Genomic DNA, 57,671 nt, shown 5'->3' with positions numbered 1-57,671 from the left:
TCATTCGCAATCATCGCCTCCATCGATTTATCTTTTTCTACCATAGTGCACACCCAACATCCAAATCGGCTCTTGCCACAGCTCGGAAGCCCTTTTTCAACCATCATAGGACATTCTCCATCTGATGTAGCACCTTTATACAAAGTAAGAAGTTCCTTGTTGGAATAGCCCCATGGATTTCTATATTGCATAAGAAATACCCAAACATCATTATCATTCCAATCTTCCAACGGAGAAAAAACCAATTCATTAGCCATGGATTGATTCGGGCTCAATAATTCCCGTACCCTTTTTTTCTCATAATAAGCCATTGTTTTCGCTCTGCGTGCACTCTCTGCTTTTCTTGTTCCAATCACAAGGATAATTTCCCCATGTTCTGCAATCTGCTCTTTAACAAATGTATTGACTGGCTGAATTTTCAAACGATCTGTGCACCATCTTAATTTTTTTCTTGGAAATGGATATCCTCTTCCTATGAAATTTACCCAAAAAGTATTATTCATCGCCGGGGTTAATCGATGTGTAACAAACGGCAAACCTTCTTCTCTTGCCCGCTCATCCATAATACGCAAAGAGTTTTTCACCCAGTTAGACATAACTGGAGACTCAACTAATGTATCGGTATTGATTATATGTACTGTTTTTTTCAATTGATCTATTGAAAGCTGTTCTAATGCCAGCCAAACCAACTGTAATGTTGCAGTACTGTCTTTACCGCCCGAGTAACCAATCACCCATGGAATATCGTCTGCCAAATATAAATTACAAATTGTTTCTTTTAAGCCTTCAATCGTATCTCGATTAATTGTTACTCCCTGTTTGTTTGCTTCACAACTTACACAATTATCCGCCATACTCATTTCTCCTAGACATTGTAATTTGCAAGGAATTGTTCTTCCTTTATTTGCTCGTCTTGCGCCAAAGGAATACCTAATTGCTGTTTAATCTGGTTTGCTGCTAATGTTATAGCTCTATTACTCGTCAGAATTTTCCCATCTGCTCTTATTACACGAAACTTCCAACACGCAGCACTTCTTTTCCAATCAATATTCTTTAAACGTGAAACAATCCCTTGTATGTCTACATCCGGATTACGCAAAAAGTATGCTCCCACATATCCTAACGCCTGTATCACAACTCCTTGTGTTACGATATAATTTTCTCGTAAATCCACCTTAGATATTTCTTTTTTCTGAAGTTCATTCCACTGAATCATGTTCTCACAAACATTTTTCCAATAAGAACAAACAAAACTTTCAATCTCTTTAGTAATGTGCTTTCCTGCCAGCACTCTCTTATTGGCACTATAAAACATATTCAATGTAAAGAGATTTGACGAATATTTGCCAAGATTGTCCTTCTCCTTGTCTGTATAGTCATTAAGAAAAGGAACACTAGATACGACATTTCTCGTAAGCACAGCAATATCATCTCTCGAATCATATAGCTCAGATATAGAATTAGACGTCTTTACAGCATGTTTATTCAGATCTGTAAATATCTGTTGACTTCTTGACAACCCAGCATCTTCATACAATACAACAGATATTGTTTCATTGCCTAAATCTATTTCTTCATTTACAGCATCCAAAATAGCAGCCTTCCTATGCTGTCCGTCATTAATTAAGAATCTCGCATCCATAGATACCTCTAATATTCCTATATCGCCACTCTCTGCACTTGGAAAAAATTTGAATTCACCATCAATTGATGCAGCTAAAGCTGAAAATACATAGGAATTCCGGTTCTCAGTAATATATCTACTGATTACCGGAATTCTAGATTCGTTTAATTTTCTCTGTGCACGATATTCAGGAAGCACATATTCTTCCTCATTCGGAAACAATCTTCCCAACATTCGTAACGGTATCATCGCAATATAGTATTCTCTTCCCGCCTGAATCCCTCTTACAACTGGAAATTTATATGCAAAATCCATTCGTACCTCCAAAGATAAAATGATATACTTAAGTAGTCTACTTAAGTATATCACTACCATCCTTAGTCGTCAATCTTCTTTCATTTCCTTAAATAACTCCCAAAAAGCTTTATCCTTTACATATTTAGGTTTTTCCGAACTGATTTTAATTATACTATTATGTTTTTGAAGTTTCTTTATGTCATTATAGAGCAACTGACTTTCTGCACTCTTAGCCTCTGTTTTAAATACAAAATCTACATCACTATTTTTTAAATCAGCAACATTATGCACTACCCATGTTAAAATATACTTCGCATAATCATCTTCACCCGAAGCAAAATGTTTTAAAAACTGTGTCGATAAGATAGTGCCTACACCAAATTCACGTCCTTCTTTCAGTATTTTCTTGAGAGACGGGAAATCCTGTGACATAAAATTATCAGCTTCATCTACCAAAATAAATTTTGTTAATTGACGATATTTTCCCTCTAATTTGCTTGATCCTACAGATTGCATCTGTGTATAGAAAAGATCCAACATTATTGCAATGATCAGATTCTGCAATGTTGACGGATAACCCGAAAGATCTATAACAACAACACCTTTTAACACATCAAATAAAGATTTTGTTTTTGATGGAACTTTTTCAAAAACCTCATACTCACCCAACTCATCCATTGCAGCACTCAAAGAATCTCCTTTTTTGATATCTTCATCATTTAAATATCTTTGGTAAACTTGATCAAATGTTGGTGCTTCATTTTTCCATGATTTTACATCAGCTTTATATATGCCGCTAGCCTCATATGTTTTCATGATACAATTGGTCAGTATTGCTTTCTGCTTCGGTCCTAATCCATAAATTTTAGCAATCGTGTCCCTAAAATTATTAGCAGTATGCACTGGTAATAGAGGTTTGAATACAGATGTTTCAATTATCGCAAGTGGATTGATAGGCAATGCATAGGGTTTAAATATTTTTGCATTTGTAGCTTCAACAAAATCCATTTTACTTTCATTATAGTCTCCCTTATAATCAAAGATTAATATTCCCAGTTCTTCATCTCCAACATTTTTCTCTTGAGAACGATATAATTGAGTTATCAACGACTTAGTAAACTGCGTTTTTCCAGTCCCCATTGTACCAATAATTCCAGTATTGGTATGGAATAATATATCCGTATCATTTGGTTCCCATAGAATTGGATCACCATTCTGTAGATTAGTTCCAAAAAGAATTTTCATTCCTTGCTTTACATCCGTTTTGTCTTCCTCTATCTTATCAACCAGGACTGATGGATCAGGCTTATTATCTGGATTTTCTTTTTCCAATTCTTTCTGCTCAGGAAATTCTATTTCTTTCTCCAGTTCTGTAATAGCTATTTTAGAAGTATCACCTGTCAAGGCATCAACTGCACATTCTTCAAAGATTAAAAACTCACTGTCTCGCCGCCGCTGAATATCTTTATAAATATCTTCAACAGAATCCAAAATCAAATCAAATTCATCTGTATCCGGCATTTCTATAAAGTTAATAGTATCCTCCTTAAACGATGTTTTTCTTGCGCCTAATGATTTTCTAAACGATAACACTGCGCCTTTGCCGAGAAGCTCTTTAATCTCGTCAGAAATCATGTAATGCTCATTTAGAAGCGCCATTCTAAATTGATCCAGAATGACATCCCAGTTTTGACTATCATCCACATGATACACTTTCATCTTTTTACAGCTAGTAACCAGTAATTGCATCAAGAAATTACGATTAACTTTATATAAAATTGTGCTATTGAATTTTTCTTCCGAATTCATTGCATTGTGTAATCCAGAAGCAGTGGCAGATACCTGTTCAAATGCTTTGGTGATGACAGAATTATCATTTATACCCGTTTTAACTTCAATTGGATACAAATAGATTTTTGCACTTTCCGTCGAATGATTTAAGCCTATAAACAACAGGTCATCACTAGTCGGTCCTTTTTCAAAGCCAAGGTTCTTATAAGACAATATACCCTCTGAAGTTGACAATCCAACTCCACCAGAAACACGTAACATTTCTTCCAGCGAAATAGGTACCCATACAATATTTGGATGCTTAAGAAATGCAAGCATAAACTTAATAGCCGCAACAATACTAATCTTCTCTCTCGAAAAGGTAGAATCTTTATTTGCACCAATCATTTTCTTTGATGAAACTAAACGAAGCAGCCAATCCCCATTAACCGCATTAAAAAGATTAATGATCTTTGCTACATCACCTAGACTAGCATTTACACCCTTTTCTTTCAAATACTCTTGAATAACTTTAGAATATTGATGCGATTTACGAGTCACTGTTATAGCATCATATCCACTACTAGAAGTATACTGATCACTATAATGAATAATCAGCAGGTCACTGTTTGCTTCCTTCTCGCTGAAGAAATCCAAATCTACCTTAGGATCAACGAATACAACCCAATTAGATGCCTTATAGATGTAATCCATTTTCTCCTCGGCTTTTGAATCAATCTGAGTTGATATACCTGTGCCAGAATAAAATGGATTTCCAGTATCCCCAACCTGAATCAGTGCATTATATTTTTCAGCAAAGTTAACAACATCTGTTTTGGGAGCATACTTAGTTCCAAACCCGGTTCTATATTTTTGCCCATATTTACTAGAGGGAATACCAGACACAATCCCACCAAGGGAAATCCCTGTCTCAATTTGATTCATTGTAGCCGTTTCAGAAGTGATTTCCAACTCCATCTCATAGAACGAAATATGCGCATACTCGTATCTATCACCCTGATCAACATGAAAATAACATTCCACATTTTTAGACAATACACCCTCTAGACTATTCATGGCTGTTCCAGTTGCAATAGTGAGTTTCAGTTCAGACAAATATTCCTTCAGTCGTGTATACTCCTTAATATTCGAAAATGCATTGGACGCCGGATCATCAGTATAAATATGGATTTCAAATCGCTTGAGACGGTCAATATCTGGAGTTTTATTCAATGAATGTATAAAAAACTGCGCTACGCCAACAAAAACATCTCTACAATCGCCCATATTTATAAGATTAAGACGTACCGTCTTATTATTTATATCATCAAAAATATACCTGAAATGTAAAACAAACTCTGTAATCTTCTCTTCAATCAATTTAGGAACATATCGTCGATTACCTCGATATGTTCTATTTTCCACGGGAGCGTAATACTTCCATTCCTGTGAAAAAAGTTGATCCGACACCCTATATATTTTCTTGTTTCTTTGAAGATAAGGCAGTAAATTAATAGAATTTAACCGGTCAATTACAACGTCTGTTGCAAATTCAAAATCTGTTTCTTTTAACAATTCCAATTGATATGCAAGATTCAAAGGATGAAACGGTGTTAATAATATTTCTTCTATATTTCTCCCTACTGAAAGAGAGCCAATAAGAAGTGCATTTTCCTGTTCTACAGAAAGACTTCCTCCGTCCTTTAGTCCAGCATATAAGGCATTAAAAGCATTTAAAAAGTTTTTAACAGACTCAAGCAGATTTTCCGACAAATATGCTAATGTTGGTACAGTTGAATTTTTCTGAAATTCATCCAGCATTGCACAATATGCCTCATGTAATTCAGAATTCTGTTTCAGCTTGACTTCTTCAATCTTACCAATCTCCGCCCCTCTGAATTGACGACATCTCCCATATTCAATATGATTTTCTATGATATGCTGTTCTAACCGCAATTCCCGTAGCAGATTTGTTTTAGCAAAATATTCCTGTGAATCTTTATAAATATGATCTTCAGAATTAATTTCAAAACTACTCTTAGATGCAAACTTATCCCTCAAAATCGTACGGCCAATAATTTCTTTACTTTTTGTTTCGTCCGGATAAAGTACAAACGGAACTAATATCCCTGCAAAATTAATATCAATCACTATTCCGCTTCCATAGTTTGCTAATTCTTCCTCTGTCGCATACAAATGGAGCCTAGCATCATAATGACAATCGTACTGTAAATTATCATCCAGTTTCTGAGAAACATTTGCTGAACCATTCGGATTAAAAGTTAAGTCAGTTCCAACACCAAGAAGTTTAATTTTACAATTTTTTCTATTCTTCTTGTAATCTATGACATAATTACGTTTAATTGTCCCAACAAGATATTCCGCAGAAATATCAATAATACATATCTTAAAAATATAGGTGATATTATTAACCGAATCTCCAATTTCAATCTTATGAAACGAAATATCTTCGCGTTCAAATTTGAATATCAGATTCTTTCCTTCCCTTACAAATGACGTATCGTCTTGAGAAATATCACTATTCAATATACGGGCATTACATTCAAAACGGATATGGATAACAGAGAATTTGTCTGGATTAAAGACTATAAGGCTTCTTATCCTTTTCTTTGATTTCATAGTTCCGTCATTACGAATCAATACCTTATCGTCTAAAGGCAATACATTAAGCGGCATATCTCCATAAACATAAATGTTCTCTAGATTTATCTGTAAAGGGTTATCCTTCTTAAACTGTTTTTTTTGCATTGCAGCCAGCATCTCTGCATATGTAAATAATCTACTCCAATTTTCTGGATCATTTTTTCGCTCTTTTTCAATTCGAATAACAAAACTCTCTTCAAAATCATCAGACAAATCCGATTCAAGATTTCCAAACCTTATGCTTCTGTCTACTCGCTCAAACAAATCATGGTTATTCTTAATTTCTTTATCAATTTGACTTTTTCCATAATTCTGATAATCTGTCTTTCCGTTAACTGGAAACAGCCGGAATCCAACGTAATTATTATCATCAATAGAACCGCTACTCATGATAGATAAAAGGTCTCTGTATTCATATAAAGATGCTTTATCACTAAAAACATCCGCATCACGTCTTTTCAATTCAAAATCTAAAATCCGTTTTTCAAGGAACGTCAACTGAGTACTAACTTCGACCATACGCCTAATTTCACTCATCAGATTATCTGCATAAAATGGCATGCCATTAGCACACATATCTCTGGAGCCACTCTTGGCACTATCAATAGGATTAGACGAAATCATAAGCAACGGCTTCCCTTCATCGTTTGCCGCATTCCTCAAGGTTGCACATAAGAAATCATTGGTCATTCCTTCTATTTGAGCAGCAATAATTACCTCACCATTAATTACTTTTAAAGTATATGTATGATAAACAGAACCATCCCTACACGTATACTCATAAATCCCCATAGCATTGTTGTCATTAGCCAATTCTTTTAATGCAATAGCCACGTTTTCTACAGTTTCTACATCATCAAGTTTTAAGCAAAAACTTTCACCCTTTTGCAAGAGACCGTCTGCAGATAGTGATTGAAAATAGCTATTTATTTTTTTTGCTATAAAATCATAGAATTCTCTTAACATACTGTGCATCCCCACTATCACTCTTCTTGTCAATCAAATTTAACTTTGTAAAAAATTCCTGCAAGTGCTCTTTGGACGAATTATCAAGGAAAATACCTCTATATTCATATTCCTTATATAAATCATTCAATCGTATTTTATCTTTATTACGAAGCGATATTTTTGTCAGAAATATAATATCCCTTTCTGTAAGATTTAGGACCAATCCAGACTTCCGCCGATTTTTAACCCATCTAGCCTTACAGAATTCTGAAAATTTTTCATTATAAAATTGATTTGCTCTCTTTCTATCCGTATTTAAAAATTGTTCCTCTACACATCTAAACAAATGCTTAATGGCTACATTTGTCTTACTTCCACTCTGAGTATGTTTTATTTGATCAAATTTCTTATAGTCCCCAACTGTAGATGTATATACCTTTTCCGCTTTTTCAATCTCATTTGAAATGAGACCATCCTCCTCTGGGTGAAGATTAATATATTCCTGTAGAGCTATATAATCATACATTGTATGTGAATCCGAATGCTGATTGATAATCTCCAGAGTAATTGCATGGCTGAACATATGATTAATATTTGCTTGAAGCTTTTCCCAGCCTTCACAGCAACACTTGCGATTCTTACTTACCTTTTCCCAATCTAATGCATAATAAATACTAATTGGTTCATCTCTTTTCCCTTCACAAAACTTATCCAATACAATACTCGTCTGTGATACATAGTAAAAATAATACAACGACAGGAGATTAGAAAAATCTTCAATAGATGTCATATCTGTCTGTAACATAAAATGGAAATCTTTCTTAAACTTCTCTTGCACACATGTTACTACAGAATAATAATTCTTTTCGGGCTCTTTTTCGCCTAATGCTGTGGAATTAATAGCCGCCACTACCATTTGTTCCAAAACATTATATGAATATCTATCAGCGGCCTTCTTAATTACATCACAATCACTCTGATCAATCCCCAATATACAAAACAAAAAAAAGGCCAAGCGATCTGCACTCTTGTTATTTGTTCTCGTCTGATAGGGATATAATCCTAAATTTGTAGCTACAAAATCAGTACCATCAAAAAAGAATTCTCTAATTATATCCCTAAACAATTCGATATCTGGTAAATCTATTTCAAGATTTTCTAATAACAAATCACAAAGTGTATCATAGTCAATAGCCGCTGATTCAACATTTAAAGCTCTCCGAAAAAATCCACTAACACTTTCTTCCAACTCAGTAACAATCGGAGCCTGTCTTTTTCCGCTAGCTTTATAAGGAAACAACTTGAAACTATTATCTGGTATATGCGAAAGCCTTAGTGAATCAGCGGATTTTTCTTTAACGGGCTTAACATTAAAACTCTCATTAAATTTTTCTTCATCAAAGATGTAATCCATTACTTCACCACCTTAAATCTATAACCAAATTTTGTGCATTCAACATTTGCTTTGCGTCCATCTTCAGAAACAACAAGAACATTTTCTTTTGCAGAACCGGTCTTTAAAATTTTCTCAATAAAACTGATAAAATCAGCGTGATTATTTCGATCATCTGCCGTTTGTACATACCCTTGCTTCAGTTTATATAGCAACTTATATAAGGAATAGTCTACATCCAGTGCGATTATGTCCTTTGTTCTCTGACTTTCAAACTTAACAACGATTGATGGAGAAAACTGCTCTAATATAGTGACACTTTTTTTAGTATCCACATCATCTAAATATGGTTCAAATTTTATATTTTCATATAATGTAAAGCCTTCATGAGATTCATCTAAACAAATAGTATTTCCTGATTCACATCCACACCATTGAATTACAGCCTTTTCTACCAAATCATACAGTTGTGCCAATTTACGAATCATACCAAGATTGTAATAATAAAGATTTCTAATATATTGATTGTATACTTCATCACCTTTTATGTTCCCTTTTATTGCTTCAATCCGAACCAATACATTAAAAATCTGAGCTCTTAATACCTTGTCATCATTCAACTTATCAATTGTTCCCAGTTGATTGAGTACTACAGCATATGGTGTATCTTCCAATATTTTCTTTATTTGTAATGAAATATCTGAAGAGACATAGTAGAAAATAGCCATTTCATCAGCCGCTTCTGAACGCACTAGTAATGGATCATATTTTCCCAATTGATTTAAAAGTGGGGACATATCTACATAATCAAACATAAGGACCGGCGTAATATCCCTTAAATACTCCTTTAAATAATTAGTTGTAATAGTTGATGCATTTGAAATAATCTTATAGCTAAATTTATGTGCCACCAAAATATCATAAATATAATTCTGTATTTCTCTGGTGGTAAGAATCTCTTTTTCCCTAATTGTTACCTCAACTAAGGAATTTGCAATATATTTCTGAATTTGCTCGTCCATCAAAAATTCATAATTATGCTTAACCGGGCACTTCTGTGCAATTGGACACGTTTGGCACGACTTCTGAAAGGTTGAAAAAAAAGGATTTTCTCCTGTTTTTGCAAAAACCTTACTCAGAATTCGTAAGATATATCCTGGTTCTGTTCCCGCATCTGACAGCGTATACATATGATAATCAGAAAAGTTAACATGCTGAAAACTGCTACCTTCTATGTAACCATTATCATTTACTGCAGTTGTCAATATATTATTTTTCTCAACATATTGGAGGAACAATTGATAATTTTTTCCATAAGAAGACTCAATAAAATTACTTAGCACACCGAGATTAATGGCTAAAATAACATTTTTTCCTTCTGACGCAATATTCACATCTGAAAAGTCAGTCAACACCTCATTCAATGTATCTATGGCAGTTTTTGAAGGTGCACTACTTTCTGTAGCATCATTATACACTGAATAGTCATCTAACACTCTTTCTTCATTTTTAAGATAGGAAAGTAAATGAGATTTTCCGTCTCCCGCACTTCCACACAGAAGGATTAATGTTTTTTTGCCAGAATTATTGACTGACACAAGAATCTCTTTTAAGTCCTCCTCAACATTCCTTGTTACATGCATATATCTTTTAAAATCATCAAATTTCTCAATATTATCTATAGAGTCACTGGATGATTTTCTTAATCGATTTAATTCATCTAAAAAACTACAATTTGCCATATGACACCTCACTGCTCCAAAACCACATTATTACCACATCCTTGATGTTGCAATTCAATACCTCACATATCTTTAAAATAGTATCCGGGAAAACCGATTCATTTCTTTTCATCTTTGACATGGGTTTATTAGTTATCGTAACTACTTCCATATAACCACAACCAACAATTTTAAAGTCTTTTTGTTTACACAAATTTGAGTCAATCTTTTTTCTAATCTTTTTATATGACTAATCCAAAATTGTCAAGATAACATCTTTCCCATCATAATCAGCTTTGTTCCAGTTTTCATTATAATACTTCCCCAAGTAGTATAACACGCTTTTTATATTCTCTCCATAGATATATTCTTAACTTGCTTCTTTTTTATCTTTTTATGTCTTTTCTTATCATAATTTTGAAGGGGCTTGGGATTCTCCCAAACAGCATTTGGATATCCAAATGCTATGCTTGCAAAACCTGTTCCGCAAATTAATCGATCTTTTCCGATAGAATCAATACAACAATCCTTCTGATCCTACTTCTTAAAAAGAATATTTAGACTCTAATTGTAGCAAATAATAGTTTGATTGATAAATATTCCATCCCGATTTCTATTATAATGAGCCGATACACAAAAATCTGTAATCTTTCTTCACATAGCATCCAATAGGATGCTCTACTCCTTGTATGTAAGGTTTTAAGGCATCCAATAGGATGCCTTGCGCCTATTACACCAGATACAAAATAGAACCTGCTTATTCTATGCATACAAAATGTATTTCAAGTGGTTTACAGAAAACTTTGCCAAACCCACATTCTGAAAGGGAAGAGAAAATATACGCTAGAAGTTATTTTCCCCAGCTGGCAAAAACTTTACCTATACGCTTTCCACTACCCAAGACGTGTTACAAACTTCGCCGACTAGATTGCGTCCATACCGGGCGCACATAGAAATAGCATCCAGCTTTCACTGAATGCCAAAAAATATAACAAATTTTATTATGATATTTTCCTGTCCGCCTTTACGCTACTATTTTTAATACCAAAATATTTATGGCAACTGTATAATCTCGGCTTCAATCCTCTTTAATTCGTCAAAAGATAATATCCAAGCACAATCTGCGATATCCTCCAGTGTCATTTTACCTTTTTTTCATTCTTTCTGCTGCCCTGCCTTCCCGTATGTCGGCCATCCCTTTTTCAACGAAACACAATTCCAAAAAGAAATACAATCCAGAAAAATTTAAAAGCAGAACCAGGAACCTTATTTTCAGATTCCCGGTTCATTAGCTTTACCTATCGCTTCGGTCAGCTTTCAGTTGTTTGACTTCTTCAAGAGAAAGTCCTGAAATATTAACAATTTCCTCTAATGCATATTTGCCTGCCGCCAACATGCGAAGCGCAACTTCTCTCATTCCTTCCTTCAACGTCTGATTTCTCATATCCTCCATAGCCCGGCACATAATCTCGATACCCTCCTTACTCTCTTTGAAAAATCGCACTCTATCTGCCAGTATTCCGTAATACATATCCTCCGCATTTGTGCAGGAGAAGTTATGCATTAACTTTCCGATTGGCGTATCTCCACGGTAAGTGCCATTAACATGTAATATGTGCGAACCGTCCTCAAATTTCTCACCCGTTCCTAAAAAGCACCGCTCAATTGGATAAAGCGGCAGCCCTTTTTCCATGGCATCATTTTCCGTAATAAAAATTACCCATGTTTCTGGCAGCTTGTTAAAGTAGCCGGAGAAGTCTGGTTCCTCTTTTGATATATCGTAATAATTTTCTATTTTATTTCAATGCTCTGAGAGACTTTCGCACTATTCATCCTATCCGCCCAATAACACAGGATTACAATAGTCTCTAAATTTACATTTATATATGTACCACACCTTTTCGTCCACCCAGCACTGTAGTTCCTTTCAGATCCTCCCACGCGAAATCCTCTGTAGGTTCCTTTGCCACAAGAAAATTCCCAGCCCGTTGTGTAAGCTGGGCAAAATTCACAACATAATCATTTGCTCCCTCATTATAAGTATAAATGGAAGACTCAGAACCCATAAAACCAATTTCTGCCTCTCCAGAGAGAACCGCAGTCATCACTTTGTCTGCCCCAAACCCACAAACCAATGTCAATTCAATTCCTTCTTCTTCAAAATAGCCTTCTTCAATTGCAACATACATAGGTGCGTAGAAAATAGAGTGTGCCACCTCATTGAGAACCACCTCCTTCTTTGCCCCTTTTTCATCTGATGTTACTTCTGATGAAATTCCCGATGTTTCCACATCTTTATCTGCCGTACATCCTGTCAGTAATGTCAGAATCATCCCCACTGACATCATTAACGCCAAAAAACGTTTCTTCATAATATCCTCCCTATTATAAACCACACTTTGTTATCAGTATATGAATATGAGAAAAATCTGTTCATGTAAACAAGCTCCTGCATTTAATCCACCGACATTAGGACAATCTGGCAAATTTATCATGTAAAAAGAGATTCAGAAGCTTTAACTTCCAAATCTCTTTTATCTCTTTATTCTAAATTTTATTTCACATATCTATCCAAATCACATTATAGAATAGACTTATTCGTAATCATCCTCAAATGGATCTTCTTCATACTCATCTTCCTGATTCCTGGATGTTGCCGCCAGAATAATCAAAATCAATGCCATTACAGCTCCTGCAACAGCACTATATAGAAGTATCTTCTCATCGCCTTTCTTAAGAAATGCAAACACTCCGCTGCCCAGATAAATGATAATCGGAAGCAGATATGCAACAATACTCCTGCTATTCTGCATAATCAGAAGTAGCAATCCTGCTGACAACATACAGGCTGCAAGTATAATATAAGTCATACCACCTGTAATTCTCCCGCCGGAAGCAACGCTGTCTAATCCACTAATAAAGCCTTTATATCCAAAATATCCAAATGCCAGAACAGAGAGAATGCCAAGAATCACTCTCAACACACGATACTTCGCACTTGTCACATCATCCATATAATCGAATTCTTCATCATAATCATCATCGTCATCGTAGTTTTCTTCATAACGCTTTGACGCTTTGCTTGCCGGACGTTTTTTCTCAGCCTCCGGGCTCTTCTTCACTGAGGACTGAATGCTTTCTACTTTTTTCTTCACAGCCTTTTGGCTGACAGTAGTTGTTTCCCCATTCGAGGATTTTCTCTTTTTCGGCTTATAATTTGGATCTGTGGAAAGCATATCCTCATATGCCTGACGCACGGCTTTCTCTTTCTTTGTTCTTACTTTTTCAGGAGGGATATTGGCATATTTCTGTTCATCCATCTCACCCTTCTGCGCAGACACCGGACGTTTTTTAGGTGCTGCTTTCTTCTTCACTGCTCCACCTTCTGCTGCAGATGTACCTGCAGACCGCTTCTTCGGCGCTGCTTTCTTTGCCACTTCACTTTCTGCTGCTGATACATCTGCAGATCGTTTCTTTGGTGCTGACTTCGTAACTACATTCTCGCTCTCTTCCCCTGCTTTAGTAACACTCTCTTCTTTCTTCATAATTGGCTTTGTTGCAGATTCCTGCACAGAAGATGCTTTTGCTGTCTTAACATCCTTTACTTCCGTTTCTTTTACTTCTCTTGCTTCTTTTGCTTTCTTCGCACGCTGTTTATCCAGATTCCATTGTTTCTTACAATCTCTGCACACTGCATATTGATTAAAGATTGGACTGCCATTTTCATCAGCACCAACCTGTTTTTTCATTATCTCAAGTTCTTTGCCGCAAATCGGACATTTCATGATGTACGTTCCTCTCTTTCGTATCGCTCAAGTGTATTACTTATTTTGCACTCGCGTACATTATAACATTTTATAGAAATTAGGACAATGGGAAATCTGGATTTTTACTTTTTCCTATTTTTATACAACTCTCCCAAAAATACACTTTTTAATATCTGATTATTTTCTGTCCTGTCTCTGAATAGTATCTCTTTTTTTGCAGAAACTATCTATGAGGTGAGAATATGTCAGATAAAAAGAAAAATCAGAAAATCATTGATGATTTCGATTATTTGTCTAATGCAGCTTCCTCAAGTGACTGCACCGGACTGATTCCTTCCCTTCCAACTTCTGAAGCAGAACTAGAATCCTACAACGATGTATATCAATATCGTCCTCCCGAGATTCCCCAGAATGTTGTAAGAGAAAAAGGATCAAAATAATCTAAGCATGTTTCTGTTCACACCCTACGGGTGCTCCAGTAACAGTATCCAGCCCATTTTAAGTCGCTTTCAGCGAAGGGCTGGATATATTGCTGTTATCACTTCATTGACCGGACACCTTGCAGCGCAGTGCAAGATGCCGTGTGAACAATAACCTAAGCATCTATGTTTCTGACCGGAGCAAGCATCCCTGCTTGCTCCGGTCTTTTTACTGTGTTATTATAGAAACTGTAATAAAATAAATTTACAAGAAAGGATTTCTTCCTCATGATTGATAAAAAAATGATTCCTGTAGGAGGATTAAAAAAAGAACCTTTTTCTGGCAGCCATCATGGTATGCGTTACTTCTTTCAGTGCGATGAAAGCAAGGAAACATTTACCGTATTTGTCTATCCTGAACCCTGGTCCTTGGAAAAAACTCCAAATGAAAATAAACAGTCAGCATCATTCCCATTGAGCGCTGAAGGAATGGACTGCGCCATTAAATGGCTGTGGGAAATGTACGATACCCAAAAGAAAGAATGGAATACAGCATCAAAAAACCGGATGCACATCTGATTTTAGATATGTTTAATAATTTTCACAAATTCTTCCAGATATCGTCATATCATTGTCACAAATTATTGATAGAATATAACTCATAGGAAACACTAATCTATAGAAGACAATGGCTGTGATTACATAATATGCAGTCACAGCCATTGGACTTCGCCTATCGAATATATCCATCCTGATAAGCAAGAGTACGATTCACACTATACAATTCAGCTATCGTTGCCCGATAATAAGGCTCTACGAAAAAGACTCCAACAATTCCCCCTGTAATTGCTGATAAAATCTCCCAACCGATAAAGGTCAGATCCAATACAAAAGCATTCATTTTCTGACCCTCCATCATCCTTTTACTGATCAGAAACACCTCTTGTCTGTCCATCTCTGGATTTTCCGCCAAAATATATGGGATCATCAGATATTCATAGTGCTTAATAATCCCAGGAATTGCAAGCAGTAACGACCAAAGAAAGATATACAGATTCTTCAAAAACATCGTAAGGACTACATTGCTATATCCCCGTGACTGCATACCAAATCCCAACTCTGCAGCCGTTGGATTTGCAGTCTGATTCATGATATAGAAACGGCACCCGCCCACATACAAAGGGTTTCCGATAAATACCTTTATAAACTTGAACAAAATTCCCAGCATGGCAAGAATAATTCCCACTCCCAGCAATCTATCCAAAGACCGCATTACAAAATATCCGATATTTCCTATAAGTGTATCTGAATACATATAAAAATCATTTACGTGAATATACTTTTTGATATCAAGGGACGCAACCCCTGCAAAAATTGACATCACCAGCGCTGTCAGCACACAATGCCAATAATTTTTATAAAATGCTCCTTTTGCCCGAATTTTCAGTTCTGCACTTGTCCACATACTGCCCATCTCCCTTTCAAGTCTTAAATAACGATCCAATTTAACTGTTCCTCTGTTCACAGTAACGTGCAAAAATCCGAGTAAAATCGCCTCAGGCAATGGATTTTTGCCTGCAACTGTATATTTTGTTATGGTCAGTGCAGTAAATGCGCAGACCCGAGTGAATAGCTGCAAAATCACTCTGCATTCTTACTTTCGGAATATATTACATACACCATTATCTTGAATTTCAGAATATAATGACAGTATAGCATATCCTCTCTCAAAAAAACACACCCCAATTCAATATATCATCAGATGTCGTAACAGTTTACACTTTGTTATTATTCTCCCTTCTCCCAAACTTACTTTCTGAACCATCTCCCCTTTATATGTTACAAAAACGAACAAAATGCAGATTCACAATAACGATCTAGATCAAATCGTGCTATGTGAACTGCATTTTGTCCAATTTAGTTATAATATATGCTATTTCTTACTTTTTCTTTTTCTTCATATACGGCGTATTTTCCAACGGCAGTTTTGTCTGAAAATCTCCCTGAAGTTTATAATATGCTGCTGCAATCGCCGGAGCTGTCGGAATAGAAGTAATTTCACCGATGCCGATCGCGCCATAAGCATACTCGATTCCCGGCTTCTCTACGATAATCGACTCCACATCCGGCACTTTATCTGCTTTAAACAGACCCAGTGTTCCAAAACGGGTAACCGGACGTCCTTCGTTAATCTCATACTGCTCTGTAAGGGCATACCCAAGGCTCATAACAACACCGCCTTCAATCTGTCCCTCTACACTCTTTGGATTCACTGCCTTACCTACATCATGGGCAGCGACCATCTTTTTGATAGTTCCGTCTTCGTTCAATACACAGACTTGAGTTGCATAACCATAAGCCACATGAGATACCGGATTCGGCACATCGCTTCCCATCTTATCTGTCTTGCCAAGATACTCACCATAGTACTCTGTTCCCTCCAGAGCAGCCAGACCTTTTTCTGTCAACGCTTCTTTCAGCGCCAGTGACGCACGTCTTGCTGCCTCACCTGTTATCAATGTCTGACGGGAACCAGAGGTCGTTCCTGAATCCGGTGAATCAGAGGTATTCGGCTGGCAATATTTAATCTGATCATAATTCAGCTCTGCTGTCTGAGAAACAACCTGCGTCAGAACTGTTCCCAATCCCTGACCAATACAGGAAGCACCTGCATGAATCTCTACCTTGCCTTCCTTTACAACAAGACGGCAGCGTCCCCAGTCTGGAAGACCGACACCCACGCCGGCATTCTTCATGGCACATGCAAGTCCTGCATATGGCTCATTTTCAACAATGTCTTTCACTGCCTCTAATGTCTCTGCAACACCGGTTGACGGATCTGCTATCTGACCGTTCGGAAGTACCTGTCCCGGACGGACCGCATTCCGATAACGAATTTCCCAAGGCGTGATCCCTACCATCTCAGCCAGTAGATTTAAGTTCATCTCAGAAGCGAAGCAAGTCTGAGTTACTCCAAATCCACGGAAAGCGCCTGCCGGCGGATTATTTGTATAAACCGCAGTTCCATCGATATCAATTGTCTGGAAATTATATGGTCCTGCTGCATGGGTACAGGCTCTCTGGAGAACCGGACCGCCAAGAGACGCATAGGCGCCTGTATCAGCTACAACAACTGCTTTCATTGCAGTCAGATATCCGTTCTCATCACAGGCTGTCGTCACATCCATCCACATTGGATGACGTTTCGGATGAATAGTCAGACTTTCCTGTCTGGATAATTTTACTTTTACGATTCGTTTAGTCAGATAAGCAATCAGCGCTGCGTGATGCTGTACGCTTACGTCTTCCTTACCGCCGAATCCGCCGCCGACCAGTTTATTCTCTACAATTACCTTTTCTGGCGGAAGTCCCAGCATAATGCAGCATTCATGCTGGGTATCATAAATTCCCTGGTCTGTGGAATAGATAAATACTCCATCCTCGTCAAATGGCATCGCCACTGCACATTCAGGCTCCAGAAACGCATGTTCTGTCCACGGCGTCTCATAGTGCTTTGTGACTTTGTATTTAGAATTGGCAATTACTTCATCCGCATTTCCACGAACCAGATGCTCATGTGCCAGAATATTTCCTGAATCATGTACAAGCGGTGCATCCTCTTCCATACCTCTGAATGGATCGAGAACTGGTTCAAGTACCTCGTAGTCTACCTTGACCAAGCTCTTTGCCTTTTCCAGAATCTCGAGTGTCTCGGCAGCTACCAGACAAATGGCGTCTCCCACATAATGCGTAATCTTGCCAACCGGGATCATCGTATCCCAGTCATGTTTCAGATGTCCGACTTTTACATCCCCCGGCACATCATCTGCTGTAAATACTCCGATTACACCCTCCAGCGCCTTTGCCTCTTCTGTATGAATCGCAAGCACCTTTGCACGAGGATGTTCAGCACGGACAGCACTTCCGTAAATCATTCCATCCAGATAAATGTCGTCCGGATATTCTCCGGTTCCGCACACCTTCTCCTCTACATCAACTCTGATGATCGCATCTCCTACCGATGTCACACCTTCATTTTCGTGAACCGGAAGATTCTCACGGAAAATCTTAGCACTTAAAAGGATTCCCTCGATAATCTTCTTATATCCTGTACAGCGGCAGATATTATTGCGGATTGCAGCAACAACTTCCAGCCGTGTCGGATCTGGATTAGCATCTAGAAGCCCCTTTGCACTGATTACCATTCCCGGAATGCAGAAACCACACTGTACTGCGCCCACTTTTCCGAATGCATAAGTGTATACTTCTTTCTCTCTGTCACTCAATCCCTCTACTGTTACAATGGATTTTCCTTCCATTTTAGACAGCATCGGAATACAGGCTCTTGTTGTCTTACCGTCAACCAGCACTGTACATGTTCCGCAGGCTCCCTGACTGCATCCGTCTTTGACTGATGTCAAATGCAGATCATCACGCAGAAAACGCATCAGTTTCTTGTCTTCTGCTACTTCATACGTTTTTCCGTTTACCTGAAGTGTATACATTGTATCACCCTTCCCTTCTCTTTTTTCATTATCCACTGCTTTCCCGCCCTTATTTCACGTACCGCAGGGGATTTATATATATCTGAATCTCTTTCCGAGATTGCATTCTTTTTCATATGACAGATACCGTATCCGACTGCCTAATCTGCCAAATCCTGTTTTCTGTCAATATCTTTCAATTCCTCAGCGTCAGCTTCCACCAAAATGCACTGTTCTCTCCTGCGCTCTAATATCTGTCTTCCACCTGTATCACCTTCCAGTTCCAGAAGCTCCCCGAAGAATTTTCTGTCCCATAGTACCGGATTGCCCGGTTTGCCTTCATGTGCAGAACATACAATCCTGCCGGGATGCAGCATAGCAGTTCTCATCAGTGTCAGCATTGTAGATAAGGTTAGATTTGGCTGGTCACATACTGAAAACAGCACTCCTTGTATCTCCATATGCTGCTTGAGACATGCCTGTAGTCCCAGTTTCAAAGAATAGGAAATACCTAACTCCGGCTGTTGATTATCCACCGCACTGACTCCGGCTGACTCAGCCTTTGTCTTAATCTCTTCATATCCGGTTACCAGATACGCCGGAAATGCACGCAGAGCGTTCAGTTTCTCGATCATATGCTCATATAACGGTCTGCCTTGTATATTTGCCAAAAGCTTGTTGCTTCCATATCGTTTTCCGGCGCCCGCCGCCAAAACAACCACTGCGAATTTTTGATAAATCCGTTCAAACTGTGTTACTGCTTCCAATGCCGCACCCCCGATCGAGCGTGCCTTGTCAGATACAGTAAAACAATGAAACCGTTCACATCTGGCGTCAATATCTCCGATTTTCAGATTCTCTTCCACAATTACATTGTCCTGCAGCATTCCACGGACAATTCCACTCATTTTCGCATATACCGGCTTCCCCCCCGTATATGCTACGACCTGCCCTTCCTGAACCAGATCGCCTATGTGTACGATCGCTTCCATCTCCCCCTTTGCACTGGCACGGATCAAACGTTCTACTGTATACCCGCCTACATTTCCCGGCACACCAGTATTTGGGATTGCGCTGCCCTTCCAGATGACACTTCCAAGCGTATGTCCACGTTTCGTCTCAATCACACAGTGGCAGTCATTCCCCGCTGTAAATCCCGGTCCTACTCCAACCACAAAAGGAGCATCGCTCATCCTTGTTCCCAGATTTTTCTTGGCAAGAATCGCATCGATCATCACATCTGGCTGATAGGATTTCCGAATTTCTGCCTGCGGATCAACAAGCACTGCAATCTGTCCGTCTGACACCGCCTGTTCTGCTTCTTCCAAAGTATACACATGTTTACCACAGATGCCTTCCACTTCCGCTTTCTCTTCATAAACTGCTCTTGAGAATGCCACCATCCGTCTGACAGTCAGTGGTTTCTCAATCTCTGTCATCACGATCTGATGTCCACACTGAAACAAGCGGACAGCAATACCTGTTGCCAGATCTCCGGCGCCTTTGATTAATATTTTCATGCCTGTAACTCCTTCTCGGTTACTGTTCACAGCCTGCTGCTGTGCACAGTAACGCTTCTCACTTTCATCTAAGAATGTGCTGTCACAATAACTTGTACATTCTCTCTTGATTTAATTTCCCCGCAAATACTCTCTGCCATCTCTAACCGTGACTGGTCATCTGCTTTATTCAGGATCACACAATATCTCTGATCTGATAAAACATTCTTCCTCCCGCCTTGTCTGCTGAGTGCAAGCTTCGCAATGTCTTCCGGCGTCAAATACTCTGACTCCTCTTTTTCAAGAATTTCTGCCACAGTTTCCGAACGGAAACACACTTCTCTGATTGGTCTTCCCACAGCATCCAGTCCGTAAACTGCAAGCACATCCGTAGTCTCAGGATACAATACTGGCTCCTGTTCTCCCGGCGCTTTACAGGGCATCCTTCTGGCTCCGTCCGCCTCAATGATAATAGGAATCTTCCTGTCAGCCACATACTTAAAAAACACTCTTGATACCGACTGCATCTTTCGGATATCTTCTGCGGGAATGCGCCCTGTCTCATTCTTTATTTCAACTGGAAGTCCAAACCAGACCTGCCCTTCTCTTTTCAGTATTTGTTGAAAAAATTCCTTAGATTCCTCCAATAGAAACCATGGTTCATCCCACACCTGCATATGCGTGGAAGTAGTTACTGCTACCGGAACTTTCATTCGTATATATTCCTGCGCCAAATACAGGGCGGTCGTTGTCTTCCCCCCTGCTCCTACTATCGAAATGACAGGCGCAGCGGACTGCTCCAATAAAAGCGCCTCCAGATATGTCTGTTGTTCTGACAACTTGCCATGTTCATAACATAATACCATTCCTGTCATCCCCTATATAGCATATTATGACAGGGAACTGCACCCGATTCCAATTGCTCAGAATCTGGTGCAGTAACACTGTCTTATTCCATGAACCTATCTGCTAAATCATATTCTCACAGTCTCAGCCGCAAATGCTCCGGCATATGCTGAATAACGATTACTCTTTTTTAATTACAATAAGTATGCATAATCCTTACATACTGCTCCGATCAGCTTCTGCAGACCTTCCGCCAGCTTTGTATCTTCTCCCTTTGTCCATGTGAACTCTTCACCCATATATCTTACCTTACATGTAACTGCCTCTCTGTCAAGAACAGTGAATCCCTGGTTCTTGCTGTCTGCAAAATCAGCTTCATTTGCAAAGAGAGTAAATTTATCCAGATACGGCGCGCTTGAGTACGGACAGAAGCTCTTACAGTTACCACATTCGTTACACATGTAATCTACGTGGATAATCTGATGTTTCTCCATACCTGGTACAGTAATCGCTACATTTGCACGGTTCGGACAAACTTCTGCGCAGTTCTCACAGATGGAAGAGCATCCAAGACATCTTGTTGTCTCGTCCTTGCCTTCCTGCTCACCGCAAAGAATTCCTCTGCGGTCATAAACAGTCTTCTCATCAGCCATCTTGTCATAATCTTTCACAAGCTTGCTTCCAATCACTGCTTCTGCTGCCTTCAGACCATCACGAATACCCTCTACGACTGTAGCCGGTCCGCCAAGTCCATCGCCGACTACATATACACCGTCCACATTGGACTCTAATGTTTCTTCATTTACAAGAGCTTTTCCTCTTTCGGAAACATTGATTCCATTTGCCTTATAGAATTCAGTCGGAACTTTCTCTCCCACTGCAACGATCACTGTATCAGCGTCTACTTCAACAGTCTCGTCCGTCTCAACAACGCCTCTTCTTCCAGATGCGTCGATATCGCCAAGCTGCATTACCTTACACAACAGTTTTCCGCCTTCCAGTTTCACTGGTGCGAGCAGTTCGCGGAATTCTACTCCGTCTTCTACTGCCATTTCCAGTTCTTCTGCATCAGCAGGCATATATCTCTTTGTACGACGATATACAAGAGAAACCTTCTCCACACCGCTTGTACGTTTTGCCGCTCTTGCTGTATCCATAGCTGTGTTACCGCCGCCGATCACGACAACGCTCTTACCAACATTTACATTACCGTCCTGTGCTTTGAACTGTGCAAGGAACTCAAGAGCGTTCATCGTCTCTCCTGCCTCCAGTTTCAATGTTCCCGGTACAGATGCTCCTGTTGCAAGAATCACTGCTTCAAATCCCTGTGCCTTTAATTCATTTACATCAGCAACTTCTGTATTAAATACAGTCTTCACGCCCATTGCTTCCAGAATCTTCGCATCTTTGTCGATTGCATCATCTGCTATACGGAATCCCGGAATCACGTTACGGACAACACCACCAAGGCTCTTCTGTTTCTCAAAGATAGTCACATCCATGCCGCCTCTTCTTAAGAAGTAAGCTGCTGCCATACCAGCCGGACCTCCGCCGACAACGGCTGCTTTGCCTTTTGTCACTGCCGGGGCATTTACCTTACCGCTCCATGCTTCGTAACCGTTCTCTGCTGCAGCCAGTTTCATGTTGCGGATATGTACAGGCTCTTCATAGAAATTACGTGTACACTTATTCATACAATTGTGAGCACAGATTGTACCTGTGATAAACGGAAGCGGATTTTTCTCTGTAATAACTTCCATTGCCTCTTCATACTTTCCCTCATTAACAAGCTGAAGGTAAGTTGTAATATCCTGATGGATCGGACATCCTTCCTTACATGGAGCTACGAAACAGTCGATCAGCGGAACTTCTTTGTCCATCTTACGAGATGGAAGAGGCTTCACTGCCTTCAAGTGGTTCTTATCTGTCAATACGTTCTCAGCAAGCTGCTTCGCTGCTGCAACGTCGATTCCTTCAAACACAACTCCTTCTTTTTCCAGTGCGTTTGCCATCTGGATAGTTCTCAAATATCCACCCGGCTTCAACAATGTTGTTGCCACTGTTACAGGCCAGATACCTGCATTTACAATACCTTCGATATTGTTAGCATCAGCTCCGCCTGAGTAAGAAATACGAAGTTTGCCGTTAAATTCCTCTGCCAGTTTCGCTGCCAGTGCGATAGACAACGGATAAAGAGACTTACCAGACATGTACATTTCTTCGCTCGGAAGCTCGTTCTGTTTTACATCAACCGGGAAGGTGTTTGTAATCTTCACACCGAACTCCAGATTGCGCTCCTCACAAACCTTCATCAGTCTTGTCAGCATCGGAACTGCATCTACATACTGCAAATCATCTAAGAAATGGAAATCACCGAATGCTACATAGTCGTATCCCATCTCGTCCATTCTCTTTCTTGCAAACTCATATCCAAGAAGCGTCGGATTACATTTGATAAATGTATGGTAACCTTTCACTGTGATCAGGTGCATTGCAATCTTCTCAATTTCCTGCGGAGGACATCCGTGCAGAGTAGAAATCGTTGCGGAATTACAGATCTCCGGCTCTATTGCTTCGATATCTTCCTTTGTAACCTTTTCAAACAAATCTACATGATCTAACAGATACTGCTTGCAGGACTTAAAAATATCGCTGTCTTCCGCATTCTGCATTGTATTTAAGAATGTATCAATCTTCTCAGACTGGATTCCTGCCAGATCATATCCTACACTGATATTGAACTGGAAACCATCTGCACCGCCAAGACCAAATTCTTTGGAAAATACCTTCAAAAGGAACCATGCCTTGATATACTCTTCCATTGCCTGCGGAACGTACAATTCTGTTGACCATTCACAGTTATAACACTCATCATCAGCCTTGATACACGGCTTATTGACACATGCAGACAGTTCTGCCCCATCCATGATCTGAACGGTCTTCAGCTCGAAGAAACGGCTTCCTGTATAGTATGCTGCCATGATATTCTGTGTCAGCTGAGTATTCGGACCTGCTGCCGGTCCAATCGGAGTCTCCAGCGGACGTCCAAAAATCGTTCTGTTGTATTTGCTGTCCGCAACATATGCATGCTTCTCACCAAATACAGTACCATACTTTTTATGCTCCTCTAAAATCCAATTCACCAATTTATCAAATGACATAGGTGTCATAATATCACTCATGTTTTTTCTCCTTATCCATTGATTCTATCAGCCAACTCTTTTGCAGCCTGACGGCAGTCTGCCATCACCTTGTCTGCATCAATATGAAGAAGCTCACGATCCTTCATAAGAACCTTACCGTTTGCAACAGTTGTCACAACATCTCTTCCGGTCATCCCAAACAATACATGGCTGTTGATGTTGCCTGCGTGGAATGGTGTCAGCGGATTATAATCTACGATGATCACATCTCCTGCTGCGCCTTCCTTCAATACACCTGTCTCCTGCTTGAAGTAACGGTTTGCAATCTTGGCGTTGCCTTCAAACAACATCTGAGGAACCTCACCCCATGATGCATTGGCATCACACAGGTTGTGCTTATGCAGCACATTTGCCACTTTATAAGACTCTGTCATGTCATGAGTATATCCGTCAGTTCCAAGACCTGTCAGAATTCCCTTATGTACAATGTGCATAGTCGGAGGACACCCACATGCATTGCCCATATTGGATTCTGGATTATGTACGACCATCGTGTCTGTATCCTTGATCAGATCCATCTCATGCTCATTGATGTAGATGCAGTGTCCAAGCAAAGTCTTCTCTCCCAGAATGCCGTGATCCATCAGTCTGTCTACGATACGTTTGCCGTAATGTTTCAGACAATGGTGCAGATCTTCGATGCCTTCTGCAACATGGATATGGTATCCTACTTCTTCCGGCTTATTAGCTGCCGCCAGCTCCATCGTTTCGTCAGAGATGGTGAACTGTGCGTGCATTCCCATCATTCCTGCGATCATTCCTGTATCATCCTTTAATGCATGACGAATAAATTCAGCATTTTCCATAACTGAAGCTCTTGCCTTATCCATTCCGTCTCTGTCAGAGATTTCGTAACACAGACAGGAGCGCACACCTGCTTCTTTTGCCGCTTTTTCAATTTCAAACAGGGAGCCTTCAATAGAACCAAAACTTGCGTGATGGTCAAAAATAGTTGTTACGCCATTACGGATACAATCTACATAAGTAGCCATTGCACTTAAATAAGTATCCTTTAACGTCAGATTGCGGTCGATCGTCCACCACATTCCATCCAGAATGTCGAGGAAACCATTCGGATTATAACCGTTGATAGACAATCCTCTCGCGAAAGAACTGTAGATATGCTCATGTGCATTGATGAATGCCGGCATGATAACCTTTCCTTTCGCATCAATAAACTCTGCATCCGGATAAGCTGCTTTCACTTCTTCCATAGTCCCTACTTTTGCAATAGTAGTTCCATCGATTGCTACAGCGCCATTCTCCAGATACGGATTCTTCTCGTCACGTGTGACTAATCTGCCATTTCCTAAAATCAGCATACTCTTCGTCTCCTTTTCTAAAAAATTTTCCTTTATGGAGTCTTCTCCACAAAATGTTTCTTCACAAAAGAGCCTTAACTTTATCGTTGGCGGCATCTGCCAGCGAAGGCATACAAATTCTACAAGAATACATCCCTTGCACGTCGCACTATATTTTGTATTGTCTTTTGTCGAAATACTGCCCATCATTTCCATGCAGGAGCACTTCCGTTACATTTAATATACCATCATGTAATAAGAAAAGCAAGCCGTTTTCTAAAAAAATTTGAGAATATCTAAAAAATTTTTAGAAAAGGTATTGATTTTCATTTTTTTTGTGGTATAGTGGATTTAGAAGCAAACAAGAAACAGGATATTTTATCCGTCCCGAAGAAAGGAAAATGACTTATGGGAAAACGACTAGACTTACTTATCCAACTTGCTCATGGTCTTGCAATTCAGTTTGGCGATTCCTGCGAAATCGTCATCCATGACCTCACGGCAGAAAAGCTTGAGCATTCCGTTGTACATATCGAAAACGGACACGTTACAGGACGGAAACTTGGCGATGGACCTTCCCGTGTCGTATTCGACACACTCAGTAAGGATCCTGCCAGGATTAAAGACCGTCTCTCCTATCTTACGAAAACAGAGGACGGACGGATTCTGAAGTCAAGTACAATGTTTATCAGAGGAGACAACGGCAAGGTAGAGTACATTTTTGCATTGAACTACGACATCACTGCTCTTCTTTCTATAGAAAGTGCGGTTCACTCACTTGTCACTACTCAGAAGGAAGCACAGGTTCTGGAGAACGGTCACACAGACAATGATTCACAGCCGCAGCAGATCCTTCACAATGTAACAGACTTGCTTGACTCGCTGATCGAACAGGCGCTGACTCTGGTCGGCAAACCAGTTGCCGCAATGAACAAGGAAGACAAAATTAAAGTCGTCCAGTTCCTGAACAATGCCGGAGCATTCCTGATTACAAAATCAGGCGACCGTGTTGCTTCACTCTTAGAAATTTCAAAATTTACACTTTATAATTACATGGACGCAGGGAACCGGTAACTACTGACTGAGAAAAATCAGCCAGCAAATTTCTTATTTTTTTACACATCATTTTATTTTAAGGAGGTTTTTCAACATGGAAACAATCAAATGGGCAGTCAATCAAATGCCAAAGACAGATGATGCAAATCTGAAAGTTATGGCGCTTGATGAAATTGCAAAAGCTCGCGCATTTCACGAGAGCTTCCCTCAGTACAGCGTAACACCGCTTACAAAGCTTGCAAAAATGGCAGACTTACTCGGACTTGGTGAGGTTTATATCAAAGATGAGTCTTACCGCTTCGGTCTGAATGCTTTTAAGGTATTGGGTGGTTCTTTTGCAATGGCGCGCTACATTGCACAGCAGACTGGTAAAGATGTCTCCGAACTTCCATACAATGTACTGACTTCTGATAAGTTGAGAGAAGAATTCGGTCAGGCAACATTCTTTACTGCTACAGACGGTAATCACGGACGTGGTGTTGCATGGGCCGCTAACAAGCTGGGGCAGAAATCTGTTGTCCTGATGCCGAAGGGTTCCACACAGACACGGCTGAACAATATCCTTGCTGAAAACGCTGTTGCTACTATTGAAGAAGTAAACTATGACGAATGTGTCCGCATGGCAAACGACATGGCTATGAAGACAGAAAACGGTGTTATGGTACAGGATACCGCATGGGATGGTTACGAAGAGATTCCGGCATGGATTATGCAGGGATATGGAACCATGGCTATGGAAGCGAACGATCAGCTTGGCGAATATGGCTGTGACAGACCGACGCATGTATTCATTCAGGCAGGTGTTGGTTCTCTTGCAGGAGCTGTTCAGGGATTCTTTGCCAACCGTTATCCGGAGAATCCTCCGAAGGTTGTAGTTGTAGAAGCTGAAGCTGCTGCATGTCTGTACAAGGGCGCTGCTCTCGGAGATGGAAGCATCCAGATTGTAGACGGGGACATGGTAACCATCATGGCTGGTCTTGCATGTGGTGAACCGAACACAATTTCCTGGGATATCCTGAAGAACCACGTAGATACATTTATCGCTGCTCCTGACTGGGTAGCTGCAAAGGGAATGAGAATGCTGGCAGCTCCGGTTAAGGGAGATCCGGCAGTAACTTCCGGCGAATCCGGAGCCGCTCCGTTCGGAACTCTGGCATGTATCATGATGATGGATGAGTACAAAGAGTTAAGAGAACATCTCGGACTGAACAAAGATTCTAAGGTACTGCTCTTCTCTACAGAAGGTGATACCGATCCGGACCGTTATAAATCTATCGTTTGGGACGGAAATGAAATGTAAGATTTAAACGTTACATATAAACAATTTATTTAAAAAGAAAAGGAGAACAAAACAATGGATTTGAACAGAATCAAAGAAGCTGCACAGGGATATGAGAAAGATATGACCGCATTCCTGCGTGCAATCGTAAAAAACCCGGGAGAAAGCTGTGATGAGCGTGCTCATATTGAGACAATTGCTGCTGAGATGAGAAAACTGGACTTCGATGATGTTGTAATTGATCCACAGGGCAACGTAATCGGTTACATGGGAACAGGCGACAGAATCATCGCATTTGACGCTCATATCGATACAGTTGGTATTGGTAATATCGACAACTGGACATTCGATCCGTACGAGGGATATGAAACAGAAACAGAAATCGGCGGACGCGGTGTATCTGACCAGTGTGGCGGTATCGTATCTGCTGTATACGGCGCTAAGATCATGAAAGAGCAGGATCTTATTCCAGAAGGATGCAAGATCATGGTAGTCGGAACCGTTCAGGAAGAAGACTGTGACGGACTCTGCTGGCAGTACATCATCAACGAAGATAAGGTTCGCCCTGAATTCGTTGTATCTACAGAGCCTACAGACGGCGGTATCTACCGCGGACAGAGAGGACGTATGGAAATCCGTATTGATGTGAAGGGTGTTTCCTGTCATGGTTCTGCTCCGGAGCGTGGAGACAATGCAATCTACAAGATGGCTGATATTCTTCAGGATGTTCGTGCCCTGAATGAAAATGATGACGCTGATGAGACAGAAATCAAGGGACTTGTTAAGATGCTCAACCCGAAATACAACCCGGATTGGGAAGAGGCTCGTTTCCTTGGACGCGGAACTGTTACCACATCCCAGATTTTCTACACATCTCCGAGCCGTTGTGCAGTTGCTGACTCCTGTGCGGTATCTCTGGACCGTCGTATGACATTCGGAGAGACATGGGAAAGCTGTCTGGACGAGATCCGCAACCTGCCGAATGTTAAGAAATACGGCGATGACGTCACAGTTTCTATGTACAACTATGACAGACCGTCTTACACAGGATGTGTATATGAGATTGAGTGCTACTTCCCGACATGGGCGATTCCGAAAGATCACGCTGTAACAAAGGCTCTTGAAGAAGCTTACACAGGTCTGTACGGAGACCAGAGAATCGGCGCTGCTGAAACTCTTGAAATGCGTACGAGCCGTCCGCTGACAGACAAATGGACATTCTCCACAAACGGTGTGTCTATTATGGGACGTAACGGAATTCCTTGTATTGGATTTGGACCTGGAGCAGAGGCTCAGGCTCATGCACCGAACGAAAAGACATGGAAACAGGATCTGGTAACATGCGCTGCTGTTTACGCTGCTCTTCCGAAGTGCTACGTAAAATAGTTCACAATTGAATTCAAAGAGCTGGTTTCCTGCATCGGAAACCAGTCTCTTTAGAAGAGATAAGAAACCAAATTTAATTATTAACAAATCAGGAGGATTATTAAAATGGATGCAAAATTACAGGGTTATATTGACAAATTGAACGCACTGAACTTCAAAGAAATGTACAACGGTGACTTCTTCCTTACATGGGAAAAATCTGACGATGAAATCGAAGCTGTATTTACAGTAGCTGATGCACTTCGTTACATGAGAGAGAACAACATTTCTACAAAAGTATTCGAGAGCGGTCTTGGAATTTCTCTGTTCCGTGACAACTCTACACGTACACGTTTCTCTTTTGCTTCTGCCTGCAACCTGCTTGGTCTTGAGGTTCAGGATCTGGACGAAGGAAAGTCTCAGGTTGCTCATGGTGAAACAGTTCGTGAGACAGCTAACATGATCTCCTTCATGGCTGACGTTATCGGTATCCGTGACGATATGTACATCGGCAAGGGTAATACATACATGCACGAAGTAGTTGACGCTGTAACAGAAGGAAACAAAGCTGGTATTCTTGAGCAGAAACCTACTCTGGTTAACCTGCAGTGTGATATTGACCACCCGACACAGGCTATGGCTGATATGCTTCACATCATTCACGAGTTTGGCGGCGTTGAAAATCTGAAAGGAAAGAAACTGGCTATGACATGGGCTTATTCTCCGTCTTATGGAAAACCGCTTTCTGTTCCGCAGGGTATCATCGGTCTGATGACACGTTTCGGAATGGATGTTGTTCTGGCTCATCCAGAAGGATATGAAGTATTTGAAGATGTTGAAAATGTAGCTAAGGCTAACGCTGAGAAATCCGGCGGTTCCTTCAAAAAGACAAACGATATGGCTGAAGCTTTCAAAGATGCTGATATCGTATATCCGAAGAGCTGGGCTCCGTTTGCTGCTATGGAAAAACGTACAGAGCTGTACGGAAACGGTGACACAGAAGGTATCAAGGCTCTGGAAAAAGAACTTCTGGCTCAGAACGCAGAGCACAAAGACTGGGCTTGTACAGAAGAACTTATGGCTACAACAAAAGACGGAAAGGCTCTTTACATGCACTGTCTGCCGGCTGACATCACTGGTGTAAGCTGTGAAGAAGGTGAAGTAGACGCTACTGTATTTGATCGTTACAGAGATCCACTTTACAAAGAGGCTAGCTTCAAGCCGTACATCATCGCAGCTATGATCTTCCTTGCTAAATTCGCAGATCCGGCTGACGTACTCAAGAAACTGGAAGAGAAATCTACAGCAAGAGTATTTGAGTAAGATAATGTATTTCGGGGCACTCGCAATAAGCTGCAGAGTGCCCTTCTTTTATAATCAATACTTTAAACTAAGAGGAGGATTTATTTACCATGGCAAAGAAAAAAAGAATTGTAATTGCCCTCGGCGGAAATGCCCTCGGCAATACACTGCCAGAACAGATGGCTGCAGTTAAAATTACTGCAAAAGCTATCGTAGATTTGATTGAAGAAGGCTGTGAAGTAGTCGTAGCACACGGCAACGGACCTCAAGTTGGTATGATCAACAATGCGATGATCGCTCTGACACATGAAGATGCAAAGCAGCCAAACACACCACTTTCTGTATGTGTAGCTATGAGTCAGGCATACATCGGATACGATTTGCAAAATGCTCTTCGCGAGGAATTGTTAAACCGAGGAATCACAGATATTCCAGTTGCTACAATGATCACACAGGTTCGCGTAGATGAAAACGATCCTGCATTTGAGAATCCATCCAAGCCGATCGGACGTTTCCTTACCAAGGAAGAGGCTGATGTCATGGCAGAAAAATATGATTACATTATGAAAGAAGACTCCGGACGTGGCTACCGCCGTGTTGTTGCTTCTCCAAAGCCTCAGGAAATCGTGGAAATCGGAACCATCCGCAACATGGTCGATGCAGGAGATCTGGTAATTGCCTGCGGCGGCGGCGGAATCCCTGTTACACGTCAGGGCAATCACTTAAAGGGCGCAAGCGCTGTTATCGATAAAGACTTTGCAAGCTGTCTGATGGCAAAAGATCTGGACGCAGATTTCCTGATCATTCTTACAGCAGTTGAAAAAGTAGCGATCAACTTCGGAAAGCCGGAAGAGAAATGGCTGGATAACATCACTGTAGACGAAGCAAAACAGTATATGGAGGAAGGTCATTTCGCTCCGGGTTCTATGCTTCCGAAGGTACAGGCTGCAGTCGATTTTGCAGCATCCAAGCCAGGACGTCAGGCACTGATCACATTGCTTGAAAAGGCGAAAGATGGTATCAACGGAACAACCGGTACCAGAATCAGCTTATAAGCCCAGGAGGTAACGTGAAATGAATAAAAATATGACCCACAATGCTTCATTATTTGAATTAAACGGTGGTGTGCCGGATATGAAACAGGCAGCGCCGCTTGCATTCCAGCACGTTGTAGCAATGATCGTCGGCTGTGTAACACCGCCGATCATTGTTGCCGGCGTTGCCGGACTCTCTGAACAGGATTCCATTATTCTGATTCAGGCAGCACTTGTTATGTCAGCACTCTCTACGCTGCTGCAGCTATTTCCATTCATCCGGACCCGTTTCTTCACGATTGGTTCCGGACTGCCGGTTATCATGGGTATCAGTTTTGCCTATGTACCGACCATGCAGGCAATTGCAGGGGATTTTGGTGTCGGAACGATTCTGGGTGCGCAGATCGTCGGCGGTATTGTTGCGATCATTGTGGGACTGTTTGTCAAACAGATCCGCAGATTCTTCCCTCCGCTGATTACTGGAACTGTTGTATTTACAATCGGTCTTTCCCTTTATCCAACAGCCATCAACTACATGGCAGGCGGCGTGGGAAGCGAGAATTATGGTTCATGGCAGAACTGGCTCGTTGCGTTCATCACCTTGGCTATCGTAACACTTTTAAACCATTTTGGAAAAGGAATCTGGAAACTTGCTTCTATCCTGATTGGTATGATATTTGGCTATATCGTCGCGCTGTGCTTTGGCATGGTTGATTTTACTCCGATTGCAGAAGCTTCCGTATTCCAGCTCCCATTGTTTATGCACTTCGGTATCAATTTTGAAGTATCCTCCTGTGTGGCGATTGGGCTTCTCTTTGCGATCAACTCCATTCAGGCAATCGGAGACTTCAGTGCAACAACAAGTGGTGGTATGGACCGTCTTCCGACTGACAAAGAGTTGAACGGCGGTATCGTAGGGTACGGTATCGGCAACATTGTGTGTGCGCTTTTCGGCGGACTTCCGACAGCTACATTCAGCCAGAACGTAGGTATCGTTACAACGACGAAGGTTGTAAACCGCTGTGTACTTGGAATGGCTGCCGCTATTCTGCTTATCGCAGGACTGATCCCGAAATTTTCATCCGTGCTGACAACGATTCCTTACTGCGTACTCGGAGGCGCTACTGTTTCTGTATTCGCTTCCATCGCAATGAATGGTATGAAGCTGATCACATCTGAAAAGATGAATTATCGGAACACCTCCATCGTGGGTCTTGCCGCAGCTCTTGGTATGGGTATCTCCCAGGCAAGCGCAGCGCTGGCAACTTTCCCGAACTGGGTTATGACTATTTTCGGAAAATCTCCGGTCGTTATTGCAACTTTGGTTGCAGTACTTCTTAATATTGTTCTTCCAAAAGAGAAAGACTTATCCGAAAAATAAAACATTAAAATAAAAATGTACATCCCCCGGAGAATCTTTATGATATGGGGAATAAAATTTCCTATATCTAAAAAAGCAAAAGCGGTGCATGCTGCTTTTGCTTTTTTATACCCATTCTACGACCATTGCCGTCAATTACACTTCTTTTTAATGACCTTGACCCATGCACTAGAATAGCTTTTCTCCCGCTACATACTTGGCATACACCTCTCTGTCATCAGAGAAATAAATCATTCGTTCCAGCCTTTGCTGAACAGTCATATCCTGCGGATGCTCCAGGCGGCTGTCATCCAATACGACCACATCCATCTCATATCCGGCTTCAAAGCTTCCAACCTTGCCGAAGAACTCCCCACCTCCCTTGGTAGCCATATAGAAGGCTTCTGGAGCCGTCAGCGGCTTCAGGGAATCATCCTGCAATCTCCAGCGCAGCTTGGACGCCTGAATTGCATGTGCCATAGCTGTAAATAGATTCTCTGTCGCTCCTCCTGCCACATCACTTCCCAGACCTATATGAAGACCTTCTTCCAGGAAGGTTCTGACCGGAGCCACACCGGATGCCAGATTCATATTAGACTCAGGACAGTGCGCAATAAATACACCATTCTCCTTCATTCTTGCACGTTCTCTTTCATCAGAATGTACACAATGCGCCATCACCGTTCTGCTGTCCGCACCGAACAAACCGAATCTGTCATAGGCATCTCCATAAAACTCGGATTCCGGACATAATTCCTGTACCCATGCTATTTCACTGAAATTCTCTGACAAATGAGACTGCACCGGCATCTGGTAGCGCATCTGTACCATCTTCAGCATTTCCATCAGCTCATCGGTACAGCTTGGAATAAACCGAGGTGTCAGTATCGCCTGTGTTTTCTTATATTTGTTGTGCTGGATATCCTTCATCCACTCGATCGTCTCATCCGCTGACTCTTGTGTGCCTTCTCTCAAATAATCCGGACAGTTTCGGTCCATATTGACCTTGCCTACCATGGTCCGCAATCCTGAAATCTCCAGCAGATCCATTAGATGCAATGTTGCCTTTCTATGTACCGTTGCAAAGATACAGGCGCGTGTAGTCGCTCCCTTTTGCAGATTATCCACAAATATCTTATATGCCTTTTTCGCATACTCTAAGTCCTTATACTTTGCCTCCTCCGGAAATGTATTCGTTTCCAGCCATTCCAGAAGCTCCATATCCATTCCCAGTCCCCTGTAGGTATACTGTGGCGCATGAATGTGCAGATCTGCCAATCCCGGAATGATAAGACGGTCTCCATAATCTTCCACCGATATGTCTTTGTATTCCTGCGGAAGTTCTGAATAAACACCTTTTATTTCATTTCCTTCATACACCAGATAGCCATTCTCACATATCTCCAGTTGTTCCGTTGTTTTACTATATACGATATTCCCTTTTAATCCAAATATAAAATCCTTTTCTGCCATACGGCGCACCGCCTTTCTCTACTATACTTACTAACCGTTTTACACTGCTTAAAAGCAGTCTATTATAATATTACTTCTTTACCCGGAAGGCGGCAAGACTTTTTTCTCCCGCCGCCCACATTATAGGTAACAGTTCGTTACTGTTCACACCCTACGGGTGCTCCAGTAACAGTATCCAGCCTTTCGTCTTCATAGTCACAGAACATGTACATCATCCCAAAGTCATAAATGCATATCTAAGAATAAATACAACCGAGATGATCCATGTCAGCGCTCTCACATCACGCACCTTACCAGAAAACAACTTGATAAAGCAATACATGATCAGTCCCACCGCCACGCCATTTGCGATCGAATATGTAAATGGCATGAATACGATTGTACAAAATGCCGGCAGTGCATTGGTCATATCGCTGAAATCCACATCCTTGATGTTGCCGAGCATTAAAATACCTACGAAAATCAATGCCGGAGCCGTTGCTGCGCCCGGAACGATACTTACAATCGGCGCAAAAATAATAGAAGCTAAAAACAAAGCTGCTGTTACAAGACTTGTCATACCAGTTCTTCCGCCTGCCGCAATTCCTGCGCTGGACTCAACCACTGTCGTAACTGTAGATGTTCCTACCATAGCGCCTGCTGCGGTAGAAATAGCATCGGACATCAGCGCTTCCCGCATGTGGATAATTTCTCCGTCTTTATCTATCATACCAGATTGTTTTGCCGCACCCATCAAGGTTCCGATCGAATCAAACATATTGACAAGTGAAAAACTTAAGACCAACATAACTACTGTAAAAAATGTACTGACTGCATTTTCGCCTGTAAACAGACCTGCAAAATCCATTTTGAACAAAGATACTTCTGCAAAATCTCTGAACTTAGCGCCGATATTCATGTCGAACGCAGATAACTTCGTTACTCCCAACGGAATTCCTGCCGCTGTTGCCGCCACGATTCCAAGAAGAATCGAACCTTTTACATTGCGTGCGTGAAGAACCCCGATCACGATCAGACCGATCAATGCAACCAGTGCGCCGCAGATCAGGGTAATATCACCATCCGCACTTTTCCACTGTGCAAAATCTACCATGCTGACAAGTGTAGCTGAATTACCGACAACCAATCCCGCATTTTTCAAACCGATAATTGTAATAAACAGTCCAATCCCCGGTGTGATCGCCAGTTTTACAGCATCCGGAATGGAGCGGATGATCGCCTCTCTAAGTCCTACTGCCGTAATTACAATAAAGAAGATACCTGAAATAAACACAATAACAAGTGCCTCGTTATAGCTATACCCCATACCCAGCACAACCGTGTATGCAAAGAATGCATTCAGTCCCATACCGGGCGCCTGTGCAAACGGAACTTTTGCATAAATCGCACAGAGTATCGTTCCCACAAATGCACCGATACATGTACCGATAAATACACCGTTTGATACTTTTCCAGCCATTATCATATCACCCATGATGACATACGGATCTGCCAAAATCTGCGGATTCAAAATCAAAATATACGCAATTGTAATAAATGTCGTTACCCCAGCCAATACTTCAATCCGCATTGTAGAGCCATTTTTTGAAATACCAAAAAATCGTTCAAAAAACCCTTCCTTTTTTCCCATTACCACATAGTCCTCTCTTTCAAAAAATTTTCTGCTGCCCTGTGTATACGGTTGCTTCTGCATGCATCAAAGACACCGTTTCAGCCCGGCCGCGGCTTTTTGAAGATCACTCTTTTCTGCTCAGTATAAGCAGTTTTGTCTTATATAAGCGTACAAAAAAAGAGCGACCACACAAGGTTATGTAGTCAACTCTTTACGGTAGTTGGTAGAGACGCTGGGCCAATCCCCAGCATATACATAAATTAGCAGTGCTATATTCAATTAGCTAGATTATAGCATCTAAAAATTTTGAAGTCTATTGCTAGTTTTTACAATCTTATTCTGATAATTTTGTGAATTACTTCCAATTTTATTATTTTTTCACATTTTAGGACAAATGTCCTTTACATCAAAGAAATATGCTCTAAATCACTTAGCCATGCAGCTACGCAGGCATCACTCGGCATTCTCCAGTCACCTCTCGGAGACAGCGCCACACTGCCGATCTTCGGACCGTCCGGCAGACAGGATCTCTTGAATTGCTGCGCAAAAAATCTGCGGCAGAATGTTTCCAGCCATTTCAAGATCGTTACACTGTCGTACTCATCTGCAAATGCAATCTCTGCCAGTTTAAAAATCTTACTTGGCGCATATCCAAATCTAAGGAAATAATACAAATAAAAATCATGCAGCTCATAAGGTCCCACCAGGTCTTCTGTTTTCTGCGCAATATGTCCTTCTTTCGGCGGAAGTAATTCCGGACTTACTGGTGTATCCAGCACATCATACAGAACTGCTTTCAATTCTTTATCTTCCTCTATATCCGCCGCACGTTTCACCAGATAACGCACCAACGTCTTCGGCACAGACGCATTGACACCATACATAGACATATGATCACCGTTGTAGGTAGCCCAGCCAAGAGCCAATTCTGACATATCTCCGGTTCCGATCACCATACCATTATTGGCATTGGCAATATCCATCAACACCTGTGTCCTCTCTCTCGCCTGTGCGTTTTCATAAGTAACACTATGGTCTTGCGGATCATGTCCGATATCGCGGAAATGAACCTTTACCGCCTCCGTAATCGGTACTTCCATCAATGTTGTTCCCAGCTTCCTTGACATTTCACAGGCATTTTGGTATGTCCGGTCTGTCGTTCCAAAGCACGGCATTGTCACCGCATAGATTTGTTTTCTATCTTTACCAAGTAAATCAAATGCCCTTGCAGTCACAAGCAATGCCAGCGTGGAGTCCAGCCCCCCGGAAATCCCCACAACCGCTGTCTTTGCATGCGTATGTGCCAGACGCTTCTTAAGTCCCATCGCCTGAATGGTCAGAACTTCTTCACAGCGCTTTTCACGTATCCGCTCATTTGTCGGAATAAATGGACTCTTTGCAAACACTCTGGTCAGTTCTGTCTCCTCAGATTCAATATAAAACGGAACACGTCTAAGCTCAGGTTCCCGCATCATACGAAACGTCGTATTTCGTCTCCGCTCTCCAATGATACGTTCTATATCAATTTCGCTGCAAACAATATCATTTCTATAGCGCCTTGTTTCTTTCAAGACGATTCCATTCTCTGCAATAATATTGTGACCGCCAAACACAACGTCAGTTGTAGATTCACCATCACCTGCATTGGCATACACATATCCTGAAATCAGTCTTGCAGACTGTCCCGAAATCAATGTCCTGCGGTAGGTGTCCTTCCCCGCAATTTCATCGCTGGCAGAACAATTGACAATCACCGTTGCTCCCTCCAGCGCCGCTTTAATACTTGGTGGAATCGGAGACCAGACATCCTCACAGATCTCCGCAGACACGATCAGAATCTCCATAGTCGTTGCCTGAAAGAGAATCTGAGGACCAAACGGAATCCGATCGCCTTCAAACAAAATATCTCTGCATACGTCCGGCCCCGGCGTAAACTGGCGCATTTCATAGAATTCCCCATAATTCGGAAGAAATGTTTTTGTCGTCAATCCGAGGATCTCTCCTCTGTTCAACGCAGCCGCCACATTGTAAAGCTTTCCTTCCATATCCAGCGGAAGTCCGACGAAAACAAGCATATCCTTATCTTGTGTATATTTGGCAATCTTTTTCAGCGCCTTTTTTGCACTGTTTAAAAGCACGTCCTGTAAATACAAATCACCGCAAGTATATCCTGTAATACACAATTCTGGGAAAACAACAATCTTGGCACGCTCCTGTGCCGCCTCATCAATCGCCGCACAAATCTTTTCTGTATTATAGTCCACATCCGCCACACGGACATCCGGCGTCACCGCCGCAACTTTTACAAATCCCTGTTTCATAATGTTCTCCTATTTCTCTTGTTTCTCTCGTTTCTCTCGCCGCTACTTGCTCATACAGACTTTGCCGTATATCCAAAGTCTTATCTGCTCTTTTCTAACAGCACTTGTAATTCATCTACAGTAAAGTGGTATGCTGTATTGCAGAAGTGGCATTTCACCTCGATCGACTCGCCGTCATCTATCATTTCCTGAATATCCTTTTTACCGATACTGATAATTGCTTTTTCAATCCTGTCCTTAGAACAATTGCAGTCAAATTTTGCCGGAAGCGTATCCGTTACTTCCATATCCAGCCCTTCTAACACCTGTGAAAGCATTTCTTCCGGTGTATGTCCATTATCTAGCATGGACGTAACAGACTGAATCTTGCTGACGTTCTCTTCCAGCTTCACCAGCACCTCTTCCTCGATAAAAGGCATCACCTGTATGATAAATCCCCCTGCGCAGCGCACTGTATTATTCTTCTCCATCAGGACGCCTAATCCTACAGAAGACGGAATCTGTTCAGAGGTTGCAAAATAATAGGTCAGATCTTCCGCTATCTCTCCTGTCTGCAAAATGGTCTGTCCGGCATACGGTTCTTTCAATCCCATATCCTTGATCACATTTAAAATGCCCTGTCCAAGCGCACCGCCCACATCCAGTTTTCCATTCTTCGGCGGCAGAATCACATCTGGAACATTGACATATCCCTTCACACCGCCCGATGCATCTGCTGTCACGGTTAAACCATTGATCGGACCGCTGCAGTGAATCTGCAATGTCAGTACATCCATCGGATTCTTCATCATACTTCCCATCATTACACCGCCTGTAAGCAGTCTTCCCAGCGCCGCCGTTGCCACCGGACTTGTCCCATGATGCACTCTTGCCTGCTCTGTCAGTTCTGTCGTTGCCGCTGCAAACGCACGGATCTGTGCATTTGCAGCTGTTGCCCTTACAATATAGTCATTCATATTCATTCTGTCCCTTCTTCTTTTTGTCAATACTATATCTGATTTTTATTTTCCCGCTATAATATAAATCCGCTCACTTTCTTCCTTAGGAGCATCTTTTGTAAATGCATCATATGCTGCAAGAAAACGCATCCCTGCCGTCTCCAGTAGTTCTTTCATTTCCGCCAGTGTGTATCCCCTCTGAAAATGTGTTTCCCGATACCTCCGATAAATATCCTGCCCGTTTTGAGATAACTCTTCATCTCTCACAAAAAGACTCAATTCGTATTCGTTAATCCGTTCTTCTTCATAATAATAATTGTCCCAGATAAAACTACACTCATCTCTGCTCTCTGCAATGGTACAGTTTCCGAGCACTTTCCGGTACTTATACTCTGTATTAAAATCAAAAATAAACACACCATCCGGATCAAGATAATTGTCCGCCAGACAAAAAACCTGCTGTAATTCCTCCGGCTCAGTTATATAATTCACAGAATCACAAATACTGATAATGGACCGCACCGTACCATAAAGTTCAAATTCCCGCATATCCTGACAAAGATACAGAATATCATGCCCGGATTTCTCCTTTTTCTCCATTGCAATGTCCAGCATATCTTCAGAATTGTCTACACCAATCATATCATATCCCAGATTTGCCAGATATTCCGTCATGGTTCCCGTGCCGCACCCTAAATCCAGCACCAATCCCCCTTCTATTCCATTTTCCACTAATAAACCACGCAGATATTCCCCCCATTCATCATAGGGCACATTATCCATGAATGTATCATATACTGCCGCAAAACTCGTATATGCCTCCAAAACTGCTGCCTCCTGCTGTTTTTATTTAACTATTCAGTCTTCTGGCTTCATAGTTACTGAATCCGCCCTATTTTAAGTTCACCTGCGGTGAAAGGGCGGATGAGAAAATCAATGTGTATACATGGAACGGATTCGTTCCCTCTCTCTTCGTGCACGCTCCAGTCTCATTCTCCTCTCCCTCTGTAAATTAATATGACGCATATATACAGCACTCACAATTATCAGAACACTGAGAATTACAATTACGACCTTTAGAATCCTTTCCAATACTTCCGCCGTCTCCTGAGTCAGCTCTATATCCCGAATCCTATCCATGACGGTTTCCTGCATCATATCCATGTCGGTTTCCCGTGTCATGTCCGTGTCAGTTTCCCGCACCATGTCCGTGTCAGTTTCCTGCGCCATGTCCGTGTCGGTTTCCTGCGTTATCTGTTCTGCCGGAAAATTATAAGGAACTGTGGTTTTATACAAGCAGATTGTCCGCCGGCCGTCCGCATAAACAACATTTACTGCCGCAAGAAATACTCCGGGTTCCAATTCACAGATAGATTCCGGCTCATCATTCACTACATTTTCAAATCGGAAGTCAAGCCGTGCATCGGATACCATTCTCTTCTGAGAAATCGAATACATATGAATAAAATCTCCGATTCCCATATTTAAAGTCAATGGAAAATTAATGATATAATCACCGCTGACACATAAATCCTGAAAATTATCCCCTTTTGCCGTATCGGCATAACTCCCCAAATCTTCAATAATCTGAAACTGATTATCCAATATTTTAAAACTGTAACCGCCATCTACATTGGTCTGAATCACATATCTGTCATTTACCGTATCATATCCGATACCCAGGATATTATAATCCCCGGCAATCTGTATCTTCCCTTTGTATTCCAGTGTCTCTGAATCCATCAGAAAAATACATCCCCTGTTCTCTGGATGATTACTCGTATACGGCGCCACTGCGATTTCCTTTGTATTCGGATTATAAGCCATACCATTAGAATGTTCATAGTTCATATTGGCAACACGTTTGGCAAGTGAATACTTCGTCACCGGGTTGCCGTCCGCGTCCTTATCATTCCGATAGTAGGCTTTAACAATGTCCGCCTCATCTGAAACGTCCGAAACATTTTCCATTGTAATGATATAATTCTCCGTTGCACAGAGTGATTGTATCACACCTTGCGGTCCTTCAATCGAATCTTCTATAATTTTTTCCCATGCTGCTCCCTCAAATGCATTCTCTGATGCAATTTCTGCATGCACATCCAACGTGCTGCTGCAAAACCAGACCATCAGTACATAAAAAATACATCCAAGGAGTGTTCCCCTTTTCATCACTCATACTCCCTGTTATCAACATCTTTTACAAACCTTGCCGCAAAACCTTCACATATCTTTTTCCCCCAAAGTTTATCATATCACCCAGTAAAATTATTGTAAACCAAAAAACAGGAATCACTTCCAATTCTTGAAAATGATTCCTTTATTTTTCTATAATATACTTATATCACAGACCAAAAGGCTGTTTATACAATTACATGCAGCCATCCCTCCGGCGCTTCAATCTGTCCCATTTGAATTCCTGTCAGTGTCTCATACAGCTTTTGTGTAACTGTTCCCATTGACTCCATTCCGCTTGGAAGACAGATTTCTCTGCCATGATCCACGATTTTGCCGACAGGAGAAATAACCGCTGCGGTTCCACACAATCCGCACTCTGCAAAGTCCTTAACTTCGTCCAGATATACATCCCTTTCTTCTACTTCCAGCCCCAGATAGTGCTCTGCCACATACAATAGAGAGCGCCTTGTAATAGACGGCAGAATTGTATCAGAATGCGGGGTTACTACCTTATTTTCTTTTGTCACAAAAATAAAGTTAGCACCGCCTGTCTCTTCCACTTTTGTTCTTGTAGCAGAATCCAGATACATATTTTCATCAAATCCATTTGCATGTGCGGTCACGATCGCATGAAGACTCATCGCATAATTCAGTCCCGCTTTAATGTGTCCTGTTCCGCGCGGAGCCGCTCTGTCAAAATCAGATACACAGATGGTCAGCGGCTTCACTCCACCCTTAAAATACGGTCCTACCGGAGTTGTAAATACCCGGAACTGGTACTCATCCGCTGGTTTTACACCAATAACCGGATTGATTCCGAACATATACGGACGTACATATAAGGTTGCTCCCGAGCCATACGGCGGAACAAATGCTGCATTGGCACGCACAGTATCCTCCACAGCCCTGACAAAGCGGTCTGCCGAAAATACAGGCATTTCAAGACGCTTTGCAGAGTCCTCCATACGTGCTCCATTCAAATCCGGACGGAATGTAACGATACGTCCGTCCATTGTTGTATATGCCTTTAGTCCCTCAAAAATCGTCTGTGCATACTGCAGTACTCCTGCACACTCATTCATAGTGATGTTCGCATCCGTTGTCAGACCGCCTTCATCCCATTTGCCATCCTTATAGTTTGCCACATATCTGTAATCTGTCGGCATGTAACCAAACCCAAGATTCGACCAATCTATATTTTTCTTCTCCATCTGTATCTCCTCCATTCCAGCCAAAGAACATTTACCATCATCCGCATCATCACTTTAATTCGTTGACGTATTTAAACTGTACTCATTATAATACTGCTTTTTTCAAAAATCAAGTTAATACTCTGTAAAATTCGCCTTCTATCTTTCCATCATACTGATTGACTCAATCCCCACGCTTCCCCCGCGCACAACTTCGAGATTTTTAAATTCTTCCTTCATCAGCTTCACAACAGCATCATTCTTCGTTGCTGTCTGAACAAACTCCAGCAGTACACTATCTCTTCCATAGTCAATGACCCTCGCTTTAAATGTCTCTGCGATCTGGAACAACTCTGTCTTCTCTTCCAATGTACACTTCTGTACCTTCACATACAAAATCTCTTTCATACGGACAAAGACATTGGTAAAATCAATGACCTTGATAACCTCTACCATACGGTTCAGCTGCTTCTTAATCTGTTCAAATGTCTCATCGTCACTGACTGTGGCGATAGTCATACGGGACACCGTAGGATCCTCTGTCGTACCTACAGTCAGACTATCCAGATTATAGCTCTTTCCTGAAAATAATCCTGAAATCTTGGAAAGCACACCGACCTGATTCTCTACATATAATGAAATCCATCTTTTTTTCATACTATTATCCATGCTCTTTCCTCCATCAACAATCCAGAATCATTTCTTCCAGTGTACCGCCCGGCTGAATCATCGGATATACCATTTCCTCCGGGTCAATGATAAATTCAATCAGGGTCGGAACCTTTGTATTTTTCTTTGCCTCTTCAAACGCCGCTGCAATGTCCTCTTTCTCTGTAACACGGATTCCCTTTGCCCCATAGCTTTCCGCCAGTTTCACAAAGTCCGGCGTGTATTCCGGCATTTCTTCACCATTCGTTCTGCGGAACAAAGCTCCTGAGCGTAAGTTAGTCATGCCATAGCGTTTACCATAGAACAGCTTCTGCCATTGGCGGACCATTCCCAGATACGTGTTATTAAATACACAAAGAACGAGGGGGAGCTCTTCCAGTACCGCAGTTGCAAATTCCTGAATATTCATCTGCACACCGCCGTCACCGGAGATCGCAATGACCGGAGTATCGGGATTGCCAAGTCTGGCACCGATCGCTCCCGGGAAACCATATCCCATAGTCCCTAAGCCGCCTGACATGATCAGCTGTTTCTTTGCCGTCAGCTCTGTATACTGTGCTGCAAACATCTGATGCTGACCTACGTCCGTTACGATGATCGCCTCGTCAAACTGGCGGTTGATCTCATCGATGATATCCTTCGGTCCCATAGAACTATGTTTCTTCATATCCAAAGGGTGTTCCTGTTTCCATCCCTCAATCTTGGCAAGCCACTTCCCTGTTTTGCATGTTTCCACGTATTCATTCATTTTAGTGACAGCAGCCATTGCATCCGCCACGATCGGCACATCTACATGAATATTTCTGGAAATAGACGCCGTGTCAATATCAATATGAATAATCTGTGCCTTCGGGGCAAATGCGTGAAGCTTTCCGGTTATTCTGTCATTGAATCTGGTTCCGATAGAAAACAGCACGTCACATTCGCTGACTGCCATATTTGCTGCATAGGAGCCGTGCATACCCAGATTTCCGATAAATAACGGGTGGTTGGTCGGAACCGCTCCTCTTCCCATGATTGTTGTCACGACCGGAACCTGTGTCTTTTCCACTACTTCTGTAAATACTTCATTTGCCCGTGCAATGTTCACACCACCGCCAGCAAGGAACAGCGGCCGTTTCGCCTTATGAAGCATTTTCAGAGCACGCTTCATCTGTCCGATATGGACATTCGTATTGGGCTTATATCCCCGGATATTGACCTCCTTCGGATATTCCGTACTTCCCAGTTCTGCCATGACATCCTTAGGCAGATCAATAAGCACTGGTCCCGGTCTGCCTGTCCGTGCAATATAGAAAGCTTCCTTGATGATTCTTCCCAACTCCTCACGCTTCGTTACCGTTACACCATACTTTGTAATACTTCTTGTAATACCTACAATATCTACTTCCTGAAATGCATCGTTTCCGATCAGATGTCTCGCCACCTGTCCGGTAAAACACACCAACGGAACACTGTCGTAATTGGCAGTCGCCAGTCCTGTTACCAGATTGGTCGCCCCCGGACCGCTCGTAACCAGACAGACACCAACCTTTCCTGTTGTTCTCGCATAGGCATCCGCCTCATGTACCAGCGCCTGTTCATGACGTGGCAGAATGACACGAATATCATCCTGTTTATATAACTCATCACTGATATCAATAGTACACGCTCCCGGATAACCAAAGATAGTGTCCACACCTTCTTCTTTCAGCGCCTTTACTAATAATTTGTTACCTGAAATCTGCCTCATATGCTGCCCTCCTGTTTTCATTCTATGCTATATAACTTTCCTTCATAAAAAAGATAAGAAAACGCCCCAAGTCCTTATGACCTAGGGCGAATATAATCCCTTCACACAGGTTTACACCTTCCATCTACTTTATTTATTATAATGGGCAGTTTTTGCTTTGTCAACGGCGAATCCTTGATGCTTTTTAATCCAAAAAACATTTTATAAGGCATGCCGCCGCTTCTTCTGTATCTTCCGGTGAACCAAAAGTTGAGAACCGGAAATAGCCTTCTCCACAAGCTCCAAACCCTTCTCCCGGCGTTCCCACAACTTGAATCTCATGTAACAGATAATCAAAAAACTCCCAGCTTCCCATTCCATTTGGACACTTTATCCAGATATATGGAGCATTCTTTCCTCCACAATACCAAATTCCAAGCTGATCAAGTACTTCCATCAGTACCTTTGCATTTTTCTTATAGACCTGAATGTTTTCATGAATCTGCTTCTGTCCTTTCTCCGTAAAAACCGCTGCCCCGCCTTTCTGAATAATGTAAGACACACCATTTGTCTTTGTTGTACGATTGCGCACCCACATTTCATTCAGATTCATTCCATTGCGTTTCAATGCTTTCGGTATTACCGTATATCCAAGCCTGGTTCCTGTAAAACCAGCAGTCTTAGACAAAGAGCAGATTTCAACAGCACATGTTTTTGCCCCATCCAGTTCAAAAATACTATGCGGAAGTGTTTCGTCCTCAATAAAGGCTTCATACGCCGCATCAAAGAGAATCACCGAACCGTTTTCATTTGCAAAATCCACCCATGCCTGAAGCTGGCTGCGTGAAAAAACGGCGCCGGTAGGATTGTTTGGCGAGCAGATATAAAGTAAGTCTGCTTTTGTTTCTTCGCTCGGCTCAGGCAGGAATCCATTTTCTTCCCCGGAAGCCAGATGTACGATCTTCCTTCCTGTCATCACATTCGCATCCACATACGCCGGATAAGCTGGTTCAATAACCAATGCGGAACAAGAACGATCAAATAGATCCAAAATATCTCCCAGCTCATCACTTGCCCCACTAGAGATAAATACTTCCTCCGAAGACAGAGAAACACCTCTGTTCCCATAATACTTTGCAATCGTCTCTCTCAAAAACGGGTCTCCGCATTCCGGCATATACCCATGAAAGTTTATTTTTGCCGCCTGATCGTCCACAGCTTCATGAAGCGCCTTAATTACAGCATCACATAAAGGCAGTGAGACATCTCCTATCCCCATTCTCAAAAGCTTCACTCCCGGATGTCCCTCTACATAAGCCTTTGTTTTCTGCGCAATATTATAAAAAAGATAGGAATCTTTCAATTCATTATAATACATATTCGGTCTGATCATTCTATTCTCCTTCTTTCATTCAGCATCTATCGTAGATATGCCAATGGTCACTTCCTCCAGCACATCTAAAAGCACCTTAACAGTATCCAGCGATGTGAGCATGGTAATATTATTCTGTGTTGCCGCACTTCGGATCACAACACCATCTTCATAATGAACACCGGAAGCAATCATTGCTTTATACATTGCCCTGTGAAGCTTCTTATCGTATCCGACCGCCTCTCCCGTAGACTTCATCTCCGGCGACAGGTAGGCATCCACGCCATTCAGCTTCGCAAAGGAAAATGCAGGTACCTTCACATACCGTCTCTCCTTTTCTTTCGGATAGATCTCAGTAATCCCCTGCTTCTTTAGATCTTTTCCTAGAATGACTTTTGTTGCTATATCAGCCAATGGATATCCGGTTGCTTTTGACAGAAATGGAACTGTTCTCGAAGAGCGTGGATTCACCTCAATGATAAATACATTCTCCTCTTTGTCCACGATAAACTGGATATTAAATGTCGGATATACACTGATAGAATCGCCGGAATGAACCCCCATCCTTTCTACCAGCTCCATGATTCCCGGAACAAATACGTCCGTACCGTCACAAACAGCATTGATTTCAACTTCTTTCCCACAGATATATTTGTCTACCAGTACCGGTTTATCTTCTTCAATCTCTACCGCAGTTTTCAGATAATGACGCAGGTCTTCTTCCTGCCTTATTCTACTGTGACGGATTTTGCCAGATTCCTTGGTTTATCAATATCACAGCCACGATTCAGTGCAACGGAATATGCAAAAAGCTGTAACGGAATCACGCCGAGAACCGGCTGCAGAAGTGAATGTACCCTTGGTATCACAAACACTTCCGATGCCTGACTGTTTATCGGGTTTACGCTCTGCTCCGTAGTCATTGCAATTACTTCCGCCCCTCTGGATTTTACTTCAACAATATTGGACAAAGATTTTTCAACCAATGGCTCATAAGTTGCCAGAGCGACGACCAGTGTTCCCGGTTCTATCAAAGAAATCGTTCCATGCTTCAGTTCTCCTGCCGCATAGGATTCTGAATGGATATATGAAATTTCTTTCAACTTCAAAGAACCTTCCAGTCCCAATGCATAATCCAGATTACGGCCAATATAGAAAACACTGTTATGATTGAAATATCTGGAGGCTGCTTTCTGATAAATATCCAAATCATTCAAAACAACACTTATCTTTTCCGGCAAATCTTGGAGTTCTCTGACAATTACCGTATATTCATTTTGTTCGATTCTGTTTAACTGCTTTGCCAGACAGATACCAAACATAATTAAAAGCACCATCTGCGTAGTATATGCTTTTGTAGTCGCTACGGCAATTTCCGGTCCTGCCCATGTATAAAGTACATGATCCGATTCTCTTGCTATGGAGCTTCCCATGACATTTACAATCGACAAGACTTTAGAGCCTTTTCGCTTTGCTTCCCGAAGTGCCGCCATGGAATCCAGAGTTTCCCCTGACTGACTGATTACAATTACAAGCGCCGATTCTCCAAGCAGCGGCTCACTATATCTGAATTCTGATGCAAGACAGGCTTCTACCGGAATATGCAGAAGTTTCTCCAATATATACTTTCCTACCATACCTACATGATAAGCAGAACCGCATGCAACAATATAGATTCTGGAAATATTCTCCGCTAACTCTTTTATATCATTTAATTCTTCCAGCACAATTTCCCCATCTGCCAGCCTTGGCGAGATTGTTTTTCGTACTGCTTCCGGCTGTTCCATAATTTCTTTCAACATGAAATGTGCATATCCACCTTTTTCAGCCGCGGAAACGTCCCACTCAATTCTGTGTTTTTCTTTTTCCAGAAGAAATCTGTCTCTGTCATATATTTGAACTTGATCTGCCGTAATAACAGCCACTTCATCATCTTCCATATAGGTAACAGTCCTTGTATTAGCAAGAAGCGCCGTCACATCTGAGGCAATATAATTTTCCTTCTCTCCGTAACCAATTAAAAGGGGAGCGTCTTTTCTTGCCGCTATCATCTGTTCCGGATAATCCGAACAGAGAATCCCCATGGCATAGGCGCCCTTAATACGGTGTAATACTGCATAAACTGCATCCATCAGGTTTGATTTCTTCCTATAGTAATATTCCAGTAACTGGACGATCACTTCTGTATCCGTGTCAGAAGAAAAATGGACTCCTTTACGGATCAGAGACTGTTTGATTTCCAGATAGTTTTCTATAATGCCGTTATGGACAACTGCAATCTTTCCTTCCTGCCCAATGTGGGGATGTGCATTCGTATCATTTGGTTCTCCATGGGTCGCCCATCTGGTATGACCGATTCCTATGTTTCCCAACAAGGGATTTTGAGTATCCAATAACTCTCGCAGAACAAAAAGACGTCCTTTGCTCTTCTTCACCTGTAATCTCCCGTCTGCTGATACAACCGCAACTCCTGCTGAATCATATCCCCTGTATTCCAATCGTTCCAGACCATCGATCAATGTCGGAACAGCCTCTTTCTTTCCTGCAAATCCAATAATTCCACACATTTTTTACTCCCCTTTCCTACTGCTTTAATGCCGCCGAAATAAATCCTTTAAACAACGGGTGCGACTGATTTGGCCGGCTCTTAAACTCGGGATGAAACTGTACTCCTACAAAAAACGGATGCCCCTGCAGTTCTATAGTTTCAACAAGTCTATCATCCGGAGAAGTTCCACTTATTACAAGTCCTGCCCCCGTCAGTTCCTCACGATATTTATTATTAAACTCGTAGCGATGGCGATGGCGCTCATGGATCAGTTTATCACCATAGCATTCTTCCATTTTTGTTCCGGCTTTAATCCTGCATGGATAGCTTCCCAGACGAAGTGTACCGCCTTTGTCAATCTCATCACTCTGTCCCGGCACAAAATCAATTACCTTATGGGCGCACTGTTCGTCAAATTCTCCCGAATATGCCTCCTCAAGCCCCAGAACGTTCCTTGAAAATTCAATGACGGCAATCTGCATACCCAGACAGATGCCAAAGTAAGGTATCTGATTTTCACGGGCATATTTTGCTGACAGAATCATTCCTTCGATACCACGGTTTCCAAATCCACCCGGAACTATGATTCCATCCAGACTGCCCAATACGTCATTAACGTTTTCCTTCGTAATACTTTCTGAATCAATCCAATGGACTTTTACAAATGTATTCAGTTCATACCCTGCATGGTTCATTGCTTCTGCTACAGACAGATATGCATCATGGAGTTTCACATACTTTCCAATCAGACCGATGTGTACTTTCCTTGAGCGATTTCGGATATGTTCCACCATCTGTTCCCAATCTGCCAGATCCGGCGCCGGTGCATCAATGTAAAGTTCTCTGCATACAACATCTGAAAATCCAGACTTTTCTAACATCAACGGTGCTTCGTAGAGATTTGATAATGTCCTGTTTTCAATCACACAATCCGTTTTCACATTACAGAAAAGAGAAATTTTCCGGAAGATAGATTCTTCTAACGGCTTATCAGAACGCAGAACAATAATATTGGGATCGATCCCCATTCCTCGAAGCTCTTTAACCGAATGCTGGGTCGGCTTTGACTTATGTTCTTCCGAACCGCTTAAATAAGGGACTAACGTCACATGGACAAATAAGCTATTCTCCTTGCCAACCTCCAGTGAAATCTGACGCACCGCTTCCAGAAATGGCTGGGATTCAATATCCCCAATAGTACCGCCAATCTCCGTAATCACCACATCTGCATCCGTCTTTTTTCCTACACGATACACAAATTCCTTGATTTCATTTGTAATATGTGGAATGACCTGTACCGTAGAACCAAGATATTCTCCTCTTCGTTCCTTGTTTAATACATTCCAGTAAACCTTTCCTGTCGTCAGATTAGAGTATTTATTCAGGTCTTCGTCAATAAATCTTTCATAGTGACCCAGATCCAGATCCGTTTCCGCCCCGTCTTCGGTCACATATACCTCGCCATGCTGGTATGGACTCATAGTACCGGGATCTACATCAATATATGGGTCTAACTTCTGGGCTGCCACTCTTAGGCCTCTTGCTTTTAAAAGCCTGCCAAGAGAAGCTGCTGTGATCCCTTTTCCCAGACCGGATACCACACCTCCGGTCACAAAAATATATTTGCTCAAATACTTCATTTCCTTCATCCTATTTTCCACTGTCACCATAGTTCAACAGTACCCTTGCAGAAGGATCGTTTACATCGCATCCTTCCCATTCTTTGTTCGGCATCCAGAAGCCTGCTACCATCTCTGCCTGCCCCGGATAATATTTTTCAAAAATTTCTCTATATAATAAAGATTCTTTTGTAAATGGTCTGGCATAAGTATAGCTTCCGCATCTGCTTTTATATTCCGCATCTGTGTATTGCTTTTCCGCATATTCCTTCAAGTAGTCAACCATGGAATGCCCTACTGCATCTGAAAATGCAGCCTTCTCTCTCCAGAGAATTTCATCCGGCAGGTAATCCCCCTGTTCAAACGCATGACGCAGCAAATATTTTCCTTTTCCATAAGTATTAAGCTTCAATTCCGGATCTGCCGCCATCACATATTTTACAAAATCCAGATCGCCAAACGGAACTCTTGCTTCCAGTGAATTTACTGAGATACAACGATCCGCACAGAGAACATCATACATATGAAGTTCATGGATCCGTTTCTGTGATTCCTTTTGAAAGGCTCTCGCATCCGGCGCAAAGTCCGTATACTTATAACCAAACAATTCATCGGAGATCTCGCCGGTCAAAAGAACACGGATATCGGTCTGTTCATGAATTGCCTTACACACCAGATACATTCCTATAGATGCACGGATGGTGGTAATATCATAGGTTCCAAGCAGCTGAATAACCGTTTCCAGCGAAGACAGCACTTCATCCGGTGTCATATAAACCTCTGTATGGTCACTTCCGATGTAATCTGCCACCTGTTTTGCGTATTTTAAGTCAATGGCATCTTCACTCATACCGATCGCAAAGGTCTTGATCGGCTGTTTACTTTTCTTTGCCGCGATAGCACATACCAAAGAAGAATCCAGACCGCCGGAAAGCAGAAAGCCCACCTTTGCGTCAGCTATAAGACGTTTCTCCACGCCGGCTGACAGTTTATCATGAATACACTTGCAGACCGTTTCCAGATCATCGTGACAGACCGCGGCTGCTTCTGAAATGTCACAATAGCAGATAAACTGACCGTCTTTATAATAATGTCCCGGTGGAAACGGCTCAATCTTATCCGTCAGCCCTACCAGATTTTTCGCTTCACTTGCAAATATAACAGCGCCTTCCCTGTCATATCCATAATACAATGGACGGATTCCGATCGGATCTCTTGCCGCAATAAATTCTCCCACATCCCCATCATAGATGATACAGGCAAACTCTGCATCAAGCATGGCAAACATATCTGTACCGTATTCCTGATATAAGGGTAAAAGTATCTCGCAGTCCGATTCACTCTCAAATGTATATTTTACTGACAGTTCCTCTTTCAGTTTCTCAAATCCATAAATTTCTCCATTGCATACTACATAACTTTTCCCATACTTAAATGGCTGCATCCCAAATGGGGTCAGTCCCATAATTGATAATCTATGAAACCCAAGTAAGCCATTGCCGGTTTCAACCACTCGGCTGTCATCCGGACCTCTTGATTTGGTCCTTTGAAATCCTTCCATAAAAACATCATAGTCAGCACTGCTACAGTAACCCATTATAGAACACATATGAATCTACCTCCGTAAATTTTCTATCTTTTCTGACCTTTATTCTACGTCATCACTTTTATTTTACGCCAAACAGTAAATCTCCATATGTCGGAAATGGCCAGTATTTCTTTGCCGTCAGTGTTTCTGCTTCGTCACAGGCAACCCGGAGTTCACCCATTTTACCTAAGACAACATCTCGGATCATATAAGATTCCTCTTCAATGTCCTTTGCATCCTGAAGTCTCATCACAGCATCATCCAGTTCTTCTGCTTTGATGGCAATCTGGTCTTCCAGCCTTGCCAGCTTCTTCAGCAGTCTTGCTTCGTAACTGCATGAAATAGAAGTATCAACAGCTTTCTTTGCTGCCGCTGTATCCGCAAGCTCCAGTACATATGCACTTACCGCCGGAGCGATCTCTGTTTTTGCCATATCAATCGAAGATTTCCTAAAAAGCAGGTTTGAAATCATCCAATCGGAAGTCATTCCGACCCGCAAGATCCCGGCGATTACAGACGAGCCTATTATATGGAGATATTTTGTTGCTCCGTTAAAATCTATGCTGGTATCTTTGCAGTTGGATGAAAAAGAATTTGTTGCCGGAACAGTTATGAAAATAAATGCTGAAATGCCCGGTGCCCATGTTTTTTCCAGCGGTAAAAACATGGGTGCATTCAAAGCGGTAGGTTTCCCCGAAGATGTAGGTGTTTTTTATAAACTGGAAAAATATGAAGGATACTCATGGACAGCCCACGGACGCTATCCGACAAACACACCCGGATGGTGGGGCGGAGCGCATCCGTTTACTCTGCTTGACTACTCTGTCGTACATAATGGAGAAATTTCCTCTTATGATGCAAACCGCCGATTTATCGAAATGTTTGGCTATAAATGTACCCTCCAGACCGATACTGAAGTCATTACCTATATCATGGATTATCTGCTCCGTGTACAGGGTCTTACCCTTGGTGAAGCTGCAAGTGTCATTGCCGCCCCATTCTGGAGCACTATTGCGGCGAAAACAGATTTGGAAGATCAGAAAAAGCATACCTATCTCAGAACTATGTTCCCGAGTCTGCTTGTGACCGGTCCTTTCTCCATCGTTTTAGGATTTAACGGCGGATTGATGGCGTTGAATGACCGGTTGAAACTGCGTTCTATGGTAGTCGGGGAAAAAGATGACAAGGTCTTCATCGCCAGCGAAGAAGCTGCCATCCGGACCATGGAGCCAAACGCAGAAAACATCTGGTCTCCCGGCGGCGGTGAGCCCGTCATTGTGAAAGTAAAGGAAGGTGTGTTTTAATGAGTATTGAATTTATCTATCCGGAATTTGAAGTAATCAGAAATGAAAACAGATGCATTGCCTGCCGGGTATGCGAACGACAGTGCGCCAACGAAGTCCACAGCTACGATGGAGAACATAAAACTATGAAATGTGATGAATCGAAATGTGTAAATTGTCAGCGTTGTGTTTCTTTCTGTCCATCCAGAGCATTAAAAATCATAAAAAGTGACTGTACCATGCGAGAAAATGCAAACTGGTCAAACGATACGATGAAAGAGATTTACAAACAGGCAAACAGCGGTGGTGTCCTTTTATCCTCCATGGGCAATCCTGCCCCTCTCCCTGTATATTGGGACAAAATCCTGATCAATGCGTCACAGGTCACAAACCCTTCCATTGATCCGCTGCGGGAGCCGATGGAAACCAGAGTTTACCTTGGTAAAAAACCACAGAAAGTAAGTCGTACAGAGGATGGAAAATTAGACTGCAAATTACCGCCGCAGCTGGAACTTTCCATGCCTGTCATGTTCTCTGCCATGAGCTACGGATCTATCAGCTACAATGCCCATAAATCTTTGGCGCTTGCCGCAGGCAGGCTCGGCATCTTGTATAACACCGGCGAGGGTGGTCTGCATGAAGATTTTTACTGCTATGGAAAAAATACTATTGTACAGGTAGCCTCTGGACGTTTCGGCGTCCATGAGGATTATCTGGAAACGGGCGCCGCAATAGAAATTAAAATGGGACAAGGGGCAAAACCGGGCATTGGCGGACATCTTCCCGGCGAAAAAATTGTCGGTGCCGTATCACGCACCCGTATGATTCCGGAAGGCTCTGATGCTATATCTCCGGCTCCTCACCATGATATTTATTCCATTGAGGATTTACGCCAGCTCGTCTTCTCCTTAAAGGAAGCTACTCAATATGTGAAGCCCGTTATTGTAAAAGTAGCTGCCGTACACAATATTGCAGCAATTGCAAGCGGTATCGCACGAAGCGGTGCAGACATTATTGCCATTGACGGCTTTCGCGGCGGTACCGGGGCTGCTCCCACCAGAATTAGGGACAATGTTGGTATTCCTATTGAACTGGCGCTCGCTTCTGTTGACCAAAGACTGCGTGACGAAGGTATCCGTAACAATGTATCACTGGTGGTCGGCGGAAGTATCCGAAGTGCCGCCGATGTGGTCAAAGCCATTGCCCTTGGTGCCGATGCCTGTTATATGGCTACTGCTGCTCTTCTGGCTCTGGGCTGTCACCTCTGCCGTACTTGCCAGAGCGGTAAATGTAACTGGGGCATTGCAACCCAGCGTCCGGAACTTGTAAAAAGGCTGAATCCGGAAACGGGAAGTGAACGTCTGACGAATCTGATGACTGCATGGAATCATGAGATCAAAGAACTGATGGGTGGAATGGGGATTAATTCCATCGAGGCTTTACGAGGGAACCGACTGATGCTGCGCGGCATTGGATTAACAGAAAAGGAACTTGAAATACTTGGTATTTCTCACGCCGGGGAGTAATGCGTTACTGTGCACAGTAACAGTGATAATGCTGCTTCTGCAAATTTTTCATAGAAAAACGTAAACAATTTTTGGGAGGTGTGGTATAATATGCAAGTCATTAATGCTGCAAATTTAGATTATGAAGCTGTTAATAAGGCACTCCGTGAAGCAGACAGGGAGTGTACCATTGAATGCTGCCACGGACAGAGATTTATCGCTGCCGGTATGTCTGATAAGAATGTTACGATCAATGGAATCCCCGGCAATGCTCTGGGGGCATACTTAAACAATGCCCATATTACCGTAAAAGCCAATGCACAGGACGCTGTTGGCGATACCATGAATGAGGGTAAGATCCTGATTCACGGAAGCATCGGGGATGCTGCCGGTTATGCCATGCGCGGTGGAAAAATTTATGTACAGGGCAATGCCGGATATCGTGCCGGAATCCACATGAAGGCTTACAAAGAAAAAATTCCGGTCATGATCATCGGGGGATGTGCCGGAAGCTTCCTCGGCGAATATCAGGCAGGCGGCATCATTATCGTCCTTGGACTTGACAAAGACGGCAAACGTATCGTAGGTAATTTTCCATGTACCGGAATGCACGGTGGAAAAATGTTCCTGCGCGGAAACTGCGAAGAGATTCGTTTTCCCAAACAGGTAACTGTAAGATGTGCAGGCCCCAGGGATTTAACAGAGATCCACGAATACCTTTCCGAATACTGCGATAACTTCGGATATTCTTTAGACGAACTTTTATCTGCTCCATTTACAGTTATTACACCAGACAGTAAAAATCCATACAAACAAATGTATGTAGCGAACTAAAATCTGCACAACTCAAAGGAAAGTAGGTAGGCTTATGAAGTATTCAAAAGAAGAAGTAATCCAATATGTTCAAGAGGAAGATGTAAAATTCATCCGCCTCGCCTTTTGTGATGTATTTGGCAAACAGAAAAACATATCCATCATGTCCGAGGAACTTCCCCGCGCTTTTGAATGTGGAATCTCCATTGATGCATCTGCCATCGCAGGATTTGGCGATGAAAACCATTCCGACCTGTTTCTCCATCCGGATGCAGACACACTAATGCCCCTTCCATGGAGACCTGAACATGGCCGTGTGGTACGAATGTTCTGTAATATTATCCGGTCAGACGGAAAAACATTTGAATGTGATACTCGTTCTATTTTAAAAAAAGCAATTCAGGATGCCGAAAATGCTGGATTGCAATTCTTCTTTGGTGCTGAACAGGAATTCTACCTATTCACTCTGGATGATGATGGAAGCCCGACCAAAGACCCTTATGATAACGCAAGCTATATGGATATTGCCCCGGAAGACAGGGGAGAAAATATCCGCCGCGAAGTATGCCTGACGCTGGAACAGATGGGAATTCAGCCGGAAAGCTCCCATCATGAAGAAGGACCGGGACAAAACGAAATTGATATTCGTTATTCTGATCCTCTGACTGCCGCTGATAATGCCATGACTTTTCAGACAGTTGTAAAAACAGTCGCCAGACGAAATGGTCTTTATGCGGATTTCAGCCCAAAACCATTAGAAGATAAACCAGGTAATGGTTTTCATATCAATATATCTGTGAAATCCTCTGATGATACAGACAACATGAGTTACCTGATAGCAGGTATTATGGACAAGGTTTCTGAGATGACAGTATTTTTAAATCCAACTGAAAATTCCTATGAGCGCCTTGGACGTAATAAGGCTCCAAGATATGTTTCATGGTCTTGTGAGAACCGTTCCCAACTTATAAGAGTCCCTGCTGCTGTAAGCGAATACCGCCGTATGGAACTTCGTTCTCCTGATCCATCTGCAAATACCTATCTGGCATTTTCTCTGATAATTTATGCCATTTTAGATGGAATCCAAAACAAATCGGAGCTGACGCCACCTGCGGATATCAACCTGTATAAAACAGACGAAGATACTCTTGCAAAATTCAAACAGCTTCCCGGAGATTATAAATCAGCATGCAATGTTGCTGCAAACAGTGATTTTGTCAGAAAATATATACCGTCTGCCATCTTAGATATTTATTGCAATCAATAATACAGACTAATGAAAAGGGGAGGTGCAAAATGTCTTTAAAAGAACGTGTTTATAGTATACTTATCGTATCTGCAACAGATAGCTTCACCTCTGCCTTTGCCGACCTGCTTCCCGAAACAAGATACTGCCCGATCCATAATGTTACCAGTGTCAGCGCCGCCAAACGTGTGCTTGCAGAAAAGACTTTTGATTTTGTTATCATTAATGCTCCTTTGCCTGATGACGCCGGTACTCGTTTTGCCATCGATACCT

General features: G+C 41.9%; 40 protein-coding genes, 3 pseudogenes and 1 riboswitch (2 of these 44 cut by a window edge). Of the genes and pseudogenes, 13 read left to right on the top strand and 30 right to left on the bottom strand.

Features of this window, described 5'->3' with window-relative positions:
* The 9 genes and pseudogenes from dndC to NFS18_RS02945 form a co-directional block, all read right to left on the bottom strand.
* Window positions 1–854 carry the 5' portion of a DNA phosphorothioation system sulfurtransferase DndC gene (dndC, locus tag NFS18_RS02985; protein ID WP_251387732.1) on the bottom strand. It extends 700 nt beyond the left edge of the window, so the window shows 854 of its 1,554 coding nt (coding positions 1–854); its start codon is at window positions 852–854; its stop codon lies off the left edge, out of view.
* Between the two features lie 11 nt (window positions 855–865).
* Entirely contained in the window at window positions 866–1,939 is a 1,074-nt protein-coding gene (dndB, locus tag NFS18_RS02980) for a DNA sulfur modification protein DndB (RefSeq protein WP_251387730.1), read from the bottom strand.
* A gap of 69 nt (window positions 1,940–2,008) precedes the next feature.
* Window positions 2,009–7,321 carry a helicase HerA domain-containing protein gene (locus NFS18_RS02975; protein WP_251387728.1) on the bottom strand — a complete coding sequence of 1,771 codons (5,313 nt, stop codon included), beginning with the start codon at window positions 7,319–7,321 and terminating at the stop codon, window positions 2,009–2,011.
* Complete coding sequence (gene dptG, locus NFS18_RS02970; RefSeq protein WP_251387721.1) at window positions 7,302–8,717, bottom strand: DNA phosphorothioation-dependent restriction protein DptG; 1,416 nt, start codon at window positions 8,715–8,717, stop codon at window positions 7,302–7,304. The genes NFS18_RS02975 and dptG overlap by 20 nt, the downstream gene beginning before the upstream one ends.
* Window positions 8,717–10,438 carry a DNA phosphorothioation-dependent restriction protein DptF gene (dptF, locus tag NFS18_RS02965; RefSeq protein WP_251387712.1) on the bottom strand — a complete coding sequence of 574 codons (1,722 nt, stop codon included), beginning with the start codon at window positions 10,436–10,438 and terminating at the stop codon, window positions 8,717–8,719. Before dptF ends, dptG begins: the two co-directional genes overlap by 1 nt.
* Window positions 10,425–10,589, bottom strand: coding sequence for a helix-turn-helix domain-containing protein (locus tag NFS18_RS19680; RefSeq protein ID WP_277613522.1), 165 nt, complete (start codon window positions 10,587–10,589; stop codon window positions 10,425–10,427). The genes dptF and NFS18_RS19680 overlap by 14 nt, the downstream gene beginning before the upstream one ends.
* 1,122 nt (window positions 10,590–11,711) lie before the next feature.
* A pseudogene (locus NFS18_RS02955) lies at window positions 11,712–12,161 on the bottom strand (nuclease); the annotation flags it as partial.
* A gap of 136 nt (window positions 12,162–12,297) precedes the next feature.
* Window positions 12,298–12,789: an ABC transporter substrate-binding protein gene (locus tag NFS18_RS02950; protein ID WP_251387710.1), complete on the bottom strand. Its 492-nt coding sequence runs from the start codon at window positions 12,787–12,789 to the stop codon at window positions 12,298–12,300.
* A gap of 222 nt (window positions 12,790–13,011) precedes the next feature.
* A complete protein-coding gene (locus tag NFS18_RS02945; protein ID WP_251387708.1) occupies window positions 13,012–14,202 on the bottom strand; it encodes a DUF3784 domain-containing protein in 1,191 nt (396 codons plus the stop codon).
* 224 nt (window positions 14,203–14,426) lie between these two features.
* Here NFS18_RS02945 and NFS18_RS02940 point away from each other — a divergent pair, with 224 nt between their 5' ends.
* Both NFS18_RS02940 and NFS18_RS02935 read left to right on the top strand, forming a co-directional pair.
* The gene (locus NFS18_RS02940) at window positions 14,427–14,624 is read left to right on the top strand and encodes a hypothetical protein (RefSeq protein WP_251387705.1); all 198 of its coding nucleotides are present in this window, start codon (window positions 14,427–14,429) and stop codon (window positions 14,622–14,624) included.
* 267 nt (window positions 14,625–14,891) lie between these two features.
* Window positions 14,892–15,182, top strand: a complete 291-nt coding sequence (locus tag NFS18_RS02935; protein WP_251387703.1) for a hypothetical protein — start codon at window positions 14,892–14,894, stop codon at window positions 15,180–15,182.
* A gap of 154 nt (window positions 15,183–15,336) precedes the next feature.
* Here the strand turns inward: NFS18_RS02935 and NFS18_RS02930 are convergent, their stop codons facing one another.
* The 6 genes from NFS18_RS02930 to ssnA all read right to left on the bottom strand — a co-directional run bounded on the left by NFS18_RS02930 (window position 15,337) and on the right by ssnA (window position 25,957).
* Window positions 15,337–16,068: a DUF975 family protein gene (locus NFS18_RS02930; RefSeq protein WP_251387701.1), complete on the bottom strand. Its 732-nt coding sequence runs from the start codon at window positions 16,066–16,068 to the stop codon at window positions 15,337–15,339.
* A 475-nt stretch (window positions 16,069–16,543) separates the two neighbouring features.
* On the bottom strand, window positions 16,544–19,108 hold the full coding sequence (gene xdh / locus NFS18_RS02925; protein WP_251387868.1) for a selenium-dependent xanthine dehydrogenase: 2,565 nt from the start codon (window positions 19,106–19,108) through the stop codon (window positions 16,544–16,546).
* Between the two features lie 140 nt (window positions 19,109–19,248).
* On the bottom strand, window positions 19,249–20,607 hold the full coding sequence (gene yqeB / locus NFS18_RS02920; RefSeq protein ID WP_251387699.1) for a selenium-dependent molybdenum cofactor biosynthesis protein YqeB: 1,359 nt from the start codon (window positions 20,605–20,607) through the stop codon (window positions 19,249–19,251).
* 68 nt (window positions 20,608–20,675) lie between these two features.
* Complete coding sequence (gene yqeC, locus NFS18_RS02915) at window positions 20,676–21,452, bottom strand: selenium cofactor biosynthesis protein YqeC (RefSeq protein WP_251387697.1); 777 nt, start codon at window positions 21,450–21,452, stop codon at window positions 20,676–20,678.
* 174 nt (window positions 21,453–21,626) lie between these two features.
* Window positions 21,627–24,614: a putative selenate reductase subunit YgfK gene (gene ygfK, locus NFS18_RS02910; RefSeq protein WP_251387695.1), complete on the bottom strand. Its 2,988-nt coding sequence runs from the start codon at window positions 24,612–24,614 to the stop codon at window positions 21,627–21,629.
* Window positions 24,615–24,625: 11 nt separating this feature from the next.
* Window positions 24,626–25,957 carry a putative aminohydrolase SsnA gene (gene ssnA, locus NFS18_RS02905; RefSeq protein ID WP_251387866.1) on the bottom strand — a complete coding sequence of 444 codons (1,332 nt, stop codon included), beginning with the start codon at window positions 25,955–25,957 and terminating at the stop codon, window positions 24,626–24,628.
* A gap of 387 nt (window positions 25,958–26,344) precedes the next feature.
* Between ssnA and NFS18_RS02900 the strand changes: the two genes are divergently transcribed.
* The 6 genes from NFS18_RS02900 to NFS18_RS02875 all read left to right on the top strand — a co-directional run bounded on the left by NFS18_RS02900 (window position 26,345) and on the right by NFS18_RS02875 (window position 33,353).
* Entirely contained in the window at window positions 26,345–27,010 is a 666-nt protein-coding gene (locus NFS18_RS02900) for a helix-turn-helix transcriptional regulator (RefSeq protein ID WP_251387693.1), read from the top strand.
* A 76-nt stretch (window positions 27,011–27,086) separates the two neighbouring features.
* On the top strand, window positions 27,087–28,292 hold the full coding sequence (gene dpaL / locus NFS18_RS02895) for a diaminopropionate ammonia-lyase (RefSeq protein ID WP_251387685.1): 1,206 nt from the start codon (window positions 27,087–27,089) through the stop codon (window positions 28,290–28,292).
* Window positions 28,293–28,346: 54 nt separating this feature from the next.
* Window positions 28,347–29,657, top strand: a complete 1,311-nt coding sequence (locus NFS18_RS02890) for a YgeY family selenium metabolism-linked hydrolase (RefSeq protein WP_251387683.1) — start codon at window positions 28,347–28,349, stop codon at window positions 29,655–29,657.
* Between the two features lie 105 nt (window positions 29,658–29,762).
* Window positions 29,763–30,959, top strand: a complete 1,197-nt coding sequence (ygeW, locus tag NFS18_RS02885) for a knotted carbamoyltransferase YgeW (RefSeq protein ID WP_251387681.1) — start codon at window positions 29,763–29,765, stop codon at window positions 30,957–30,959.
* A gap of 89 nt (window positions 30,960–31,048) precedes the next feature.
* Window positions 31,049–31,993, top strand: coding sequence for a carbamate kinase (gene arcC / locus NFS18_RS02880; protein WP_251387673.1), 945 nt, complete (start codon window positions 31,049–31,051; stop codon window positions 31,991–31,993).
* Between the two features lie 19 nt (window positions 31,994–32,012).
* Complete coding sequence (locus NFS18_RS02875) at window positions 32,013–33,353, top strand: uracil-xanthine permease family protein (RefSeq protein WP_251387669.1); 1,341 nt, start codon at window positions 32,013–32,015, stop codon at window positions 33,351–33,353.
* Window positions 33,354–33,521: 168 nt separating this feature from the next.
* Here NFS18_RS02875 and NFS18_RS02870 read toward each other — a convergent pair whose 3' ends face one another.
* The 15 genes and pseudogenes from NFS18_RS02870 to NFS18_RS02800 all read right to left on the bottom strand — a co-directional run bounded on the left by NFS18_RS02870 (window position 33,522) and on the right by NFS18_RS02800 (window position 52,984).
* Window positions 33,522–34,805, bottom strand: a complete 1,284-nt coding sequence (locus NFS18_RS02870; RefSeq protein ID WP_251387666.1) for an amidohydrolase family protein — start codon at window positions 34,803–34,805, stop codon at window positions 33,522–33,524.
* Window positions 34,806–35,016: 211 nt separating this feature from the next.
* A complete protein-coding gene (locus NFS18_RS02865) occupies window positions 35,017–36,435 on the bottom strand; it encodes an NCS2 family permease (protein ID WP_251387864.1) in 1,419 nt (472 codons plus the stop codon).
* 162 nt (window positions 36,436–36,597) lie between these two features.
* A riboswitch (purine riboswitch) is annotated at window positions 36,598–36,694 on the bottom strand.
* A gap of 124 nt (window positions 36,695–36,818) precedes the next feature.
* A complete protein-coding gene (locus NFS18_RS02860; protein ID WP_251387663.1) occupies window positions 36,819–38,738 on the bottom strand; it encodes an NAD(+) synthase in 1,920 nt (639 codons plus the stop codon).
* 80 nt (window positions 38,739–38,818) lie between these two features.
* Window positions 38,819–39,694: an Hsp33 family molecular chaperone HslO gene (gene hslO / locus NFS18_RS02855; RefSeq protein ID WP_251387862.1), complete on the bottom strand. Its 876-nt coding sequence runs from the start codon at window positions 39,692–39,694 to the stop codon at window positions 38,819–38,821.
* A 45-nt stretch (window positions 39,695–39,739) separates the two neighbouring features.
* Window positions 39,740–40,504, bottom strand: a pseudogene (locus NFS18_RS02850) (class I SAM-dependent DNA methyltransferase); the annotation flags it as partial.
* A 105-nt stretch (window positions 40,505–40,609) separates the two neighbouring features.
* Window positions 40,610–41,848 (bottom strand): hypothetical protein, encoded by a 1,239-nt coding sequence (locus NFS18_RS02845; RefSeq protein ID WP_251387660.1) that lies wholly within the window; start codon window positions 41,846–41,848, stop codon window positions 40,610–40,612.
* Between the two features lie 191 nt (window positions 41,849–42,039).
* Entirely contained in the window at window positions 42,040–43,065 is a 1,026-nt protein-coding gene (locus NFS18_RS02840) for a branched-chain amino acid aminotransferase (protein WP_251387658.1), read from the bottom strand.
* Window positions 43,066–43,203: 138 nt separating this feature from the next.
* On the bottom strand, window positions 43,204–43,713 hold the full coding sequence (ilvN, locus tag NFS18_RS02835) for an acetolactate synthase small subunit (RefSeq protein ID WP_251387656.1): 510 nt from the start codon (window positions 43,711–43,713) through the stop codon (window positions 43,204–43,206).
* A 13-nt stretch (window positions 43,714–43,726) separates the two neighbouring features.
* Window positions 43,727–45,445 (bottom strand): biosynthetic-type acetolactate synthase large subunit, encoded by a 1,719-nt coding sequence (ilvB, locus tag NFS18_RS02830; RefSeq protein WP_251387649.1) that lies wholly within the window; start codon window positions 45,443–45,445, stop codon window positions 43,727–43,729.
* Window positions 45,446–45,629: 184 nt separating this feature from the next.
* Window positions 45,630–46,817 (bottom strand): LL-diaminopimelate aminotransferase, encoded by a 1,188-nt coding sequence (locus NFS18_RS02825; RefSeq protein WP_251387641.1) that lies wholly within the window; start codon window positions 46,815–46,817, stop codon window positions 45,630–45,632.
* 15 nt (window positions 46,818–46,832) lie between these two features.
* The gene (locus NFS18_RS02820; RefSeq protein WP_277613521.1) at window positions 46,833–47,378 is read right to left on the bottom strand and encodes an ATP-binding protein; all 546 of its coding nucleotides are present in this window, start codon (window positions 47,376–47,378) and stop codon (window positions 46,833–46,835) included.
* Between the two features lie 146 nt (window positions 47,379–47,524).
* Window positions 47,525–49,363: a glutamine--fructose-6-phosphate transaminase (isomerizing) gene (gene glmS, locus NFS18_RS02815; protein ID WP_251387633.1), complete on the bottom strand. Its 1,839-nt coding sequence runs from the start codon at window positions 49,361–49,363 to the stop codon at window positions 47,525–47,527.
* Between the two features lie 16 nt (window positions 49,364–49,379).
* Window positions 49,380–50,975 carry a CTP synthase gene (locus NFS18_RS02810; RefSeq protein WP_251387860.1) on the bottom strand — a complete coding sequence of 532 codons (1,596 nt, stop codon included), beginning with the start codon at window positions 50,973–50,975 and terminating at the stop codon, window positions 49,380–49,382.
* 19 nt (window positions 50,976–50,994) lie between these two features.
* Window positions 50,995–52,572 carry an asparagine synthase B gene (gene asnB, locus NFS18_RS02805; protein ID WP_251387631.1) on the bottom strand — a complete coding sequence of 526 codons (1,578 nt, stop codon included), beginning with the start codon at window positions 52,570–52,572 and terminating at the stop codon, window positions 50,995–50,997.
* Between the two features lie 58 nt (window positions 52,573–52,630).
* Complete coding sequence (locus NFS18_RS02800; protein WP_251387629.1) at window positions 52,631–52,984, bottom strand: hypothetical protein; 354 nt, start codon at window positions 52,982–52,984, stop codon at window positions 52,631–52,633.
* 7 nt (window positions 52,985–52,991) lie between these two features.
* Here NFS18_RS02800 and NFS18_RS02795 point away from each other — a divergent pair.
* The 5 genes and pseudogenes from NFS18_RS02795 to NFS18_RS02775 form a co-directional block, all read left to right on the top strand.
* Window positions 52,992–53,855 (top strand): annotated as a pseudogene (locus NFS18_RS02795) (class II glutamine amidotransferase); the annotation flags it as partial.
* The gene (locus tag NFS18_RS02790) at window positions 53,855–55,360 is read left to right on the top strand and encodes a glutamate synthase-related protein (protein ID WP_251387627.1); all 1,506 of its coding nucleotides are present in this window, start codon (window positions 53,855–53,857) and stop codon (window positions 55,358–55,360) included. The pseudogene NFS18_RS02795 and the gene NFS18_RS02790, both read left to right, overlap by 1 nt.
* A 90-nt stretch (window positions 55,361–55,450) precedes the next feature.
* Entirely contained in the window at window positions 55,451–56,173 is a 723-nt protein-coding gene (locus NFS18_RS02785) for a GltB/FmdC/FwdC-like GXGXG domain-containing protein (protein WP_251387624.1), read from the top strand.
* Between the two features lie 34 nt (window positions 56,174–56,207).
* The gene (locus NFS18_RS02780; RefSeq protein ID WP_251387623.1) at window positions 56,208–57,419 is read left to right on the top strand and encodes a glutamine synthetase family protein; all 1,212 of its coding nucleotides are present in this window, start codon (window positions 56,208–56,210) and stop codon (window positions 57,417–57,419) included.
* A 29-nt stretch (window positions 57,420–57,448) separates the two neighbouring features.
* Window positions 57,449–57,671, top strand: the 5' end (the start) of a protein-coding gene (locus tag NFS18_RS02775) for an ANTAR domain-containing response regulator (protein WP_251387622.1). Its footprint extends 362 nt past the window's final position; only the first 223 of its 585 coding nucleotides appear in the window; it begins with the start codon at window positions 57,449–57,451; the stop codon falls past the right edge of the window.

The sequence above is a fragment of the Mediterraneibacter agrestimuris genome (genome assembly GCF_943193195.1).
In the GTDB taxonomy this organism is placed as follows: domain Bacteria; phylum Bacillota; class Clostridia; order Lachnospirales; family Lachnospiraceae; genus Schaedlerella; species Schaedlerella agrestimuris.
This window is presented reverse-complemented; position numbering and strand designations above follow the sequence as displayed.

What these genes read in the sequence shown, in the direction of transcription:
- glmS (WP_251387633.1), bottom strand. Translation starts at nt 49,363, where the DNA reads ATGTGTGGAATTATTGGATTTGCAGGAAAGAAAGAGGCTGTTCCGACA.
- NFS18_RS02790 (WP_251387627.1), top strand. Translation starts at nt 53,855, where the DNA reads ATGAGTATTGAATTTATCTATCCGGAATTTGAAGTAATCAGAAATGAA.
- ygeW (WP_251387681.1), top strand. Translation starts at nt 29,763, where the DNA reads ATGGATGCAAAATTACAGGGTTATATTGACAAATTGAACGCACTGAAC.
- NFS18_RS02860 (WP_251387663.1), bottom strand. Translation starts at nt 38,738, where the DNA reads ATGAAACAGGGATTTGTAAAAGTTGCGGCGGTGACGCCGGATGTCCGT.
- dndB (WP_251387730.1), bottom strand. Translation starts at nt 1,939, where the DNA reads ATGGATTTTGCATATAAATTTCCAGTTGTAAGAGGGATTCAGGCGGGA.
- NFS18_RS02940 (WP_251387705.1), top strand. Translation starts at nt 14,427, where the DNA reads ATGTCAGATAAAAAGAAAAATCAGAAAATCATTGATGATTTCGATTAT.
- NFS18_RS02900 (WP_251387693.1), top strand. Translation starts at nt 26,345, where the DNA reads ATGGGAAAACGACTAGACTTACTTATCCAACTTGCTCATGGTCTTGCA.
- hslO (WP_251387862.1), bottom strand. Translation starts at nt 39,694, where the DNA reads ATGAATGACTATATTGTAAGGGCAACAGCTGCAAATGCACAGATCCGT.
- arcC (WP_251387673.1), top strand. Translation starts at nt 31,049, where the DNA reads ATGGCAAAGAAAAAAAGAATTGTAATTGCCCTCGGCGGAAATGCCCTC.
- NFS18_RS02820 (WP_277613521.1), bottom strand. Translation starts at nt 47,378, where the DNA reads ATGGAGCTGGTAGAAAGGATGGGGGTTCATTCCGGCGATTCTATCAGT.
- NFS18_RS02930 (WP_251387701.1), bottom strand. Translation starts at nt 16,068, where the DNA reads ATGTGGACAAGTGCAGAACTGAAAATTCGGGCAAAAGGAGCATTTTAT.
- NFS18_RS02975 (WP_251387728.1), bottom strand. Translation starts at nt 7,321, where the DNA reads ATGTTAAGAGAATTCTATGATTTTATAGCAAAAAAAATAAATAGCTAT.
- NFS18_RS02845 (WP_251387660.1), bottom strand. Translation starts at nt 41,848, where the DNA reads ATGAAAAGGGGAACACTCCTTGGATGTATTTTTTATGTACTGATGGTC.
- NFS18_RS02780 (WP_251387623.1), top strand. Translation starts at nt 56,208, where the DNA reads ATGAAGTATTCAAAAGAAGAAGTAATCCAATATGTTCAAGAGGAAGAT.
- ilvB (WP_251387649.1), bottom strand. Translation starts at nt 45,445, where the DNA reads ATGAGGCAGATTTCAGGTAACAAATTATTAGTAAAGGCGCTGAAAGAA.
- NFS18_RS02950 (WP_251387710.1), bottom strand. Translation starts at nt 12,789, where the DNA reads ATGAAGAAACGTTTTTTGGCGTTAATGATGTCAGTGGGGATGATTCTG.
- NFS18_RS02945 (WP_251387708.1), bottom strand. Translation starts at nt 14,202, where the DNA reads ATGAAATGTCCGATTTGCGGCAAAGAACTTGAGATAATGAAAAAACAG.
- NFS18_RS02865 (WP_251387864.1), bottom strand. Translation starts at nt 36,435, where the DNA reads ATGGGAAAAAAGGAAGGGTTTTTTGAACGATTTTTTGGTATTTCAAAA.
- NFS18_RS02890 (WP_251387683.1), top strand. Translation starts at nt 28,347, where the DNA reads ATGGATTTGAACAGAATCAAAGAAGCTGCACAGGGATATGAGAAAGAT.
- ygfK (WP_251387695.1), bottom strand. Translation starts at nt 24,614, where the DNA reads ATGAGTGATATTATGACACCTATGTCATTTGATAAATTGGTGAATTGG.
- dptF (WP_251387712.1), bottom strand. Translation starts at nt 10,438, where the DNA reads ATGGCAAATTGTAGTTTTTTAGATGAATTAAATCGATTAAGAAAATCA.
- NFS18_RS02840 (WP_251387658.1), bottom strand. Translation starts at nt 43,065, where the DNA reads ATGGAGAAGAAAAATATAGATTGGTCGAATCTTGGGTTTGGTTACATG.
- dpaL (WP_251387685.1), top strand. Translation starts at nt 27,087, where the DNA reads ATGGAAACAATCAAATGGGCAGTCAATCAAATGCCAAAGACAGATGAT.
- NFS18_RS02800 (WP_251387629.1), bottom strand. Translation starts at nt 52,984, where the DNA reads ATGGCAAAAACAGAGATCGCTCCGGCGGTAAGTGCATATGTACTGGAG.
- xdh (WP_251387868.1), bottom strand. Translation starts at nt 19,108, where the DNA reads ATGTATACACTTCAGGTAAACGGAAAAACGTATGAAGTAGCAGAAGAC.
- NFS18_RS02785 (WP_251387624.1), top strand. Translation starts at nt 55,451, where the DNA reads ATGCAAGTCATTAATGCTGCAAATTTAGATTATGAAGCTGTTAATAAG.
- NFS18_RS19680 (WP_277613522.1), bottom strand. Translation starts at nt 10,589, where the DNA reads ATGGAAGTAGTTACGATAACTAATAAACCCATGTCAAAGATGAAAAGA.
- yqeC (WP_251387697.1), bottom strand. Translation starts at nt 21,452, where the DNA reads ATGGTATTATGTTATGAACATGGCAAGTTGTCAGAACAACAGACATAT.
- ilvN (WP_251387656.1), bottom strand. Translation starts at nt 43,713, where the DNA reads ATGGATAATAGTATGAAAAAAAGATGGATTTCATTATATGTAGAGAAT.
- ssnA (WP_251387866.1), bottom strand. Translation starts at nt 25,957, where the DNA reads ATGCTGATTTTAGGAAATGGCAGATTAGTCACACGTGACGAGAAGAAT.
- NFS18_RS02875 (WP_251387669.1), top strand. Translation starts at nt 32,013, where the DNA reads ATGAATAAAAATATGACCCACAATGCTTCATTATTTGAATTAAACGGT.
- NFS18_RS02825 (WP_251387641.1), bottom strand. Translation starts at nt 46,817, where the DNA reads ATGATCAGACCGAATATGTATTATAATGAATTGAAAGATTCCTATCTT.
- asnB (WP_251387631.1), bottom strand. Translation starts at nt 52,572, where the DNA reads ATGTGTTCTATAATGGGTTACTGTAGCAGTGCTGACTATGATGTTTTT.
- dptG (WP_251387721.1), bottom strand. Translation starts at nt 8,717, where the DNA reads ATGGATTACATCTTTGATGAAGAAAAATTTAATGAGAGTTTTAATGTT.
- yqeB (WP_251387699.1), bottom strand. Translation starts at nt 20,607, where the DNA reads ATGAAAATATTAATCAAAGGCGCCGGAGATCTGGCAACAGGTATTGCT.
- NFS18_RS02870 (WP_251387666.1), bottom strand. Translation starts at nt 34,805, where the DNA reads ATGGCAGAAAAGGATTTTATATTTGGATTAAAAGGGAATATCGTATAT.
- NFS18_RS02935 (WP_251387703.1), top strand. Translation starts at nt 14,892, where the DNA reads ATGATTGATAAAAAAATGATTCCTGTAGGAGGATTAAAAAAAGAACCT.